We start from the raw sequence: 57,671 nt of genomic DNA, 5'->3' as shown, positions 1-57,671 counted from the left end.
TATTCACCTTACTTGTTATATCATACACTCCCGGCTGAACAGATTTTCCCATACTCATCGAAATATTGCTCTTTGTAAATTTCAAAAGGGTTTTTTCTGAAGAACGATAACCTTTACGGGAAGAAATTTTTACGTGTTCACTTTTGGCAAGTTGACGCAATGCTAAGTCATTTGGTCTGAAACCAAGTTTGTAATAAAACCAGAATACTCCTGTTTCAATTCCTTCGGGACTATCTAGGCCGAACTGCGATGCTTCAACCTGAAAATGATTTACATTAAATAGCTGACGGTAAACACGAAGTATCTGCGCCACCATAAACGCGGACTCGCCTCCTCTAAACTGATCATAAATATTTAACCCGAAATCTGCGCGCCAGCCAAACACCCAGCCACCAGCATAGGCCGCAGGATAACCATTTTTAAACATCGTAAAACCGATGTACGATTCCATTGGAAGTTGACGCTCTGCAGGCATGCCATATAGGGCTACCGATACCCCTCGGTCGAGATGAAAAAGGTGCACCGAATCTTCTTTCGTGTAAGTGGCAGGGTCTGTTTCCCTTTCTGTAATTGCCATTGAGTTTTTGATAACACGAATAAGCTTTTGCTTTTCTGCTGATGAAAGAACAGTTTCATCGGGAAGTTTGCGGTTGAGTAACTCAAGCACATCAAAACGCTTAATTATCTCGCTGTGGTAAAATGTTTCGGGAATATCTATTCTATTAAATGCCTTTGAAAGTAATTTGCTTTTGGGAGTTATATCGGTATGTATGCCCAAGCCTTCATAATAGTGGTCTTTGATATAAGGCGTACTGTCGAGCCGGCTTAATTCATTTATGATATATGCAAGTTGCAGTTTTTTATCTGGCATTAGCTCGTCAAGCAATACATCGTTTGTGTAAGCGGCAGTGGTATAGCTTCGCAACTGCGCAGGCAAGGTAACCTTAAGCGTAGTGTTTAAATCAAAATATGTATTTGCAATTTCGTTTATTGACACAGTACAATCAGGATGAGATAGCAACCAACGTGTGCAATCATGCGAATATGCGGCCTGATATCTGCTTAACGGTATACCGGAATTAACGAACATCTCCTTAATTTTTTCAGGTTGCTTTTTTAGCAAATCGGAAATGCGAAGCACTTCTCTTTCTGCTAAGTTCCTGGTTTTTTCATCAGGAGGAAAAGACATAATAAACAGCAAACACTCATGGTACTCCTTTAGCACATGGTTGAATAAAATTTTGCTTGTCTGAACTTCACGTATAAGCGAAACCTTAAGACTGTTACTATCCGCATCAAAACGATTCACGATTTCTCTTATTTTTTTTACCTGATTATTGAAACTTTTCTTCATTGGAGAAAATGATTTATTTGACAATAATAATGATTTATACCAACTACAAGAAAAAGCTAAAAAAACTTCTCAAAGAAAATGTGTTGCTCAAGCAACACCATCTGCGAACATCATAAAGCAACTTGCTGTAATTTCGAACTTATTTATAGCCGTTATATTTAACTTTTGAGCGTATGTATATGAATAAGCGTTAGCTCAAGCTCTTGCATTCAGGCCTTTGCGCAAACTTCTGTGAATTGAAACTACTTATATTTACTGAGCCGGAAATTGATTACAAATGCAAATACGGAGATTTATATTTTCAGTTAAGCCTGGTTGAGTTGCATACATTTATTTGAGTTTAATTTTTTGAAGTGAGCTCAAACTTGGTATCTCTCCCATTACTTCCTTTTACTCATTCAAATTCAATAATCAACTTAATTTTCTCAAAATGAAACAATGCACCAATAAAAATTCCTATAACAAACAAAAGCCTTTTATTTCAAGCGTCTGTCTGTTTCATTAATGGGCAAGTCGTTAATACTTGCAAATCGCTTTTTCATAAAGCCGTTCTCGTCAAACTCCCAATTTTCGTTGCCGTAAGAACGAAACCATTGTCCGGTCTGATTGTGCCACTCGTATTCAAAACGAACTGCAATTCTGTTGTCAGTAAAAGCCCACAACTCTTTTTTAAGTTTATAGTCTAACTCCTTTTCCCATTTAGCAATTAAGAATTGCGTTACTTCTTCCCGACCATGAATGAAAAGATCCCTGTTTCTCCATTCTGTGTGAACTGTATAAGCTAACGAAACCTTTTCAGGATCTTTAGTATTCCAGGCATCTTCTGCCATTTGTACTTTCTGCATGGCCGTTTCAAGGTTAAACGGTGGCAGTGGATGCTTTTGTTCCATTAGTTCAATTTATAAGAGTGTTAATTTTTTTTGATTCACTACCCATTAAGTTTGATACTATTTACTTTCAGTAACCCCGTTTTCAAATAAAAAGACGAGATTATGAAAACGCCATTTCTATATCTTAAAGCACGTTCAGATAAATTTGAATACAGTCACGCAAATGCTAAGGCGATATATAATTTAATAGCTGCAAAGTTTGTTATCTGATAAATTTGGTGGTTGCATGCTCTTGAACACTTATCAGTTGCAACAAATACATTCCTTTTGCAAGTCCGCTTACATCAAAATTTACTTCGCTTTTATTGAAGCTATTTACTTCCGAAATAATACGGCCAGTTAAATCAATTATTCTTGCTTGAAAATATTTATTAGAACTTAGTAGTTTCACAAAAATCATTTGCTCGCTTCTTACAAATACAAAATCGGGATGGCTATTAATTAATTCGTTTAAACCAACAGTTACACTAATGGTATTGCTTGAAACTTCGCAACCTAAACTATCAGTAGCAACCACATAATAGGTTCCTGCAACAGAAGGCACAAAATTAAATGAGGTACCCAATACATTAGCCGGAAAACCGGTTTGATACCATGTATAGCTATATCCCGGTGGAGCATACAAGGTATCCCCGGCAATCGTAATAGTAACTACAGGGCTTTGGTACTCTGTAATAAAATTAGAATAGGCAATGGTATCACAACCTGCACCATTACATGCTATTAATTGCACATCAAAACTACCATAGTTGTTATAGCAAATTCCTGTAGGGTTTTGCAATGCACTTGTACTGGGCGATGCACCCGTAAAATTCCATTGCCAGGAAGTTGGAGTGTTTTGCGAGAGATCGAAAAAATCGATGCATTGCTTTTCGCAAAAAACTGTATCGCTTGATGCTAATGCGGCCACCACAGGCACACCATTATTCTCATACAAGGTTACACTATCGAGGTAATAATATATCTCAGCCACATTACAGTTCTCACCTGAAAATGCAAGAACATTGCAAAAGAAAGGAGCTGTAAAGGTGAAGCTGTGCCGTTTCCATGCCACATTGGAAATAGAATCAAATGGAACACAACCTAATAATACAACGTTGGGGCTATCCTTAGGACAAGGGGGAATTAACGTATCAAAATTAGCATAAACACAAAAATCAGATTTTCCGGTTACAAAAAAACCTGATTGACAATCCATTAAATCAAATGACAAGGTGTAAGAATTACCAGCAGTTAATGGTGTAGCTAACACTTGTACAATAGACTCATTATAAGGCGGTGCAAAAATACGGGTATGAAAACCTGCATAGGCAATACCATCGCTACCAACATTGGGTGTTGGTCCGGGTAAGCACCCCCCATAGTTTGGCTGCCCGCAAAACAGTTCTGCATGTGGCACACCTAAACCTGGTATAGGCTGCGCTTGCTGCCATCCATATGCGCGCCAAAACTCACCATTGGGTGCAAATGTTGGACATGGTGGAAGAAAATCTTCGAAACTTCCATTGGTTATTAAATTCACTTGTGCCTTTGATATTACACTTGCAACTAAAATCAACATTAATAAGGTAAATTTTTTCATTGTCACATTTAGATTTTAAAAATGAAACTAAGTATTTCTACAAATGTAGTAATTTGATACAGAGACTGTATATGATTTATTTTTTTTGCATTTAACTTGGGCGATTCTTTTTATTTAGCAAGCATTTTATGCAGGCCACAAGTTAGCAAAATGGTAAGGACGACTGCAATTTGTCCATTGAGCCAACTTTGCTGCTTGCCTAACGAAGATACTCCGAAAACTCTCCGAAAAAAAATAATTTGAAAAACTACAATAGGTTCTTAATATTCTCCAAGATATTGATAGGTCTATAAGAAATTTACTTTAAATAAAAATATACTTTAGCCCCCCACTTTATCAAACCATCGTTATGAGAAAACATTTTAGCAAAACAGGCATGCTTAATATTATAGTTATTGTTGCAGCCCTGGGGTATTTTGTAGATATATATGATTTGATTTTGTTTTCAATAACCCGCATAGATTCTCTCAAAGCCATAGGGATAAATGATGTAGAAGAATTAAAAACGAAAGGAGAATATCTGATTAGTTTGCAAATGATTGGCATGTTGGTAGGAGGAATTATTTGGGGTATCATGGGAGATAAACGTGGAAGAGTTTCGGTATTGTTTGGTTCGATAATTATGTATTCGCTAGCCAACCTTGCTAATGCCTGGTTTATAGATATAAGCAATTATCTCGGCACCGACCCACTCGAAACCTACGCGTGGCTTCGCTTTATAGCCGGTATAGGCCTTGCCGGAGAATTAGGCGCAGGCATTACCCTTGTAAATGAAACTATGAGCAAAGAAGATCGTGGCTATGGCACCATGATCGTAGTATCGTTTGGGGTATTGGGTGCAGTTGCTGCCAACCGCATAAGTTTACTTGGTTGGCAAAATGCATATATCATTGGTGGTTTAATGGGTTTTGCATTACTACTACTGCGCATTGGTGTTTACGAATCACATATGTTTCATTCGTTGAGCGAAAAAAATATTTCGAAAGGTAATTTCATGAAACTGTTTAATAATCGTAAGCGTTTTATATCCTTTATAAGTTGCATAGCAGTTGGTATTCCTATCTGGTTTATGATTGGCATACTTACCACCTTTGCCGATGTGTATTGCAAAATAAATAACATAATTGACATTAAGCCCAAGGATGCCGTTATGTACTTTTATATTGGAACTTCGTTTGGCGATTTTATGAGCGGCTTTCTCAGTCAAGTGTTTAGATCGCGCAAAAAAGTGTTGCTTGGCTATCTTATTTTTTCTGCCATCCTTATTCCAACTTATTTATTTAGCTCAAACATCTCTGCAACCACCTTCTATATAATTTCGGCATTGTTAGGAGTAGCCGCGGGCTATTGGGCTGTGTTTGTAACCATTGCAAGCGAGCAATTCGGCACTGATATCCGAAGTATTGTAACTACTACGGTTCCAAATTTTGTAAGGGGATCGCTTGTAGGCATGACCCTACTTAACATCTATTTTAGGGAGACTATTTCGGATGTACGCATAGCTGCTTTACTAGTGGGTATTATTGCTCTTGTTATTGCGTTTATTTCGTTGCTGGGTATGCACGAAACGCATGGCAAAGACCTTAATTATGTAGAAAAATAAGCAAAAATTTAAAAATTCTTGCGACTATGAACTATACGCAAACGTATGTTTAGTAGTTCAACCGTTAACGAAAATGCCATGGCCACATATGCGTAATTCTTAAGGTGATGCGTATCCAGGTGCAATGATTCAGAAAGCAGTAATATTCCAATGGCAATTAAAAATACCAATGCCAACATTTTAATGGTTGGATACTTATTGATAAACTCGCTTACAAATGGCGCAAAAGCAAGCATTACCAGCATGCTTATGGTAACAGCAATAATCATAATAGCAATTTCGCGCGAAAGGCCCACTGCAGTAAGTATGGAGTCAAATGAAAACACAATATCTATTAAGGTAATTTGCAATATTGCCTCGCCCAATGTTAGTTTTGCTTTTTTATAGTGCATATCGTCTGCTTTCCTGAACTTTTCTAAAATCTCTTTGAATGTTTTAATAATAAGAAAAACCCCGCCCAAAAACAAAATGATATCGCGCCCGCTAACACCAAAGTCCTTAATGTAGAAAATAGGCTCAATGGCTTTGGTCATCCATGTTATTGTTGTGAGCAATATGATGCGAGCCACCAGAGCTAGTGTTAAACCGATTATCCGTGCATTCTTCTGTTGTGCTGGAGGCAGCTTTCCGCTAATAATTGCAATAAATATTACATTGTCTATTCCTAATACAATCTCCAGTAAAATCAATGTAAACAGAGAAACGAGGCCGGCACTTGTGGCAAGTGGTGTTAAATCAAAGTTCATTTATTGTCCTAAAAAATTAAGGGCGCAAATATAGATAATTGGAGTTGCTATTTAAGATTATCATTTAGAGCTATTCAAAACTAATTCTTGTTTTAAGATTTTGAATAAAATTAACAAATATGCTATTAATAGGGGACCGAAAATTATACCGGGTATTCCAAAATAATGAATACCTACTATAACTCCAAATACTGTAACCAACGGATGAACATCGGCAAATTTTCTTAAAAGTGTAAAGCGTAAAATATTATCTGAAACGCTAATTATTATTCCGGTAATTAAAATACCAACCGATTGCCATGTATTGCCTACCGACAACATATAAATACCTGCAGGCAACCATACCAAAGCAGAACCAACAACCGGCACAAAAGAACATACTCCGGTTACAATACCCCATAGAGGTGCATCGGGCAACCCACAAATCCAATAGCCCACTGTTGCCACTATACCCTGAATAATAGCCATAACCGGTACGCCTACGGCATTGGAAATGGTCATGCTATGCAGTTCTTCGGCAAACTCCTTAATATTGCTCTTGCTTATAGGTATATTGTTTTCGAAAAACTTTTCGATACTACCTGTATTGGCAAGCATAAAATAAAGAATGAAAATAAGCATGGCTACATCGCCAAAAATGCTGACTGTTTCTGACAAGGCACTGCTGGCATAGTTTGCCCCTGCTTCTCTAAACTTACGCAAATTCTCATCGTTAAAAATCTCCATCCCAGTCCATTGCATTACTTTTGCATCAAGAAAGTGAATGGCATTTGTAATAATACTTGCATCGCTAAATATATCTATAATTCGGGGGGCAACCATAGAAACAAGCGCATAGAGCGGAACAGTTACTACCAAAACCGATATGATGATAACAGTTAATGCACTCCATGATTTTTTCCATCTTAGTTTTACAATAAAATATCTCATCAATGGCCGTGCTGTAATGTAGACCATCACCGCGCCCAGAAAAGCATCTACAAATTGTCGTAAGGCGAATAAAATTGAAAAACCTATGGCTATTGCCAAAAACAATGTAAAGTATAATACAATTCTTTTTGAATCTAGTTTATTCATTTCTTTAGTTCATCTTAAAAAAACACAAAGCTATATTTTGCTTAGGTTTATAATCCTCTTTCCGCTTCTGCATATCGAAAGAAACATGAAAATGCAAAATTATTGTTAAATTTGGCAAATCGGGCATTAAAATTGTTGTTGAGTATTGCAATGTTCCTATTTTTGAAAAAAAATATTTGCCTTGTGCAATATTTTGAAAATATTAACGTAAAGTACCAATTAGCTACCAATAAATAAAACTGTAAATCCATAGAATAAAACATTACCATTTCTTTTTGTGTCTGTATTAATTGTTGAACCGTCAAAAACTAATGGAATACTATGGAAAAATTTCAGTTATCTGATAATGAACTTATTCAAGGATATTTATCAGGAAAAGAGTCTTCTCTAAAAGAGTTGATCGCCCGTCACCAGAAACGCATTTATTCATCCATTTACCTGCTGGTAAAAGATCGGGAACTATCAAACGATCTGTTTCAGGATACTTTTATTAAAGTAATAAATACGTTACGCACCGGCAGCTATCATGAAGAAGGTAAGTTTTTGCCTTGGGTATTGCGCATTGCGCACAATCTGGTAATTGATCATTTTCGAAAACAAAAGAGAATGCATCTGGTATATGATACCGAGGAGTTTCCTATTTTTAATACCCTTTCGCTTTCCGATTCCAATGTGGAAGAAAAGATGGTGGAAGATCAGATTCTTAAACAGGTTAAGATGCTGTTGGATGAGTTGCCTGATGATCAACGAGAAGTAGTAATCATGCGCCTTTATAAGGACATGAGTTTTCAGGAAATTGCCGATGTAACCAAAGTCAGCATAAATACGGCACTTGGCCGCATGCGTTATGCTCTTATAAACTTGCGTAAAGTTATTGATCAGAAAAAGCTTATGCTTGAAAAATAAATTCGTGAATTCGCCATTTACGTCAGCTCCGGAATAACTTCCGGAGTTTTTTTTTGTTAGGTACAATATTAAAAAATGAACTTCGTTTATGATACATAACCTAATTTAAAAACACGAATGGCAAAAATCTACACTACCTCTACCGAAAATCTTATTAAATTTCACTTTAACGAAACTGATCTTTATGAGACTGCCGAAGCGCATTTGGCTATTGATAGCAATTATCTTGTAAACGAAGAATACGAAAATTTGAAAGAAGCCTTAAGTTATCTTAATCAATGCTTTGAATTGCCAAGTGAAGACTCTCTCAATTCAATTATGGCCTATTCGGCTCTAACTTCTTCGTTGCAATAAAAGCTGCTTTTTAGATTAAAATCGGTGTTTATTAAATTACACCTTCTATTTTAAAAACACTAACAAGAACCTCAACAAGTTGGTCAATCTGCTCAAAGCTATGTGTAGCCATCATGGATATGCGCAATCGCTGCTTATCAGCGGCTACAGCTGGGTATTCTACCGGATTCAGGAAAATTCCTGCCTGATGCACTTTTAGGGCAATTTCGCGAAGGTTATGTGGAGGCTTTACAATTATCGGAACAATGGGAGATTCGCTAAATGCTTCAATTCCGTTTTTGTTTAGTGAATGTAAAAGGTATTGAACATTTTGCATAAGTTTTGTGCGCAGTTCGGGCTGACTTTCTATAATATCTAATGCTGCCAACAAGCATGAAATTATCACAGGCGACATACTTGTACTGAACATATAATGCGGACTTAAGTACCTCAAATAATTAATTACTTCTGCATTGCCACTAATAAAACCACCGGTATTGGCAAATGATTTGCTAAAGGTTCCCAAGTGTAAAAACACGTTGTGTACTCCCAAGTGCTCAGCTACACCGCTCCCTCGCCTGCCAAAAACACCGGTTCCATGCGCGTCATCAATTACCAGCCTGATATTGTTTGCTTGGCATATTAAAGATATTTCGTTCAATTTTGCCAGATCTCCATCCATACTATAAACTCCTTCCACTACCAACCATCGCTCATTACCCTTGCCATTGTACATTTCAATTTTTCTTCGCAGGTCAACCATATTATTATGCCTGAAAGGTAATTTTTTACACCTTGATGCCAATAGGGCATAGTGCAGTGATGAATGATTGTATTCATCATAAAAGAAAATATCATCTTCCCTTACCAGCGCATTTATCCAACCACCTATTGCATTGAATCCACATGAAAACAACATGGTTGCTTGCGTATCTTTAAACTTTGAAATACGGTTTTCCAACACTACATGTAAATGAGAGTTGCCATTTAATAATGGCGGTCCTCCAATTCCAATTCCATAAATATCCACTGCCTCTTTAACCTTTTCGGCTATGTAAGAATTATTTGCTAACCCCAAATAGTTATTGCTGCCAAACATAATCATCTCCTTTGGCAGGTTGGTTAGAGGGTCGTTTATGATTACTGTATCAGCAGCAGCCGATAGAATTTCACGTCTGTACAAGTTATGGCCATTAGCAAACAAATCGCTGGTAAACCGGTTAAGGTTCGCAATACGCGATTCCAATAATGGGTCATCGGACTCAATAAAGTCCTTCAAACTTATATTATCGAAATAAGGCCTAACCTTAGTTTCTTTGTCCATAAATACTTGTTCTCTTAGAGAGATAACTTTTTTAATAGAGGGATCTTTTGGAAAGTTATACCAAAAACTGCTGGCTAAATTCTACTGTATTGCACTACACGAATTAAGCCTTATTTTTAGAATAGAGCTACAATATGAACAAGTTATTAACATATTAAAAATTGTTTTTGATTAATAATAAGAAAAATGATGCTGAATTGAACAATATGATAGGTAAAGAAAAAAAATGAACTGTTAGAATAAGTTGCTGATCCTTAAAATGGATAGCCGATACCAAAATTTGCTATCCCATCATTTAATTTTAGCCGATTAATGCGCCACCTGTTTCCCGCTTCAAGGGTTGGGTCTTTGATAGGAAAGCCTACATCGAGTCGAATTAAAAGAAATTAAAATTAACACGTAAACCTAAGCCGCTACTAATTGCTATTTCGTCAATAAAGGTATCTGCCTTAAACTGGGCCCCTGGAAAGTCTTTAAGCTTGCGTAAGTTCCAGATATTGCCTGCATCTATAAAAGCGGCACCTTCAATAATTTTAAGAATATCGAATCGATATTCAAAGTTTCCATTTAATTTGATATCGCCAATTTTCTTAAAACTCTCTTCGCCAGTATAGGACCCGGGACCAAGTCTGCGCGCACGCCAACCGCGATGATCATTGCTTCCTCCTGCAAAAAAACTTTTTTCGAAGGGCAACCTACGCGAGTTCCAATAACTGAAACCCACACCACCTGCCAAACGGAGTACTAAAGAATTATTACCCTTAAAAAACCGATAGTATCTGATATCACCATCAGGGCGCAGATAATTTGTATAGGGAACACTAAAGATTTCATATTGATTAGAGCTGTTTTTCTTTTTATTAGAATACAAATCAGCTATCCAAAGTGTGGTGCCGGCAAACTCGGTATTTAAACGATAATACCACGCACTGTTGCTTCGTACTTTGTTACGGTCACTATATACCATGCTTAACCTTCCGGCACTAATCAATTGAGAGGTATAACTTATTAATAAAGCATTGCCCCCTTGCTGAAATAACAACTGCTCAAACTCAGGTTGCAGTTTTGCATCAAGGTAATTGATTTCGGCCAAAGCCCATTCAATATTCAAATTCCGGATATTGCGAAAATGATAGGTATACGAAAAAGCAGCTAACGAACGAGTAAACTCAAGTCGCGATTCGTAATTAAATTTAGTTCCTAACGTGGTATATATATCACGTTTACCTTTATTGAGTTTTTTAGAAAACGGAAAAAGAAACTCTCGGAAGCTCAGGTTTATTTCAGGTCCAAAATCGATGGTGTTAAAAAACAAAATTCCCGTATTCTGATTGTTCTTATCAATATCTGCTAGTTGCGGTGTAGTTTCTAGCGACCCACGAAGCCTGACTTCAAATATTTCTCCATTTTTAAATGCATTATTATTTCTAAATGAAACATAACCGGCAACACCAATATTGCCACCGTTATGGGTTAGTTCGTTATTGATGGAATAGGTCTTTCGCTTTGATGGTGTTAGAAAAATTCCACAGCCTAAATGATTTATTCCATTTGTATCTTTTCGTAAATAGGTATACTTAATATTTATAAAACGAAAAATACCCATATCACCCAAGCGATTATAAGTGTTTTCCTGCACACTGTTATTGAACATCTTGCCAGGCTCAATAAAAATATGATTTGAAATAACTCGTGGCTTATAAAGATATAAGTCGGGTTTATGATTAAAATATAAGCCATGGTACTCCACTCCCCTGGTAAAATTTTGAGCACTATCGTTGCTTAATGGGTCGAATGAAGTGTAAACCGATACACGATCAATCATATACTTTTCATGAGTACGTAAGGTATCTCCGTTGGCACTAACCACCTCGGGGTTAATGACAGTAAAAAAGACTTTCATTTTATGATTACCTAACGAAGTATCACCTGTAACCTCTATATAATAGTTCGAAAAATCGAAATACCCATTATTTTTCATCAACTTGGTAATACGCTCCTTTTCTTCCTCAATTTTTTCTGCATTGAGCAAAGCACCAATCTTAATAATAGTTTGCGAAAGGGTGGCATTGAGCAAAGGCTGCAATGATGAGTCTACGGTGGTAAGTTCGTATGCCTCAATGGTAAAAGGGGTGTTTTCCTTTATTCGGTAAACTACTTCAACTTTAGGCTTACTACGGTGAACGATTACTGTATCAGTAACTTCAGCATCATAATACCCATGCCTGCGCATATAAAACTTAATTTGTTCTTTCGACCTATAGGTTAGAATTGAATCGTACAATGAAGGCGCTTCGCCTACGGTGTTGCGTAACCACTTGTTTACTTTATTATCATTCTTGGTTGATGCATAGAGGTAAACACTCAAATGGAATCGAAATAAGCCCAACACTTTTCTATTTGGCTTTTGCTTTAAAATTTCTGCTATCTCTTCTTTGTTGGTGGTCCGGCCAGCTTCCACCTTATTTTTATCGAGCAAATAACTACCCGGAGGTATTTTATGCAGCGGCCTGCAACTGCTTATACTTAAAATAAGAGCAACGCCAACCAAGAGGTATTTAATATATTGCTTGCAAACTATAGAAAGTAAAGAATTGCAACAATGGAGTAAAATCCATTTATTATTTCTTTTATTTGCCACCTTTGATTTTACAAAGGCGGTAAATGTAGAAAGTTTATCCAAGTGAAAGATAAGAATGCCACAGTTCAACATTTATTTAGTGACACCATTTTGTTAAGAATTGATAAGAACCACCAACCATGCTTAGTGCCCACGAAATATCTTCAGTAAAAAAACTGCACAGTAAAAAAGGCCGTTTAGAATCAGGTATGTTTCTAGTGGAAGGAATTAAGAACGTTGATGCATTGCTTCGTTCGGATTATACGATCGAAAGAATTTTTGCAACCGAACCATGGTTAGAGCGCAACCGCAAGTATGAGCAAAATACCGCCATCACTAAACTTAATGATGCAACACTAGAACGCATTAGTGCCCAAATAAACCCCGAGCAAGTTTTGGCTATATCCAAAACAAAGAGTGAGCATTTTGATATTAATGCAATTGCTGATAAAGTAATTTTATTGCTTGATGGAATAAATGACCCTGGAAATTTAGGCACAATCATCAGAACTGCTGACTGGTTTGGAGTAAAAAAAATAGTCTGCAGCAAACATACGGTTGACTGTTACAATCCAAAAGTAGTTCACAGTGCGATGGGTTCGCTTTTCACTTCTAATATATACTACGAAAATCTAGAAGCCGCAATTACAAAACTTAAGCAAAATAGAAAGCACAAAGTTTATGCTACTGCGTTAAATGGTACTGATGTTAAACAAATTTCCTTTGAAGGCAAATCAGCAATTGTTATAGGTAGCGAGTCGCATGGCATAAACACCGCTATCCTAAAAATTTGCGATAAATTAATCTCTGTAAAATCTGCAGGTATGAGCCAGGCCGAATCGCTTAATGCAGGAGTGGCAACCGGTATTGTTTTGCACTGTATACGATAAGGGTTACTTATCTACAAACCTATACCCTACTCCACGTACACTTTGAAAATATTGTGGACTTGAGGGATTCTCTTCAAAATACTTTCTAAAACTTACGATAAAATTATCTATGGTTCGTGTGCTTGGGTATACATCGTATCCCCAAACGGTTTCTAATATATGCTCACGCGAAACAATCTCGTTTTTTCTTTCTATTAAAAGTTTAAGCAATGCCGTTTCCTTTTTTGTTAACTCCAATGTATTGCCACCATCTTCCGTTGCTCTCATGTCTGCAAAATGGATTGTATAGTTGCGTATCTTATAAGTATCAACCACTGCATTGTTAACGTTTTCAACACTGCGCTTTATAAGGTTATTTGCACGGAGCAAAAACTCTTCGAGGTTAAAGGGTTTAGATAGGTAATCATCGGCACCTAATTTTAAACCGTTAACCCTATCGCTTGACGAGCCTTTGGCTGTCAAGAATAAAATAGGGACTTTGTTATTTTCGAGCCTGATTGCTTCACATACTGCATAGCCGTCCATTTCAGGAAGCATAACATCAAGTACAATGAGACTGAATTTTTCTTGCCTGAATGTTTTCAATGCTGCTTTACCATTATCAACATGCTGTACTTTATATCCTTCTAATTCCAAATTGACTTTTAATGGATGAGCAATAAATTCCTCATCTTCTACTAATAATATACGGTGTTTGTCGCCCATACTGTTTAGGTGTTTCAATAATTATGCAGCTAATGTAGAACTATTCATAAAATCATTTGTCGCAGGTTTGTAAAAAATAAAATACATGTGGTTGGAAGCAAATTATGTTTAGTGCTCTTGCCGCTAGAAATTACTGCATCAACATAGTCTGCTTTGTCACTTTTTTATTCAATGAAACTTCCGTTTATAAAATATGGTTCTAACATGTTAGATGTCTAATGATATAAATGAGCATTACTTTTTTATCAGCTAAAAAAAAACCGGTACAAATTAATTTGTACCGGCAATAGCTTGTTCTATGGCAGAAAATGCTACTCGCAATAAATCTTAATAACCAGGATTTTGAGTTAGATTAGTATTCGCTACTAAATCAGACACTGGAATTGGGTACAAATTACGAAACGATTCAACAGCCTGACCATTGGATGTACCACCCTTCCAAGGCCAAAGATAGGTTGCAGTTGTAAACTTGCCGTGTCTTATCAAATCGGTTCTGCGGTATCCTTCCCAAAGCAATTCGCGGGCTCGCTCATCTAAAATAAAATCAAGCGTAAGATCGCCTGCGGTAATATTAGATGATGTGTTGGTATAACCTCTTTCGCGCAAAGCATTAACTAAAGAAACGGCTTTATTAATATCACCACCACCACGTATTGCAGCTTCGGCATAGGTAAGATAAACATCAGTTAAATGAAGTACCGGATAATCAGTATCAACAAACTCCTTACTCTTAGGCGATTGCCCATCTCTGCGTAAGTTGGTAAACTTTGTTACTGCATATCCATCTGCAAAATTTGAAATAGATGTAATCTCAAGCGTATGCCCTTTTGAATAGAACATATACCGTGTATCTAACGTATCGAATTTATTTACCAAAGCAGACGTTGTGCGCAATCCTCCCCAACCGCTATTAATTCCATAGTTAAGGGCAGTCATGGTAGCTCCTACCATTGCATGTATTATATAATTAGTTCCACCGTAAGTTGTTGTATATTTTCCATCATAGGTAACAGGAAAAATAACTTCGGTCGACTTCTCATTATCTGCATTAAAACTATTTTTGAATTCGCCTTCCAATTGAAATGCTCCGTTAGTAATCACCTTATCAGCAAAAGCCGCAGCATCAGCATAACGTGGGGTTCCCGCATACACCTCGGCATTGAGGTATAAACGTGAAAGTAACGCCCATGCTGCAGCCTTATCTGCACGTCCGTATTCGTTTGCCTTTGGCGCTACTAAGAGACCTTCTATTTCTTTCAATTCATCCTCCACATATTTAAACAAATCGATACGAGTAATTTGTTTGGGGAAACCTGAACCCGGTAAATCTTCTTCAGTTACAAAAGGCACATTACCATATAAGTCTAATGCATAAAAGTAGGCTAATGCACGAACGAAACGCGCCTCATTGGCAAAACCTTTTATTTGTGCTTTTTCGGCATCGGTAAATCCTCTTTTTTCCAGCTTCTCATCAGCTGACTCACGTATAAACTCATTGCATAATGGAATAATTACAAACAAACGATAGTAGGCAAAACGCGACCATGGATTTTCTGCATCCCAGGTCATGTTATGCAGTTCAGGTATTCCCGGATCGTTCCATCCACACACTGCTTCATCGGTAGAAAGTTCCTGCAGATTCCACATACAACGTAATAAACCACTCGACCCTTCATCAAAACCGGTAAGGTCACCATTGCCCGAAGGGCCTTGATTTCCAGTTACTGCAAGACTTGCATACACTTTGGCAAGCACCTTTTTATAATTTGCTGCATCATTGTAAACTGTGCTTGCATTTATTCCATAAAATGGTTCGCGATCGAGGTCTTTGGTACATGAAACCAAACCTACCATTACTATAACTGTTACTATAATTTTTATTCTTGATATCTGTTTCATCTTATTTAAGTTTTTCAATTTTATTTATTAAAGTGAGAGCGAAATATTAAGACCCATAATGCGTGGACGTGGATAAACATTATTATCTATACCTCCGGCCACTTCCGGATCCAAGCCTTTATACTTGGTAAATACGGCAGCATTTTGCACGAAAACTCCTGCACGCAAACCAAATTTTTTGGTCAGCTGAGAAAAATCATATGAGAGCGAAATATTATCTATACGCACATACGAAGCATTTTTAATATAATAATCGCTAAAGTATAGTGGTCGCTTAAAGTTAGTGGTCAAATAATCTGAAGTAACATTATTAATATAATTCTTGCTAGCATCCAGATTGATCTTATTACCCAATTGTGAGTTTACATTATCATATATGTACAACCCAAATGCACCTCGCACTCCCATTGCAAAAGAAATTCTTTTATACGTAAATCGTGTAGTTAACCCAGCAAAGAATGGTGCTTCGGGGTTTTTGTACCTATATCTATCATCGCTGGTTATTTGTCCATCGCCATTTAAATCTTCAAACTGCACGGTATCCTGTTTGGCTCCTGATACTGCCAAAGGCTGTATCGGATTTCCATTTGCATCCAGTTTATGTTTGTATACATAAAAGGTATTGGTACTATATCCTACTGTATGCACTTGAATGGTATTGCCCGTGCCTCCTCCTATGCCACCGGTGAGCACACCAACATCGTTATCCTTATCAATGGTAGTTAGTTTCGTAATCATGTTCTTGTTATAAGTACCATTAACGTTGAGCTCCCATTCGATATTTTTTCCGGTTATTGGGATGGTATTGATGCTTACTTCAATCCCTTTGTTTTCAATAGCTCCAACATTAGTAAGCACATTATTAGTAAAATTAGTACCGGCAGGTACCGGTACCGTATTTAAAAGATCATCGGTACTCTTCTTATATAAATCAAGACTAATGGCAATTCTGTTTTTTATAAATCCGAAATCAATTCCAATGTTTTGCGTTTCTGTTTGTTCCCATTTAATATTTGCATCATAGCCATCGGGGCGCAATACATTGTAATAAGTATTGCCAAACTGATACATACTGGAAGAGTCGCCCTGACTGTAATTAGGAATATAGGGATAATCAGAAAGAATATCCTGCTGACCGGTTATACCCCATCCTAAACGAACCTTTAAATCAGACAACCAATTGTTTGGCCTAAACTCGTCAATGGCGCGCCATGCAAATGCTACCGAAGGAAAAGTACCCCAGCGATTTTCGGGGCTAAAGCGCGAAGATCCATCTTCGCGTACAGTTACCGTTACTAAATATTTTTGCAACAAGGAATAATTAATTCTGCCATAAAAAGAAACCAGGGTGTTTTGGGTTTTAAATGGTATGCCTGCTGGTGCTAATACAGAATCACCGGCAGCCGTAAAACGTGGGAAAGCGGGGCGCTCCCTAATCCAATCCTGATAACTGTAACCGGCTGTAACATCTATCTTATGTGCTTTTATTTGCTTTAAGTAATTAAAATAAAATTCGAGTAGTTGGTTAGACTTGTCTTCAACATATTCGCTCGATGTTCCTTTGGAGAAGAAATCAGATGCAGCCGTAGCCGGCACCATTACATTGCCCTGGCCATGCGATTTGTCCATTCCCAAATTGAGGTTTGTTCTTAACTCAGGAAGAAAATGCATTTTATAATCCAACTGCACGTTACCAAGCAAACGATTGGTTGAGCTATTATCCTCACGCTGATTAATAAGACCTACTGGATTACGCGGGGCAAGCACGTTTGGCTTTTTCTTATTATCAAGCCACTCAAAATATCCGTTGTATAACTCTGAGGTGCTATCAGCCAAAACGGGTTGTGTTGGGTCGAAGGTAACTGCCGACCCTATTGCCCCCTGATTGGCAAAGAAAAATTCTGCTACCGTATACTTTGCATTTACATCCACTTTCAAATGGTCTTTAAAAAAAGTTGGTGATAAATTAATTCCTCCTGAAAACCGATCCATTAAAGAACGATCTAATACACCTTCTTGTTTTAAAAATCCAATATTTATCCGGTAAGGCAATTGTTTTATTCCTCCTGCTATCGATAAATTATTCTCGCTGCTGAAAGCTTGCCTGTAAACTTCATCCTGCCAATCCGTGTTGGCAGTACCTGCCAACAATCTGCGTTTAAAATTCCCAAGCGTGTCATTGGAACTTGCTCCCAGCGTATCTAGCATCGCTCTGTATTCATCACCGGTAAGCACATCAATGGTCTTGTTTATTCTACCTATTGAATTGGTCGAATTAAATTCTACACTCAAGCGGTTTCCTGAACCTCTTTTAGTGGTAATAATAATTACTCCATTTGCAGCTCGCGAGCCATATATTGCTGCAGCCGATGCATCTTTCAATACCGTCATAGATTCTATATCGGCCGAGTTAATCATACTTAACGGATCGGCACTACCTGACAGCGTATTGTTGTCTACCGGAACACCATCTATTACAATGAGCGGATCGTTACTTGCGTTAAGCGAGCTGCCACCACGAATTCTGATACGGGCTGAAGAACCCGGAGCACCCGTACCTTGTGTTACATTTACTCCGGCAATTTTTCCTGCAATTAATTGCGCGGGACTGACCACATTACCTTTATTAAAGTCTTTGTTGGTAATGGCAGTAACTGACCCTGTCAAATCCTTTTTTGCGGTTTTCCCGTAGCCAATGGCTACGGCAGTATTTAACATTACTGTGTTTTCGGTAAGTACAATATTAGCTATCGGATTGCTTGTTCCTCCTGCCTTTACAGTTAGCTTTTGGGTATTGTAACCTATAAAAGAGGCTACTAACGTGTAGGTGCCCGGAGCAACATCTTTTATGGCATACCCACCATTCATATCACTGGCTGTGCCTTTGGTTGTACCTTCTATTACCACACTAACACCAGGTAATGGCTGCCGGTTGCTATCGTAAATGGTACCCGTTAATGTTACATTTTGCGCACTGCTTAGTGTAATTGATACACCAAGCAAAATTAGGCACGCGATTAGATGTTTGAGTAAATTTTTTTGCATCACTTTTTTATTGAATTTTATTTTTTGAGATAAGAGGTGGAATTCTTTTGGAAAAATAATAATACAAATAAAAGAACCTGTTTTTAAATAAACAAGCATATTGATTATGCATTAATGCTCTTTTTCTAAACCGTTTGTGTTTATAACAATGAAATTTATATGGGAAGCATATCAAAAAACAAAAGATATTGTGTTGCCTAATCTAGACTAACCATTCTAAAATCCTTATACAAATGAAAAGGGAAATACTACCTATCCGCTGGCTATATCGGTCCATCAGACAGCTGCGTCACTTAATAAACTTTGGATGGCGTTACATCATATTTTTTGCTTTTATCTTAATTACAGCAATCTTATTTACTGCAGTGCAACAAGGTCAGGATGTTTTGTTAAGCACACTCGAGTACAGTTGGGGCAGCTTTTTTCTAACATTCAGTCTTTTGTTTTGGGCTTATTCCAGTTGGTATACATCGCGCTTAATTGGCTATGCGGCATTGAAACATACACCAAGGCAGCCCCGTATTTTCAAGATGTACAATACTCACATTCCCCGCATTGTGGGATACCTTTGTTTTTCGGTTGTTGAGTTTGCATTGATTAATCTTTTAGCATATAAGTTTATAGATAACTATGGCAATATATTTTTTCTAGGATACCTGTCCTTTAAGTTGCTTGTTTATAAACTAATTAACCGTCAAAAACTTTTCCATAGCTTTAAAAAAGAATTCCTTTGGTACTTGCTGTTTGCTCAGGCACTTTTGCTTTTGCAAAGTGCTTTGTTGGTGAACTTTAACTCGCTCGAAGTTCGCATCATTCTTATTACCATTCTCATCATAATAAACTCTTTATTATTTCTGATTTTCACTATTAGCCGGCATACTCGTAACAACAAGAACAACAATCAAAACACGTTCGAGGGTACCCGTCAATTTATTACCTATGTAAATTCTAAAGAGCCCGCTTATACTTATGCATTTTATGGTTTGTCAGTATGTGCGTTTATCCTCTATTTGGTTGGCATTTTTTCGTTGAGCTTTTCACGTATAGTGGGGCCGTGTAATTTTTTTTTTTTAGGCACCACAATTATGCAATTAGGTATGGGATTAATTACGTTATTATCTGTGCTAAACCGGATTAATTATCATGTTCCGCTATTGATGCTTGTACTTTTTGTTAACTTCATTTTTAAAGCCGACCCCTATAAAGTTAGTATGCTTACAACCCAACAAAGCAATAATTACCACTATAGGATGCCTCTCGAAACTTATTTTGACAAGTATCTGGATGTGCATAAAACGAGCTTGACACGGCAAATAAGCTGCCCTTGTACTTTGTGCTCAGCGATGGAGGGCATCGCGCAGTGCCTTTTGGGTAGCAGGAAGTTTGAGCTTACTTAACGATAGCACTCAGGGATATTTTACAAATCATTTGTTTTGTATGTCGGGGGCATCGGGCGGCAGTGTTGGCAATGCATCTTTTTTTGCGTTGCAAAAAAATCGCAATAACATGATGTTTGAAAATACGAAACGCTATTTTGATAACGATTTCCTTACCTATACACTTGCACGAATGCTGGGACCAGACTACTTCCGGCATTTGTTGGCTTTTATTCCGATGTATGACCGCGCTGCTGCACTTGAATATGCACATGAAAAAGTACCTAACGAAGAAATAATAAGCGCAGCAATGGCCGCTCCTTTCGATATCGAAATGGAGCAAAAAAACGGAACACTAAATCCAATACTTTATATTAACACAACGGTAATGCAAAACGGAGTGCCTGCTGTGGTTAGCAATCTAAATATTGATTCCATATTAAATAACAATCGGGTAGATGTATTAGAATTACTTGTTGACTCAACTGTGCTTAAATTAAGCACAGCAGCTATACTTAGCGCACGATTTCCCTATATGAGCCCGGCAGGAAAAATATCTACCATGGCCATAGGCAACGAACGCAACAGCCTTTATTTTGTTGATGGCGGATATTTTGACAACTCAGGTGCAGGTGTTGTTACCGAGACTATTCAACATCTTGACAGATTGATAAATAAAAACAAGGCCAAGTATGGCCACATTGCAGGCAAGGTTGAATTTGTTGTATTACATATTACGAATTCACCAAAGTCAAAATTAAAATTTGAAAAAACTCCGGCTTTACAAAACGACTTATTTGCTCCTGTAAAAACGCTGGCAGGCTCCTACAGCAAGCAAACAGATATTAATGACTTGCGTTTAAAAAAATTACTGGCGCTAATAAAAGAACGAAGTATAACCCATACTTCTTACAACGATATACCTTTGTACAATAGTGCCGTGCCCAATGAAAAACCATACTCGATGAATTGGTTTATGAGTGATGATTGTAAATCGAGAATGATAGAGCGATTTAAAAATTGTTCGGAGTTGAGTGAGGTGATTAAGGATGCAAACACTAAGCGATTAAATTATAAAACCAAAACTTTGAACGAAAATAGTATGGCAAAACAGGAAGCTAATCATTTAGGCTTCAATAAAAAAAGATACTTGTAAAACTTCAATTGAAATATCGTACAAAATAAAATGCGCCCCAGCGAATTTTATTTACTTGAAAAGATTAGTAATAATGCAGGAAAAATTTTTAGTGAGGAACGCAGCATACAGCATTGCTTAGAAATTGTTCTATGCCAAACAACTTCAATTATTCTGAATCATGGAACCAAGAACGAAAAAAATTCGATGCAACCCAAGTATAACATTTAAGCTGATTTTACAAAACGCAAAACTCATATTCATAATACTTATTCAATTAAGAGTTAAAGCCTTTGCATTTCCCATTTACTAATCTAAGTAAGAATTATCTTAGTAGAAAAAGTGCAGCAATTCTTGCTAAAACTATGCTCCCTTCTCTTCCACCATTAAGTACTTTCCTGGCCGTGCAGGATCAGGAACAAACCAGGCCGGGCGGCCATTTTGGTCTTTACCTAGTCGCGCTGTTGGCACCGGAGGTGTGTTGGCTACCGGTTTATCAACTATTGCAGCAGTTGTATTTCCATTCATGGATGCACTCTTTTTGGCATGTGGTATCATATCCATAGCCATTAATTCGAATACGGATTTTTTAAAAGTTTCGATTATAAAAGCCACATCATCATCCGTGTGGGCTGTTGTAAGAAAACAAGGAAATCCATCTATAACATGCAACCCATGTAATCGCCACAAATGAAAAAGCAATTCGCTGTATGGATACTCATTTTTATATTTTGGTTTGAACAGCGAAGCAAAATTTGAAAATCCAATTGGCAACTGATACTCGTTGCAAAATGCATTTAAATCTGCAACCATGGTTGCTGCCTTTTTATTTAATTCTTGTTGTAACTGGGGACCATGTTTCTTAAGGTGTTTAAGCGCAGCAACACCGGCAGCCAATGCAAATGGGTGCCTAACAAATGTTCCGGCAAAATAGGTTACACCAACTTCGGGCACACTGCTATCACCATACTGCCAATGCCCACCATCAAGGGCATCCATGTATTTCTTTTTTCCTGCCATAGCCCCAATAGGCATGCCCCCTCCACACACTTTGCCATAAGAAGCAATATCAGCTTTAACACCATACAACTCCTGCGCACCTCCTTGTGCGTAGCGGAATCCGGTTATTACCTCATCAAAAATAAGTGCACACCCGGCATTGTCGGCTATTGTGCGAAGTTCTTTGACAAACTCCTTTGGTTGAAAATCGGCCATACGGCTTTGCACTGGCTCAATCATAATGGCTGCAAATTCATGTGCGCGCTCACGAATAATTTTCAAGCTTTCGTCAGTACCATAATCCAATACAAGAATATTGGCAACTGCTTCGGGTGTTATACCTGCTGCTGCCGGCAAGGATTTTAATTTTTTTGTTCCGCGTACAATTACCTCATCGTTAATACCATGATAGGAGTTGTTAAATGCACAAATTAAATTACGTCCGGTTACGGTGCGTGCCATACGCATTGCGCCTAAAACTGCTTCGCTACCCGTGTTGCAAATAGCAACACGCTCAGCTCCTGTTAGTTCACAAAACAACGATGCAAACTCACCTGCAAGTGGATGTTGCGGCCCTATTTCATAGCCATCATCTAATTGCTGACCTATTGCTTCTACAATAAAATCGGGCGAATGGCCAAACATATTACTGCCAAATCCATTTAGTATATCAACATACTCATTGCCATCAATGTCCCAAATTCTCGATCCCTTACTGCGGTTAACTACAACCTGATATGTAATTTCCTTATTATATGGTTTAAAGCCGGTAACTACACGTGGGTCTGCCAATTGCTCGCGGTGTTCCTGTGTAAACTGTTTTGACTTAGCAGTGCGCGTAGTATATTTTTTAATCAACTCATTAAACCATTGTTGTTGCGCCTCGGTTAATTGGTTGTTGTATGTTTTTTCAATTCGGGCTATGGCACCAAAAGGTTTTGCAGGTTCGTTTTCTTCAATTACAGGTGTTGTTGTTTTATTGATTGAAGTCGACTTGGTTTCACTATTGTTAACCGTGTTGGTAATTGTTTGTGCTGTGGGTGATGCTGCAATAGGCTGTCCGCTCAACACAGCCAACTGTTGTTGCATCAATTGCATCTGTTGTTGAATCAACCATTCAAGCCCCTCGGCATCAGGAGTAAAATTTGCAGCAGGCATATTGAAAGAAGTAGCAACAGGCTGTTGCTGTTGTTTTGCATCAGCACCCGATGATGTTAATTTTTCGGCATACGCGGTAGCGGGCAAAGAACTATCTATATGGCCAGCTATGGCGTTAATGCTCGACAACTCCTCATTTAACTGACGAAACGTAATTTTTGTATTGTATTTCTTAGTGAGGGTTAACGACACTTGTGTTAGAAAAAGTGAATCAAGTCCTAATTCGATAAGTGATGTATTAATATCCGCGCTACGCAACTCAATGCCTGAAGCGTCTTCAAGTATTTCAATTAATTCGTCAATAATAATTTGCTTTCGCTGTTCCATTTGCCAGAATATTTTTTTGTGTTGGTAATGTATTACAATGGGTGGCTATTTCTTTGTGCAAAGTTAAGTGAAAAAAATACGCTACTACGTATGCATGCCAAAATCTTTGCTCATTAATTCTTTTAAAAAGTCGGCAAGATCAAAAGGTTTATCAAGAGCCTGAACATCAATATCGGTTTCGTTTAGTATCAACTGCCACAGCGAAAAATAAACGGAGTTCTCTATCAGTTCATCTTTATTGTCGTAGAATAATTCGGAACTCTCAAAAGCGAGATACTCTGGAGTACGGCCATTGTCATGACTATAAAATTCTTCAACAAAAAAACCTCCTGCTTCAAAAATACATTCTACCGTGTTACTCGATTGACGAAAATCATTTGGATTAATAAGCCCTATGTCACCCTTTAAAGCATGTATGGTATTAGCTGATGTAACAAGGCACCTAAAGCTACCCTCGGCAGCATGATCTTGAATCAACTCTTTACGTATAGTATCACGGTAATAGATAACGTTAATGCCCAATTTAGCAAAAGCAATAGCGGTAGCTACTAATGCAAAATTGCATGGTTGATAAACCGCAACAAAATCTCCTTCGCAAATTCCAGACTTGCGCAATTGAAAAGCAATGCCGTTGCTCCAACTATCTATTTCATTTAGGGTAATAGTATTTTCACCATAAATAAAGAGGAGGTCTCTATTACCTTCTATTCGTTTTTTAAATGCGTTTAATAGGTTAGCTGATGTAAATTCGTCACTTAGTTCAAGGTCTCTTATCATATTCAATTAAAATTATCAGATTAGTTTTTTCAAAAGTCCACTATCAGGAGCCAGTGTAAAAGCACTAACTTTTGTACTTACTGTTACTTTTAAACATCAAAAAGTTGATACCCTGTGTTAGTTATTTTGTGAAGAAAAGTATATAGTCTCAGTTAAACATAGGCGAGTACAGTCAATTAAATGGCGAAAGCTACTTCTTCTTGATTGACGCATTCTTAAGCAAAGCACGTGCTGCCGTATTTGCCTCGCTGCACGAGGTCAAAGTTGTTTCCCATGTTTCTAAATAATATGCATAATGGTCAAGTGCAGTTTGGGTTAATTGGCGCATTTTATCATTATTCCCTTTATCATTTATACGGAACTCATTTTCTGCTAGCTGAAAGCCAATGGCAATGCCACTTTCGTTTGCATCCGAAATAAATTTTGTAATACGCCCACCGGTGCGCAAGGCATTCCATTGCACAAATACCTGTTGCTTATACTTTCGGGCTATTTCATCAATAACCTTTTGCGTCACATTTTGCTGACTCTCATCACATTCATTTCCATTTTCATCAATGGCCGGAAAACTTTGTGGGTCAGGTATAATAGGAACTGATATCGGTTTATCTCTGAAAATGTAACATGTTCCTTTCATTAGCTTATCAAACGATGCAACTACTTTGCCTGGAGTATAACCTGCACTTTGCCAAATGGCTATTGCATCCGTTGTAACTTCTTTACCATTGGTTACCTTATCCTGCGATGGTAAACGAAATTCATTGGTGCTTATATTCATACCAGTAAACTTGATCATGGCCACGGCATCGTAAAATCCTTTTTTGTTTTTAAGATGATCGCGAAGCGAAGTCATCAAATCGAGAATAAAAGTTTGATACTTAGCATCCCAGGGTGGTGCAACAGCAACCGTTACTGCCTTCTTACCTTTACCTCTATGATTAATCTCGGTAAACTGGAGTTTTTTTACACCTGAATTAAAAACCCAATCAGGCGTAAATTTGCCGCTGGCTATGCCTATTACAATTTTTTGTTGTTGTCAACTGCTTGTTGAATTTCACGGTCGAGCAAGGCCCAGTTGTGCTGATTATCTTGTGGCTCAACAGATTTCCATGACAACCGCAGATATACGCCATCAATCTGATCACTCTTATAAGTGGAAGCTGCAAAGCCTACATCCATAGCGCTGTTGGTAACAAATAGCCCAACGGGCATTTTAATTTCCGGTTTTTCATCATCAATTTGTTCAACCGTAACGGTGGTATCAGCTTGCGACAACACCTCAGTTGGTGTTGTTTGCACATTTATATCATGATTTAACGAAGCGGATGTGCAAGAGGTAATTCCTCCTTGCAACAGCAGACACATTACAATAGTACTATTCATAATGGTAATTAATATTTTATAGCAAAGGTATTATCCATTGGTATGCCAATAATTAAGTTTCACTAAAGGAATTCACAACTTAATGTGAATAGCAATTGAGTTGCCACTTAAAAAAATCTGACAACCCATTCATGTGTTTGGCAACTTTTTACTAAAGGTAATCAAGCAAGTTACACCTCTTGTTGTAAATCTAAGTTACGTTTCTCTAATTGCTTTATTCAGTTTTGTCTTTTAACATTATTTAAGGCTATGCTAGAAATAAAGAACAATGTATTGTACTATTCATACCTGATAAACGACAAGCATTACTTACGAATAGCTTTTGCTGGCGATTTCTTTTTTTTTGAAAATTTTGCAATTTGGTTGAAGTCCAAAGCTAATTGAACCCAATAATTCAATTTTGGTTTTGTGTTTAATACTTCTACATTAACAAAAACATAGCCGCGCATAACTTTGCCAGTAAAATTCATTGGTATGCAACCTTCTTTGGTAATTAATTCCTCATATATATCAGGATTGATGCGTAGCATCAATCTTTCCTTCTCTACACCAACACACATTTTATCGTTTACCATGAAGCATAATCCACCGAACATCGCTTTTTCTATTACATGGTCGTGCGTTATAGCGAATATTTCGCGCACACGGTCAGCAAGTTTTTCGTTATAGGCCATTTGATTTTTTTTCAAAAATAGAATTTTACAAATACTAACACTACGTGAAAGTAATTTTTATTTTTGTGGCCCGTATGCAGCCATTAACCATACTTAACAGTTTACAATTTGATGTAACACTTAAAAGACTTTGCTATCAATTAAGCGAGAATCATTTAAATTTTGATGATACCGTGTTTATTGGCATACAGCCACGCGGAATCTACGTATGCCAACGCATATGCGCCTTACTTAAAGCAACCAATAACAACATACAGCAAGGCAGTTTGGATATTACCTTTTATCGCGATGATTTCAGAAGACGCGATGAGTTAGCAACTCCGGCACCTACCAGCATTAACTTTGCAGTTGAGAATAAAAAAGTAATATTGATGGACGATGTCTTGTACACAGGCCGCACCATTAGAGCTGCATTAGATGCATTGCTTGACTATGGGCGTCCACAAAAAGTGGAACTATTGGTGCTGGTTGACCGCAAATACGCCAGGCATTTGCCCATAGCACCCGACTATACAGGCATTGCCATTGACACCATTACTTCTGACAAGGTTAAAGTTAGGTGGTCAGAAACTGAAGGAATAGATGAAATATTAATTGTAAAATAGAAATAAAACTTCGGCATGTCGCAATTATCAGTAAAGCATTTGTTGGGAATAAAAGATCTTACACGACAAGATATTGAGTTGATTTTTCACACGGCTGATAATTTTAAAGAAGTAATTAATCGTCCCATTAAGAAGGTTCCATCCTTGCGCGATGTGACCATTGCAAATCTTTTTTTTGAAAACAGCACACGTACAAAGCTGTCTTTCGAACTGGCCGAGAAAAGGCTAAGTGCCGATATTCTCAATTTTGCAGCATCTTCTTCATCGGTATCAAAAGGTGAAACACTTATAGATACGGTTCAAAATATTTTATCCATGAAAGTGGATATGATAGTTATGCGACATCCAAAAGCAGGTGCGCCCCATTTTTTAAGCCAGCACGTAGATGCCACCATTATTAATGCCGGTGATGGCGCTCATGAACATCCTACTCAGGCATTGCTTGATGCTTATAGCTTGCGCGAAAAATTCGGAAAACTTGAAGGGAAAAAAATTGCCATCGTGGGCGACATCCTGCATTCGCGTGTTGCCATGTCTAATATTTATTGTTTACAAAAATTAGGCGCAGAAGTGCGTGTTTGCGGCATGCTTACCCTGATGCCCCGCTATATAGAAAGCCTTGGAGTAAAGGTAGAAACCGATTTGGAAAAAACGTTGAATTGGTGCGATGCAGTAAACATGCTTCGTATTCAACTTGAGCGTCAGGATACTAAATACTTTCCTTCGTTGCGAGAATATACTGCCTTGTATGGTTTAAATTTAGAACGCCTTCAGAAATTGAATAAACCTATCACCATTATGCATCCGGGTCCAATTAATCGTGGTGTTGAAGTGACCAGTGAAGTTGCTGATCATGCCGATTCAATCATACTAAACCAGGTTGAAAATGGTGTGGCAATCCGCATGGCAGTGCTTTACCTATTAGCAGGTCAGGTTTAATCATCCTTGATTTTTTTCCACTGATTATTACAAGAACATCTTTCTAACAAAATAAAATTCAACGTACATTCGCTTTGCAATTATAACTTCATGCAAAAGACGCCTCATCAAATACTTAAGCAATATTGGGATTACGATAACTTCAGGCCACTGCAGGAAGAAATTGTTGATTCAGTGCTGCAAGGCAATGATACTTTGGCATTGCTGCCTACAGGAGGAGGAAAGTCAATCTGCTTTCAAGTACCCGCACTTTGCAATGCAGGCATATGTTTGGTGGTGTCGCCATTGATAGCGTTAATGAAAGATCAGGTTCATAATCTTAAAAAGCGAAATATAAATGCTGTTGCAGTTTTTTCAGGAATGAGCTATCGCGAATTGGATTTAGTATTAGATAATTGTGTATATGGAAATACGAAATTCCTCTACTTATCTCCCGAACGATTGCAGGTAGACTGGGTGCAAGAACGAATAGCAAAGATGAAAGTTAATCTTATTGCGGTAGACGAAGCTCATTGCGTTTCGCAATGGGGATATGATTTCAGGCCACCTTATTTGAAAATAGCAGAAATACGCAAGTTTCATCCAAAGGTACCGGTACTTGCGCTTACAGCATCTGCCACTACAGAAGTTCAAGTGGATATTATGCAAAAACTTGCTTTTAAAAAGGAAAATATATTTCGCAAAAGTTTTGCAAGAGCCAATCTTAACTACATGGTTTTTAAAGAAGAGAACAAAGAGAAAAGAGCGCAAAATATTTTACAAAAAGTTCAGGGCACCAGTATTATTTATGTTCGTAACCGCAGAAGAACTGAGCAGATTGCTTCGCATTTTAAATCGCTTGGAATAACCAGCGACTTCTATCATGCAGGTTTAAAAAGCATAGACCGCAATAAAAAGCAAGAGGCGTGGATTTCGGGAAAGACCAGATTAATAGTAGCTACCAATGCCTTTGGAATGGGCATAGACAAGCCGGATGTGCGCACGGTAATTCACTTTGACATACCTGATAATCTGGAAGCATATTATCAGGAAGCGGGACGAGCAGGCAGAGATGAGCAAAAAGCCTATGCGGTATTACTTTACAATAATCGCGATATTAATGAACTTGCAAATAGGCCCGAACTTAACTTCCCTCCTATTGAAAAAGTGCAACAAGTATATAATGCACTTTTCAACTTTTTATCATTGCCAATAGGTTCAGGCAAAGACCAAACCTTTTCGTTTGATCTTCTTCAATTTTGCAAAAACTATAATTTTGTTCCTATACATGTTAGTGTCGTTCTGAATTTATTACAGTTAGAAGGCTACATCAGCCTAAGCGATCAATTTTATATGGCATCGCGCATAATGATTAAAATAGATGGCACTGCACTTTACAATTTTCAGATGTTAAACAAAGCAATGGATGAATTCATAAAAACATTGCTACGCAGCTACGAAGGCCTTTTTGACTCCTACGCGCCTATTAATGAAAACGAAATTGCGCAGCGGTGCAAGATTTCGATAGACCAGGTGGCTACCAAATTGAACTACCTTCACAAAAACGGAGCTATCGACTATTTACCCAATACAGATGACCCTCAACTTACTTTGCTTGAGGAACGTTTGCCATTAGATAACATTTCCTTTTCGAATGAGGTGTACAAATTCAGAAAAGAGCGCTACATAAAACGGATACAAGCAATGGCAAACTATACCAGCAGTACTTCGCACTGCCGAAATATGTTGTTGCTCCATTATTTTGAAGAAAAAAATCTTTCGCGCTGCGGAACCTGCGATTTCTGCCTGTTGCAAAAGCAAATAGGATTAAATGAAGCTGAATTTGATAAAGCAGGAAAAAAAATATTGGCAATTCTGCAAGATGAACCCAAGCCACTGGAACATATACACATACAGTTATCTATTATGAATATACAAAAACTAGTTAAGCTGTTAAATTGGCTTGAAGAGTCTGGTATAATAAAATTACAACAAGGCTTGTATAAGGCAATCCACTAAATCATACTATGAACATTCCCCTGTTAACAGATGCGTTAAATTAATTTTTTCGAATTGATTTCAATTATTATCTTGCAGCCTTTGACGTAATCTTTAATTTAAATAAACGATTTGAGGCACTAATATTGCCTTAGGTATCGTTAAGATGCAAAGTTGTAAAATGAGATATTCCAAATTTTCTAACCTTCTGATTCTGTTGATTATACTTAGCGCTACCAGTTTGCTTACTGCGCAAAGTACAGATCAGATAAAACAGACCTTTGTATGTGATGGCTACAACGTGGTGCCTTCACGCTTTGTAAGTTGTACACAATTACTAAATGATTGGCATCAACTACCACAGGTTAATTTCTGGCAACAAATAATCAGCAATCATCCTGATAGCAGTGTAGTTAATATTGCCCATTCGCGCACACCAATATTAACAGTAAATACGAAGCAATGGAAATCGCAAACAGAACCCCGTAAGGCCGAAGTTAAATGTAGTATACGCAATTGTTTTAGTCTAGACAGTAATACAGCTTTAAATGTAACAGCAGGCAAAGGCGATTTTTATGATTTTGTCAATGCAATAGATGAAGTAAACGCAGCTATTCCAATATTTAAAAAATATGATACCGACCCTTGGTATGCGCAGGCCATCTTATTAATTGAAAGTCCTGGAAAATTAGCTGCACGCAGCACTGCTGGCGCTGTTGGAGCATTTCAGTTAATGCCTGATGTTGCAAGATCAATGGGCTTACGCGTAAATAAAAAAATGGATGAACGCAAAAATTTTGAACGCTCAGCCGCTGCCTCTGCAAAATTTATCCGTACCTATTGTATGCCGCTTGCCAAAAAAGTTTGCCAACAAAATGGTATTGTATTCGATAGAAATGACTTATGGTTTAAGTTGCTAACCATGCATATTTACAATGCCGGCTATGGCAATGTAAATGCAGCTGTAGAAAAAGTATGTCCACAAACAGGAGGTAAAGAATTCATAAAACAACTTTGGATTACAGAGGCTGGTCAGTTTAAGAATCAATCGCAAAATTATTCGCAACTAGTGCTTGCTTGTATGTCAAATTTCACAAAAATGATGAACACTTCAGACACCGTTTACGAGCATACTGGCGACAAATTCATATACGCATATAACCAAACTACTTCTAAAAACACCTCACTGCTTGAGCAGGGATTAAAAAGCTATCAGCAAGACTTGTTATCTGGAAAAGTGAATTTCGAAAAATTCAAAGAAGTTTTTCTTTTTATTAATGGAGAATTGGCATCAACCAATCAATTGCCACAGGAAGTTGATGGCCTTACCGCCAGCGAATTAAATATGGCAGCGTTAGAATTAATGAAGAATCTTAAAGTTACTTCAGCCATCAGTTTACTTCATTTAAACGAAAAGTTATATCCTCAAAATGCCTCTGTATACGATACTCTATCAGTTGCTTATGCAAGGCAAGGAAACAAGACACTTGCGCGCAAGTATGAATTGCTTGCACAGAAAACGAAACAAACCCAACCTTAAACAAGGTTTTGGCTACAACTCAAAATTAAATCCAAGCGAGCATAAATGCTCATATCTTACCTTATCAAATTCGAAAAGCGTTGCAGCACGATGCGATACATTAGTTTGTTTTTCGGGCAATTCGTGAAGTAATTCAAAGCTGAGAATTTTCTTCCGAAAATTGCGCTTATCAAGCGGTATTTGCAATATAGATTCATATAAATTCTGAAGCTGCGAAAGGCTGAATTTTCGCGGTAATAACTCAAAGCCAATCGGTTGATATCTTATTTTATTTCGCAACCGTTCGATCGCCTTCGAAAATATATGGTTATGATCGAATGGCATATTTGGAACCTCTTTAACCGAAACCCAAATTGCCCTTGCAGCAAATGTTGACATTGGTCGCAGTAGTTGGTGTTTTACATTAATCAAAGAAAAATAGGCAATTGTTATAACCCTGCCTAAAGGATGCCGACCAACATCACCAAAAGTGTAAAGTTGTTCAAGATGCGTATTTTTTAAACCGGTTAGTTCATACAAGATCCTGGCGGCAGCATCATCAATGTTTTCATCAACCCTAACAAGGTTTCCAGGCAACGCCAATTGACCAATATAAACTTCTTCGGCACGCTCAATTAGCAACACTTTGAGGTCGCCATCGTCAAAGCCAAAGATCACGCAGTCGATACTGAATGAATTGTTATACTGATTTAACTGATTAGTCATAAAGGATTGAACGGCATAAAAGTATCGATTTACTGCATCAAAATTTTCTTTGTCTTTCAAACTTAATGCATCATATTTGTTAATAAAACTGTCATAATACGTTGATATCCTATATATTCTTTGTTTTGTATGAAGAACAATTTACTATATTTGGCATCCAAATACCTAACTAATAACATGAGTAAGAACTTTTTAAAACTAGCTGTATTTGTTTTAGTGTTTCAGTTATCCCATTTAGCACAAGCTTCTCACCTTATGGGAGGTGAAATCACTTGGAAATGCCTGGCAAATGGACAATTCAGATTTTACCTTAAAGTATACAGAGATTGCAACGGGGTGCCATTTGGTCCTCCGGTATCATTGGATGTACACAACTGTCCGGGTGTCACAAGTATTCCGATGAATGTGGTAACACAAACAGACATCTCTTCGCAAGGATTTAATAATTCGAGCATTCACCCCTGCCCAACGTGTGCCAATCCAGGTCAGGTGGGAGGCGCAGTAGAAGAATGGTATTTTGAATCAAACCCCATCACCTTGAATGGTGTACCTCCCGCCAACGGGTGGATTTTCAGTTATAGCAACTGTTGCCGCAACGCTGCAATAACAAACCTGTCTAATCCTGGCTCACAAGGTTTTACACTACGTGCCATTATGTATCCTTACAATGGTCAAAATACAAATCCATGCTTTGATTCTTCGCCTGAATTTGCTGAAATACCTAATACCATAATTTGTAATGGATACCCATTTCAATACAATCATAATGCGATTGATGATGAACTAGACTCGTTGGTTTATTCTTTTGGCAAGCCTTTAGATTCATGGAGTAGCGGGGCATGGAGTGCCACCAATCCAACTCCTCTTGGTTATTCTCCAAATTATAGTTTTACCAGTCCCTTGCCGGGCACAACCCAAAATGCCAATAATATTCCAGCAGCCATTGACAGCAATCTTGGTATAATATCCTTCTTAAGTTTTACACCAGGCAACTTTGTTACTGTAACAAAATGCTCTGCTTACAAGTGTGGTGTTCTGGTAGCAGAGATTTATCGTGAAATTCAGATAGCGCTTTTAAATTGCCAGCCAATATTGGGAACCGGTGTTCCTAACAACCCACCGGATGTTACCAAGCCATTTATTAATCCGAACACAGGGTTGTTTACAGAAACAAGAGACACGCTATATGCCGGGGAAATTGTTGATTTTTTCATGAGTGCTACCGATTTTGATATTGTACCAAACTTACCCGGCAATTTACAAACATTAACATTGGAAGCCTCGGGCAATGAATTTGGTGCCGGTTTTACAAACCCTTTGGCAGGTTGCATTATACCCCCTTGCGCCACCTTAAATCCACCTCCACCGGCACAAGCGGTAGCAGGAACTGGAACCCAGTTTCATTGGGAAACCAATTGCGATCACCTTGGGTTTACTAATGGATGTGTCAATCTTTCCAATACCTATAATTTTGTTATAAAAGTTAAAGATAATTTCTGTCCAGCAAATGGAATTACTTTTACAACCATTGCCATCACCATATTAGCGCCTCCGGTAATGAAGGCCCCGAAAATACACTGTGTAAATGTGCAAGCCAATGGCGACATACAAACTGACATGGCCCACCCCCACCGATACCTACGATGTGTTTTCTGATTATATGATTTACCATGCAAACAATATAGCCGGGCCCTACGCGCTTTTAGACAGTATACAAACACTTGCACAAGGCAACTATACACACGTTGGTGCAAATGGACAAAATATGTCTAACTTCTACTACCTTCAATCGCGTATTGATTGCAACGGACTAAAACTTTCGCAACCGGGCGATACCGTATCTGCCATCCGATTAAATGCAGTAAATGGCGGTGGCGGTCTTGCCAACCTAACCTGGAATGCCATTCGCACTCCATTATTATCTTCATCATCTCAGTATTATCATATCTGGATGGAATATCCGTTAGGCACATGGAATATGATTGACAGCACAACTGCCACATCATATACAGATACGGTTAACATTACTATTTGCGAAGACAGCGTAAACTACCGTATAGAAATTCTTGACTCGCTTGGATGTGCTTCGGTGTCTAACATCGATGGTGCCACCTTTCAAAATTTCTCGCAACCTGATGCTCCTTCTTTACGTTGCCTGGTATCCGACAATTCGGGCTCAGTAACCTTAAGTTGGGTAGCACCCGTTGATACCAGTTTCTCATTTGACGGGTATTTTATTTCGTCAGCACCTGCTCTGGGTGGTCCTTACACGGTAATTGATAGCGTAAAAAATTACGCAATTACATCATATACAGATATCAATGCCAATATTATGAGCGGCCCTATTTATTATTTTGTTCAAGCACTTACCACTTGCGGCCCTTCTTTTTCATTAGGCTCCGATACCTTGCAAGCTATGCGCCTTAACGTAACTAATGTAGCAAACAATGCAAACCTTGCATGGAATGCGCTGCACCTGCCTAAATTATCTACAAGCAACGCATACTATCATGTATACAAAGAGTATCCGTTGGGCACCTGGACATTAATTGACAGCACGCAAGTAACTACCTATATCGACCCACTAAATCAGTGTAACGATACCATCAACTATCGAATCGAACTTACTGATTTATCTGGCTGTATTTCAAAGTCTACCATTGATGGTGAAAGATTTCTTGACAATACAATACCAGACCCACCGGGATTAAGATGTATCAATGTGAATGCCAATGGAAGCACATCACTCACTTGGGTTGCTGATCCTGATACCGGTCTGGCCTTTAATTCGTATCATATTTACCTTGCTAATAATGCTGCAGGACCCTACACTGTTATTGATTCAATTTTTAACTACAATACGTTAACTTATACTGATAATTCGTCCAATGCTTATGCTGGAGATTTGTTTTATTTTTTAAAATCACGCACTGGTTGTGGCAGCAAGTATTCGCCTGAAGGCGATACGCTGCAAGCCATCAGACTAAACTTAGTTAATAATGGCGGCCAGTTTGCCCAGCTAACCTGGAATGCCATTAGAACACCGCTGCTATCTACCAGTAACGGTGCATATGATGTCTATAAAGAATACCCTCAGGAACCTGGACAAAAATTGCTACTACGCCAAATTTGTTCTATAACGACTCGAATAAAATCTGCAAAGACACGGTAAAGTATTATGTAACAATTGGTGATGCTATAGGATGCCAGAGTAATTCAACCGTTGCCAGCGATTTATTTATTGACAATACCGTTCCGCTTGCTCCAGAATTAAAATGCGTGGCCGTAGCAAGCAATGGCGATGTTACAATCACATGGGTGCCACCTATAGATACTGGCTTGTTGTATGACAGTTATCACATTTACCATAGCAATTCTGTTGCAGGGCCTTTTACACAAATAGGTACCATATTTAATTATTCGCAAACCAGCTTTACGCATGTAGGAGTAAATGCCAATATTAATACTCCATATTATTATGTTCAAACTCTTACCGGTTGTGGGGTTCAATTTTCTGACCCTTCAGATACGTTACGTTCAATAAAGCTTAATGTAAATAATACTGGAACTGGCGTTGCCTATTTGCAATGGAATGCTGTGCATACTCCCTTACTCAGCACATCGTCAAGTTACTATCGAATTTATCGTGAATACCCGGTAAACTCATGGACGATAATTGATAGCACAACAGCACTCGATTATCTTGATACGATTAATTTATGTAATGCATTCATCAATTACCGAATTGAAATTGAAGATTTCTCAGGGTGTATATCCGTTTCTAATGTTGATGGAGATTTGTTTCAAGATGTAACACCACCGGCTTTAACCGTGCTTGATACGATAAGTGTAGATCCTGCGACAGGCCAAGTACATTTGAGTTGGGAGCTGAACACTTCAGATGACACTCAAGGATATATTATTTATTTATACAATGGTGCATCCTGGGATTCGATAGGTGCAGTTAGCGGTATTGGAACATTAAGCTGGATTCATATCCTATCCAATGCTAATAATGGAAGTCAAATATATAGCATTGCCGCTTATGATAGTTGTGGCAATTTAAGCCCAATTGGAGTTCAACACAATACCATATTTGTAACAGACACATTGAATAAATGTGAGGGAACTATAACACTTAACTGGAATCAATACATAAACATGCCAAATGGTGTTGCATCTTATAACGTATATTACAATGTAAACAACGGTACATATTCTTTACTTGGCACAGTGAGTAACTCTACTTACAGCTATGTGCACACTCCTATTAAGAAAGACACGTTATATTGCTATGTAATTACAGCTATTGGAAATGACATATGGCGAACAAGCACCTCAAACCGCACCTGTCAATTAGCAGATGCTTTGGTATTCCCTAAATACACATATTTAAAAACAGCAAGTGTAACGGCTTCAAACGAGATTAGCATCAGCGCTTACGTAGACCCAACCAATGATGTAAGCAAATATAAATTAATGCGATCGCTGAATCCGAATTCGGATTATACGCCTATTCAGTTTTTGCCGAATACAGGGCTTACTACCATTGATTTTATTGATGAAGATGTTGAGACGAATGCCTACAGTTATTATTATAGAGTAATACCGGTAAGTACTTGCGAAACTGACATGGATACCAGCAACTTAGGAAGAACTATTTTGCTGCGCGTAAAAGCTAACGAAAATCTGACTAATACACTTTCGTGGACACCTTACGAGGATTGGTCAGGCAAAGTAAGACAATACAAAATATTCCGTCAAATGGATGGTGTTTGGAGTACTACACCCATAGCTATACTGCCTGATGATAAGCAAGCTTATCTGGACGATATAGCCAACTACTATAGAGGCACCGGTGAATTTTGCTACTATATAGAAGCTAATGAAGATATAGGAAACATTGACGGTTTTATTGAAACCAGTTTATCAAATGAAGCTTGCGATGCTCAAATTCCTCACTTATATATTCCTAATGCATTTACTCCGGGTGGAAGCAATCCGATTTTCAAACCTGAAGGTGCATTTATAGACTCGGCAAATTATTATTTTGCTGTATTTAATAGATGGGGTCAGCCAATTTATGAAACTACCAACTTTACTGAAGGCTGGGATGGCACTTATGAAAACGCTGACGCACCTCAAGGTGTATATGCTTATGTAGCCAAAATGGTTGGCACTAATGGCACTGCGTTGGTACGAAGGGGAAATGTAAATTTGCTGAGGTAATTAACCCAAAGAAAACATTTTGAAATTGTTCTACTTGATGCAGGTAATCAGGAGATATCTCCCCAATCGCCTTTTTCCTTCCGCTGTTTAATAATATAATTTCTGATGCAGGCATTTTCCTGTTTTAGCAAATGAGGGTCGTTATCTAAAATGCGCTGAGCTGCTTTACGGGCGAGTTCTAAAATTTTTTGGTCTTTGGTTATATCTGCTATTTTAAGATCGGTTATTCCGCTTTGTTGTGTTCCTTCAATATCTCCGGGGCCACGCAATCGCAAATCTTCTTCGGCAATTTCAAATCCATCGTTTGTGCGCACCATTGTTGCAAGGCGTTGCAGGGCATCGTTACTTAGTTTATAATCGGTAAGTAATATACAATAGCTTTGTTCTGCTCCCCTCCCAACCCGGCCTCTTAGCTGATGCAATTGCGATAGTCCAAATCGTTGCGCACTCTCAATAATCATGACACTCGCATTGGGCACATTGACGCCTACTTCAATTACCGTGGTTGCAATCATTATATTTGTTTTCCCTGCACAAAATTTTGCATATCTATCTCTCGATCGCTGCTCTTTTGCTTTCCATGAACAACGCTAATTTTATATGTTGGTGGTGTAAAATAATTTAACATAGCCTCATAACCCTGCATCAGATTTTGATAATCAAGTTGCTCCGATTCATCAATTAATGGATACACAACATATACTTGTCTACCTTTGGCTATTTCTTGCTTAATAAACTTCCAAACATTATCGCGATCGTTTTCATATTTGTGCAGTGTCTTGATTGCCTTGCGTCCCGGTGGCAATTCATCAATAATGCTAACATCTAAATCTCCGTAAATGGTCATCGAAAGTGTTCTCGGAATAGGAGTAGCACTCATTACCAAAACATGCGGTGGATGACCTTCGCGTTTACTCCACAATCGAGAACGTTGGGCAACCCCAAATCGATGTTGTTCATCGATAACTACAAAACCAAGGTTTTTAAATTGTACTGAATCTTCAAGCAAAGCATGGGTGCCAATAATAATATTCAGCTCGCCTGATTCCAGTTCTGCTAAAATTCTCCTTCGTTCTGCTGCGCGAGTGCCTCCTTTGAGTAAGGCTACTTTTACAATGGTAGGTTCAAGCAAAGTTTTTAACGTAACAAAGTGTTGCTCTGCTAGCACTTCGGTGGGCGCCATCATACATGCCTGATAGCCATTATCCATTGCAATAAGGATGCAGATTAATGCAACTATAGTCTTCCCGCTTCCAACATCCCCTTGCAACAAGCGATTCATTTGATACCCACTTCCGCAATCATTTCTAATTTCCTTGATAACACGTTTTTGTGCATTTGTTAAAGCAAAAGGAAGATGATTATTATAGAAATCAGTAAAAAAATCGCCAACGATAGGAAACCCTAAACCACCTCTTTTACTTACCCGCAATGCTCTCCGCTTTAACATTTTAAGCGTCAAATAAAAAAGTTCTTCAAATTTGAAACGAAGTTCAGCTTGCTTTAGCTTTTCATTCGATTCGGGCAAGTGTATATTAACCAATGCATCTCCTAGGTGCATTAGCTGTAATCCATTTATAAGATAATCCGGTAAATTAGAATCTAGGTTTACGGGCAATGTTTGAAGTAATGCCTTTTGCATTTTCCAAATCGCTTTGCTGTCAATATGCTTAGCCTTGCATTTTTCAGTTGTATGATACATGGCCTGAAGAGCAGTAGCAATACCTTGATTAAAAGTTGCCAAAGGCTCCAACTCAGGATGTACTATATTTATTTGATGCTGAAATAAGGTTGGCTTCCCGAAAACCACACATTCAACACCTGCTTTTACATAGTCGCGAAGCCAGGTGATACCTTGAAACCAAATCAAGTCTATGCTGCCCGTTTCATCTTTGAAACTTGCTACCAGCCTGGTAGTGCGGTGCTTGCCTACGGCAGTAACTGTTTTGATAATACCCTTTAGCTGAACATAGGGCAAATCTTGGTGTACTTCGCTTACTTTATAAAATTTAGTGCGATCAATATAACGGTATGGAAAGTGATAAAGTAAATCGCGATAGGTTTTAATAAAAAGTTCTTTTGTTAAAATATCGGCACGTTGTGGCCCAACACCTTTAACATAGGTTACTGGTTTCTCAAAAAAATCGTCCGATGTATATGCTGTTTGTGACAAGAAAACTATTTGATGCAAACATATAATTTTAGATAAACAGAACTCACTTAATGATGTAGGCACACAAAAAAACCTGCATTGTAGAATGCAGGTTCTCCATATTCGTATAAATTTGACCTTATGCCTGAACTACCGAAACATAAGATTTCTCATCAGATTTTTTGCGAAACTGAACTTTTCCATCTACCAAAGCGAATAAAGTATGGTCTTTTCCAATACCAACATTTAATCCAGGAAAATGACGAGTTCCACGCTGACGAACTATAATATTGCCTGCGATTGCATTTTGGCCTCCAAATATTTTAATTCCAAGACGTTTACTATGTGATTCGCGACCGTTTTTCGAACTTCCGACCCCTTTTTTGTGTGCCATTTTATTGAGTTATTTATATTTTTAGATTGAAATGTTTTCTATTTGAACGCGTGTTAAATCTTGACGATGCCCGTTCATTTTCTGATATCCCTTTCTGCGTTTTTTCTTGAAAATCAATACCTTATCGCCACGGAGGTGACTAATAACTTTGGCTGATACGCTGGCCCCACTCACATTAGGCGAGCCTACCTTTACAGAGCCATCGTTATCCACTAATAATACTTTTTCAAAACTTACATTATCGCCTTCATTGGCAGCCAAACGGTGCACAAATATTTGCTGATTTGGCGTTACCTTAAATTGCTGACCTGCGATGTCTACTACTGCGTACATTTTATTTATTTGTTTTTTAAAAACGGAGTGCAAATGTAAATATTAATTTGTTAGATGCAACAATGGGGTTTAAAATTTATTTATGAATCTATAAATAAAGCTACCTTACTGAATTACAATCGCTTTGGGACAAAATCACGTGTGATAAATAGCACAACCTGATGATTACTGCAGATTAATGAAATCAATTGCTGTGGCAAATATTTTTCAATTAAAAAGCTTGATAAGGAATTACCATCAACGCTTAATAAAAACTTTAATGAATGAATGATTGTTGATGAAGTTGCAAAAACGGCTGTGTAAAAATTATATTTAACTTAATAATCTGGCCTTAGATAATTATAGCTTTACTTTGCCACAATCAGACTTTAAAATACAAAATGAAAGAAATAAAAACGATAGGTGCACTTAGGCAATCAGGATATCAAAGTAAGAACATAAAAACTGAAATGCGCGACAATCTCCTCAAAGTACTTTCGAAAGGAGAACAGTTTTTTGAAGGAATAGAAGGATATGAAAATACGGTGTTACCGCAATTGCAATCAGCTGTTTTAAGTAAACACAATGTTTTGTTACTTGGGCTTCGGGGGCAAGCCAAAACACGTATGGCACGTATGATGGTGCAGTTGCTTGATGAGTATATTCCTGCTATAGATGGCACCGAACTTAATGACGACCCGTTTAATCCCATCTCATTTGAAGGCAACAGATTAATTGCCCTATTTGGTGAGGATACTCCTATAAAATGGATTCATCGTAACGAACGGTATACGGAAAACTTGCCACTCCTGATGTTTCGGTAGCCGACCTTATAGGAGATATAGATCCAATAAAAGCGGCTTCATTAAAATTATCCTATACCGATGAACGGATTATACATTATGGATTAATCCCGAGAAGTAATCGCGGTTTATTTGTAATAAACGAATTACCTGACTTACAACCCCGTATACAAGTTTCATTGTTTAATATTCTGCAAGAGGGTGATTTTCAGATAAGGGGCTTTAAGGTGCAATTGCCACTGGACATACAATTTATCTTTACAGCAAACCCTGAGGATTACACTAATCGAGGTAATATCATTACCCCTTTGAAGGATCGCATTGGTAGTCAGATTCTGACCCACTATCCAAAATCGATGGAGGTTGCAAAAAGAATTACAGAACAAGAAGCAAAAATATCGGAAGCTCAAAAAAGCACGGTGGTTGTACCTGATTTAATTAAAGAGCTTCTTGAACAAATTGCAATTGAAGCACGCAGCAGTGAATATGTAGATCAGAAGAGCGGTGTAAGTGCCCGCCTTACCATAGCAGCCTATGAGTGCTTGTATAGCATTGCCGAAAGGCGCATGTTAATAAACAAAGAAAAAACTGCAACTGCGCGCATCACCGATGTTTATGGTACGGTGCAGGCTATAAACGGAAAAATAGAACTTGTGTATGAGGGAGAACTCGAAGGGCTAAATTCAGTTGCCTATTCCCTGATTGGTAAAGCAATAAGACAACAATTTTTAAAATATTTTCCGAATCCCGAAAAATATAAAAAGAGCAAAAAACCTAATCCATATCAACCCATTATAGATTGGTTTGAAGCAGGTAATTCGGTTGACTTTTTAATGGATAGCTCGCAAACTGACTATGAAAAAAAAAATAAAAGCAGTAACAGGCCTTTTTAACACTACCAAGGAATTTATTTCGAATAGTAACAATGAAGCATTATTATTTCAAGAATTCCTTTTACATGGAATAGCCGAATTCTCCATGTTGAGTAAACGTTCACTAGAAAAACAATTTACATTTAAAGATATGTTGAGCGATATGCTCAACAGCCGGAACACTGACGAAGAATAACATCATCAAATCGCAGTGCATTGCTGATATCCGGCAAATTCTTGCAAAATCATAACTCTGGTAGCATAACATTTCTATACCTATGAAAAGAACTACTTTATTAGTTGGGATTGTTGCATTTACAGTTTATGCAACGTTAGCAGGTCTGTCCTACTTTTATTCAAACAACATAGCAGGACAGGTTTGTGCAATTATTAAAATTTTCTTCTTGTTTTTAATTCTCAAAGAAATTGTTTTAGAAAAAAACAGCTTCTATCGGGCTATGTTAATGGTTTCCATTTCTGTGTTTTTGATTGGACTGCTTTTTAAAGTTCAACATTGGCCAATGGCTGCCGAAATGATTACCGTTTCTCTTTTTTCAATATGCATTTTCGTTATTCCGTTTTATTTAAAGCGTAAAGAAAACCCGATGCCCCGTATATCTAAAACAGTTTTCGTCATTTCCTTTTTAGTTTCGATATTATTTAAGCTTTTACACTTTCCATTCAGCACCCATATTTCACTCATTAATGAAGTAATTTTTCTGGGAGGCATTGTTGCATTTATACTATCACCCCCAGGCACCGATGGTCAAAAAGAAAGCGGCTTGTTAAAATAAACTACTTTTTAGTGGTTAATCATTGTTTTAATATTAAGACGATGATGTTTCGAATACTTCTTCCTTTAAAAAAATGTAAGTAGTATACATAATTTTGTTGCAAAACCACGTTTATTCAATTTTGTTACATTTGCGCGCTTAATTATGAAACGCTTCTTCCAAATTATTTTACTCCTAACCCTATCGGTGGTTTTCCTAAGTGGTTGTTCTAAATTTAAAAAAATTCAGAAGAGTGCTGATATGGATAAGAAGTACGAAGCTGCAGTGGCCTATTATAATAATAAGGAATACTACAAAGCTTTAATGCTTATGGAAGAATTGGTTACTATATACAGGGGGAGTTCAAAAGGCGAAATGGCCCTTTATTACTTTGCTAAAAGTTATTATAAAACCGATGACCTTATAAGTGCAGCATATTATTTCGAGACATTTACCAAGACCTATGGCAATAGCCCTTTTGCCGAAGAGTGTGCCTACCTGATTGCCTATTGCAATTACCTTCAATCGCCCAAAAGCTCTCTCGACCAGGAAAGCAGCTATGAAGCCATCAGGCAATTTCAATTGTTTATTAATCACTATCCAAACAGCAGCTACATTAAAGAATGCAATGCGCATATTGATGAATTATATGCCAAGCTGGAAGAAAAAGAATTTAATAGTGCCCTAATGTATTATAAAATGCAGGATTACAAAGCCTCCATTGTAGCTTTAAGCAATATTATTAAAGACCATCCTCAAACAGCGAACAAACAGCAGTGTTTGTATTTAATAGCAAAATCTTCTTACATTTACGCCTTCAAAAGTATCGAGACTAAACAAAAGGAACGTTTTGAAGCAGCACTGGGAAATTGTAAACAGTATCTTGAAAATTTTCCTGATGGCAAAGAAAATGCTGAGGTAAAAGAATTGCTTGCCCGATCAGAAAAGTTCTTATTGAAATTAGCAGAACAAAAAAAAATTTAATAACATAAATAAAATGAGCGTACCAAATGAAATTATTACCAGAAACCTGGTAGATTTTGAAAAGAAAACCGCAAACCTGTACGAAAGCATTGCAATAATTGCAAAGCGCTCTAATCAGATATCGGCTAAAGTAAAAGAAGAGTTGAGCGAGAAATTAAACGAATTCCAATCGCATTCAGATAACCTAGAAGAAGTATTCGAAAATCGTGAGCAAATTGAGATTTCTAAATACTATGAGCGTCAACCAAAGGCAACTTTGGTTTCGTTGAGCGAATTTATGGATAACAAAATATATCATCGAAATCCGAGTAAGGAATCGTAATTTATCTTAAAAGAATGTTGAAACTGCTGAATAAATTTCAGCCGTTTTTTTTTGTCTAAGTATGAGTTTAAGTTTTTTTGGAATTGAATATTTATAACTTTGTAAAACCTTTAACCAGCATCTAATTCAAATGAAATATAGCGTATCAATAGAAATAGACCGTCCTATTGCCCAAGTAATTGCAGCTTTTGACAACCCAGAAAATTTAAGTAAGTGGATGCAGGGTTTACAAAGCATTGAGCATATAAGCGGCATTCCCGGGCAGTTGGGGGCTAAGTCAAAAATAAAATTTAAAACGGGCTCACGCGAAATTGAAATGATAGAAACCATCACTAACCGAAATCTTCCACATGAGTCTGCAAGCACCTATGAAGCCAAAGATGTTTTCAATATTGTTATCAATAAATTTGAAAAAATTACAGATAATAAAACCAGGCATATTACAGAACAGGAGTTTCAGTTGAAAGGGATGATGAAACTTATAGGCTGGCTAATGCCGGCTGCATTTAAAAAGCAATCGTTAAAACATCTTACCGATTTTATAAACTTTGTTGAATCAAACTGAGCCCGCTTAAAACCAATATAAACAGCAACACAACAACTTGGTAAAAAATAGCAAACACAATCACGATATGAAATTAAAATACTTTGCTTCGGTTCTTGTAACTATACTAGTATACGCTATTCCAACAAATGCTCAGCCTGGCGAATGGATATGGATGAATGGTACATCAAATTTGGCTGGAATGCCGGTACATGGAACTCAAGGCATACCAGCACCCGGCAATACTCCTGGTGCCGTGTATGAAGGTGCCTGGTGGACCGATACTGCCGGCAACTTTTGGCTTTATGGAGGACAGCATGATGGCTTTTTGAATGTATATGCTGATATGTGGAAATTTAATCCGGCCACAGCAGAGTGGACATGGATAAAAGGTCCCGGAGGGGCTTATGGAATATCTCCTGTATTTGGCACCAAGGGAGTAGCCAATGTAAACAATACACCGGGACTTCGCGCATGGGCACCTTCATGTTGGACAGATAAACAAAATCGTCTTTGGATGTTTGGCGGCAATGGTGCCAATGGTGGCGATCTTAATGACTTGTGGATGTATAATATTACAACAAATAACTGGACTTGGATGCATGGCCCTCAAAATGGTACCAATGGAAATTTCGGGGTGAAGGGAGTTCCATCACCAAACAACCTGCCACCTGCACGGCATGAATGCAGTGCTACCTGGGTTGATAGTACCGGTAACTTATGGCTATATGGCGGATACCTTAATTTTGGAGAAGGTGGCGACCTTTGGCAATATAATGTGGTTACCAATGAATGGACTTTTATGGCAGGGAGCACGCTTGCCGCTGTATTCCCAAATTGGGGCGCCAAATATATTGCTGCTGCTACTAATTACCCTGGTTGTCGCAATACCTATACCAGCTGGAAAGATGCTAATAATGGACTTTATATGTTTGGTGGAATGCACAATGATGCAGTAACCAATGATACCTACAACGATGTTTGGCTTTTTGATATAAATACGAATTTGTTTACATGGGTAGGCGGCACTTCAAATGTAATAACAACAGGTAATTATGGCGCTACCTGCGATCCTGATTTTAATAAAGTTCCTACTACACGTTTTGAAAACAGTTCTTCTACCGAAGATGCCTGCCACAATATGTGGATGTTTGGAGGTAACCACGGATTAGCGCAAACAGCTATATTAGGTGATTTCTGGCATTTTAATTCGAGTAATTATGAATGGACCTTGCTTAGTGGCGACACTACGTTACAGAGCAGCGGCTACAGTTATGGTATCAAAGGTGTTTCGTCACCAACCAACAAACCTCCGGCAAGGCAAGGCGCTTACGCATGGATGGATAAACAAAATAATTTTTGGCTGTTCGGTGGTACAAATTCCAGTTTTCAAATGCGAAATGATATTTGGAAATATCAGTTAGATACGGCTTGTATACAATACAATTTTAATTGCTCAACAGTACCTGCATTGCCTGTATGCGCATTTGAATCAAGTGACACTATTCTCTGCGAAAAATCTGCCATCGACTTTTTTGATTTAAGCAGTGGCAACCCTTCAACCTGGTCGTGGACTTTTACAGGTGCTGTGCCATCATCTTCTACCTTGCAAAATCCTTCCGGTATATATTATGCAACCTATGGATCTTTTCCGGTTACATTAGTTATAAGTAATGGTGCCGGAAGTGACTCTTTAACATTGGTAAGTTTTATATCTGTGGTTCCCAATCCACCAAAGCCAAATTTGACTTTTAATGGAACAGATCTTTGCAGTGACCCTGCGGTTGCATACCAGTGGTTTTATAACAACACACTAATTGCAAATGCTAACGGGCAGTGTTATACGCCAATGCAACTTGGCAACTACTATGTTATCATTACTGACACCAATGGTTGTCAAACCGCTAGCGATGTTTTCGCAGTAAATAATGTAAGCGAGAATAATGAACATCACATTCAGTTATTTCCAAATCCTGCAAATGATGCATTAACTGTGGATTGGAACATCATCTCGCAAGCAATAAATAACTTGTCTATAACAGATCAACAAGGAAGGGTTATTAAAAGCATCACAAGCAGCTCAAATGCAAATCGCCAAATAATTGATGTTTCAGATTTAGCTGTAGGGATGTATTATTTGCATTTGCAAACAAAAAGTTCGACCATTAATCGCAGGTTTATAAAACATCACTAGTCCATTAGCAACCCATGGTTTGTCGAACAGCGATGTAAACCTCTCCCCCGGCCCCTCTCCTTCAGGAGAGGGGAGAATACAATGAATTTCCTAAAATTACTTGCTCAATTTTAGCTTCGCCATTATTAACATAATGTATGTTAGTAAATTGGTCCTGCCCTATACTACATCAAAGACCTGAGCACATATTTTTGTTACCCTAGGAAAAAGTATGGCAAACGCAAAAAATATTTTGACATTCGACATTGAAGAATGGTTTCACATTTTAGACAGCCTTGATTCTATTCATCCCGATAAATGGAATTCACTCGAGAGCAGGATAGAAGGAAACATGGAAATTATCTTCCGCATTTTACAAGAGAACAACATGAAAGCTACCTTTTTTGTGGTTGGTTGGATTGCCGATAAATACCCACACCTAGTTAAAAAGATTTCTGCGTTAGGATTTGAGATAGGTTCTCATAGCGATCAGCACCAAATTATCTGGCATCAAAACAAACGCGAATTTGAAAATGATTTAATTTCATCGATAAGTAAACTAGAACAACTTTCGGGAAAAGCAATTACCATGTACCGAGCTCCTGGTTTCTCTCTTGTGCCATCGGTAAGTTGGGCTTTCGACATACTTGCAAAGTCTGGTATAAAGGTTGACAGCAGTGTGTCTTCCACTTGTTATGGTTATAATGATGGTAGCACTTTTACTAGTTTAACCAAACCTGCAAAAATTATTACCGATAATGCAGTTATTAAAGAATTGCCCATGAGCAGTTTTTCAATGTTTGGTAATAAGGTTGCTTATGCAGGTGGTGGATGGTTCAGGCTTATTCCCTCCTTGGTGCTTGAGCGATTATTTGCCAATTCAGATTATTCATTGTCTTACTTTCACCCACGTGAATTTGATAAAAATCACCCGGCAATTAATGACTTGCCCCTATTGCGAAAACTTTTATGCTATTATGGTGTAAAAAATTGCGAGCAAAAGTTAATTTACATTTTAAAGAAATATCAATTTACTGATATTACTGATGCAGTCAATACTATTGACTGGAACTCTTGCCCTCAAATAAATCTTACAAACAAACAAGTGTCTGCTCAGTTGGCATATTAGTACTCCAATTTTTTAATGAGCAATTGTAACCTTGCGGGAATATAACTTTCCTTTTGCTTCCAAATGTATGGTATAAATTCCTTCTGCAAATAATTTGGTTTCTATTAACGTGGCAACATCCGTCAACTTTTTGTTAGCTACCAATTTTCCCACATTATCAAACATTCGGACTTCGGTATTTTGCTGTATTAAGCCATCGGGCAAAACAATTTTTATCCAATCATTAGCCGGATTGGGTGTGATTTGAACTTGTTGTAACAAGTTGTTTTCGTATAGTCCAACATGAATTGTATATGCATCTGCAGCAGAAGCACAACCATTACTATCGGTAATAATCACATAATAGTTTCCATCCTGCGTAAACACATAATACGGCAAGGTACTTAACACTACTGTAGGATTAGAAACTTCATACCATGCATAGGAAACACCGGGCGAAGAATACAGGGTATCATTACTAAGTGTTATAGTTGGCTTGGGGGGATTTTGAAAACTTGTAATAAAACTGGAAAAGGTAACACTATCACAGCCTGCACCATTACAAGCAACTAATGTAACATTATAACTGCCATAGTTATTGAAACAAATACCTATTGGATTCTGCGCGGTGCTCGAACTTGGAGCTGCATTGGTAAACGTCCAACTCCACGAAGTAGGATTGTTTTGTGAAAGGTCGAAAAAATCGACACATTGTTTTTCACAAAAAAGCGTATCGGTACTCGATATATTTACGATTGGCAGAACCGAAACTGTAAATTGTACAGTATCGCTACTAATACAGCAACCGTTAACATTACATATAATGGAATAGAAAGAACCCGATTGATTGGGCAAATAATAACTTCCATTGCCCAATACCTGTACATTCCCAACCTGATACCAGGAGTTTGCAAATGCTCCGTTAGAGAAAATGGTATCGCCCGAAACAGTCAATGAAACCTGAGGAGGATTTGCAACAACGGTAATAAATCCAGGCATGAGCACCGTATCGCAACCAACATTATTACATACGATAAACTCAACATCATAGGTGCCGGCTGTATTATAACAAATCGAAGTGGGATTTGCGTTGTACGAAGTCGTAGTACTTGCTCCTGGAAAACTCCATGCATATAACGTGGGCGCGCCTAAAGCAGTACTTGTAAAATCAATGCATGCACCTTCGCAAATAGTAGTGTCACTGCTAAAAAAGGCAGCTATAGGTGGCTGATTGCCACAAGGTGCCGGAGGTGTATATTCCCATAAGTCGTTGCTTAGCGTTGAGAAATTATCATTCTCAAAGCCATGGCCCACATATGCTTTACAATCTACAACGAAGGCAATACCATGTTCACGGTTTCCACCCGGAAAGTTGGCTAATGCAGTCCATGAGTCCGCTACAGGGTCATATTGATAAAGTTGATTGGTACAAACTGAACCCCAATTATTAGAACCAATAACTACATATCCATAATCGCCCATGGTAAAGGTATTTGCCTCTGTTAAACCAAGGCCCGGTTTATTTGCTTTTTGAGTCCAATTATTAAGTAGCGTATCATACTCCCACCAATCATTTTTTCCAATTCCGATATTTGTAATTTCACCACCAAGACCCAAGTAGCCTTTTCCATTTATGGATAAGCCTGAAGCGTATATTTTTGCTGCTCCTCCAAAGTCAGCTTTCTGCGTCCATGCATTTGTACCGGGGTCATACGCCCAAAATATTTTTTGATAGCCGCTGCTCGTTCCAGTACCTACATAAAACTTTGAACCTATAGCCATACCAACACCACCAAAAAGACTACCCATTCCCATAGATGCTTTCGCAGTCCATGTATTTGCAACCGGATCAAACTCATATAAATCGTTAAACGTAGTTCCATTGTAACCTCCGCATAAATATCCCTTACTGCCTATTGATGCAGCCATTGCGCGGTAACGTCCTGTTCCGGGTACATTTGCCTTCTGTGTCCATGAATTCAAAATGGGATCATATTCCCATACATCGCTAAAAAATGTACTACTAAAATCGCCACCAGCACAAACATATCCTTTAGTACCTATAGAAAATGATGATGCTCCCATTCGCGCAATTCCGGGACAATTGGCCATTTGTAACCATGTATTCTGTGCATTTGAAGAGAGCACAATTGCGAAAAATAAAAATGTAATTCTGATTTTCATTGGCTTTAATTTTTTTATGTTTAAATGATTTAGGTGCGTTTCTTAATAAAGTAAGACCAAATGTATGAATTAATAAAAACAAACAACCTATTTTCTTATTTTAAATATTAAGCTGGGCTACAGTTGTTTATAGACGACTACTCTTTTGAAGCAATTGCCTTAGCTGGTTTAAGGGAGAATTGCTATCTAAAAAACTTTATACTCATACTATATGGAAAAGCACATGGAAATTAGTATGTATTAAAAAATATCTTAGACTAATACCCTTATCCATTAGGGTCATAAAGTCAACCATATGAATAAATAGAATTCTGAATGATTCATATTTGATGAGCACTTTTTGCAAAAAAGTGAATCCAATTCTTTCAATTAAATATGTTTGAATGATAGTAAAATTATCCTTTGGTTTCTTAAACGAAATATAAGCACGTTTCATTTGCAACCATTCATTTTTGTTAAACTATTGAAGACAGAAAAAAAGATTGCTGCTTATTCTTTACCTTGGCACAAAATTAATATCTTATTTAAATTCAGGTCTTCGCATGAAAAAAATTCTAATCGTTCCATTTGTTTTGTTCTCACTGTTAACTTTAAATGCACAAACGTTTGTAAAAATCATCAACAATAATATCCCTTTTGATTTTGCTTATTCGGGGGTTTATGCATTGCAAACTTCGCAAGGCGACTATATGCTGGCTACTACAGTTAATGATAGCGTTGGCAGCAACATCATGGTGATAAAACTTAACTCCACAGGTTCCATAATTTTGCACAACGAACTCTTACAACCTCTTTATCTTGAAAATGCTTCGAATGCAATGATAACGCAGGCAGGAGAACTTGTAATTGGAGGAGCCTTTAACGAACCAAATAAAATTTACGATGATGAATTATTATTAGCTAAAACAGATTTAAACGGCAATCAGGTTTTTATGAAAAACCTTACTTCGTCAGGAATTTGCTGTTGGGATTTTGCAACCGGAAATATTTTTGAAACAGCCAATAATAACTACATACTTGGTGGGATTGGCTTTGGCATATCCTCTATAATCGGATACGCACGCCTAACGGATAGTGCGGGCAATAATTTGAAAACATATTCGCTCGGCACTAGTCACAGGTTAGAAGCCATCATCGAAAATTCGGCAGGGGATATTATTATGGGTGGAAAAGATTTTAACCTCAATAGGGCGGTGCTTACCAAACGCGATGTCAATACAACATTCAAATGGTCAAAAACATATGATAAGGGCTTAGGAGGCTCCATAAAAAACACTTCCATTACGGATATTATTCCACTACCAACAGGATATTTGCTTGCTGCAAAATTCCCAAACCCCACCACAGGAAAAGATGATCTTTGGATATTGGAAACTGACTTGAATGGAGATACAGTTAAAACAGTTACATATGCTAACGAAGGCAATATATTTGGATTTAAGCCCACTTATAACGGTTATGCGTTAGCAGTTATTGATTCGAATACTACGAGTGGCTATGACTTTAAAATTATTTTTATTGATAATAATTACAACATCATTACACAACGCAATTACGGCACATTAAATACTGATGTACTTTATAGTTTTGAAAAATGCAGCGATGGCGGATTTATAATGAGTGGACTTACCTACGATAGCACCTTCATATATAATGCTCTTGTAATAAAAACTGATTCGCTGGGATGTGTTGCTCCGGCAGCAAGTTTTACGTGGAAACAGGCTAACCTGGCAAACACAGTAGCAGGCATTGATTTTACAAACACATCGCTCACTGGTATAATCGATACTGCTGCAACTTACTTATGGAATTTTGGCGACAATAGTTTTAGCAGCTTAAAAAACCCTCAACATATCTATGCTGCGCAAGGCACATACCCGGTATCGCTTACGATAACTACTGCCTGCGGCAGTAGCACTTTCCAAAAACTTGTAACAGCTACCTGCACCGGAACATTCAATTACTTTTCACATACTTCAATGTTGCTAACCGGTATCTTTAATGACCCCGACCCATCAGGCACTTCGTGGAGTTGGAATTTTGGAGATAATGGCACATCGTCCTTAAAAATCCAACACACGCTTATCTGAATGTGGGAACCTACTACGTTTGTTTAACCAAAACAAATACATGCGGTTCTTTTACGCTATGCGATTCGGTAAAAATTGAATGTCCCTCACCACTATTAAACATTGGCGCTAATCAAACGCTTTGCCAGGGGCAAAGTGTGTTGCTTGATGCCGGGAATCCGGGAATGAGCTATTTATGGAGTAATGGCGCTACTACCCAAACCATATCGGCAACTACTTCTGCTACGTATATAGTTACGGTTACTAATAGCTGTAACGGTTTTTCCACAGATTCCGCTACGATTAATTTTATCGCCCCGCCCCAGTTCAACTTTGGAAACGACTCCACCATTTGTATGAACGATACCCTAACTTTTAAAAATTCCCCACAGCCTGGATTTACGTATCAATGGTTTGTAAATAATAATCTGGTTGCTCAAGCAGACTCGCTTGTCTATAATTTTACTCAGCTAGGCAATTATACCATAAAAGTTATTGCTACTAATCAAAGTTGTATTGACAGTTCACAAATAAAAATCGAAGTCAATCCTATTGCTCAATGTACCGGCACTCCCCTAACCTATTGTACTCCTACATACACCACTGGCACCTCAGCAGGAGACTATATCAAACGTTTTGGTGTAAACACATTGCTAAATATAACAGGCAGTCAGGGAGGACCTGCATACAATGATTACACTAACCTACAAACTAACATTACAGGAAACGTTTCATATACATGGACATTTGAATTCAACACTGTCAATAGTATGCTTTCGAAAATGTGGGTAGACTTTAATATGGATGGAACATTTGACGAACCTGCAGAAAGAATATATATGCAAGCAGTGAATAGCGGAATTACTACTACTAATTTTTCTATTCCTTCAACAAAATTTTATGGTGGACTTACCCGCTTACGATTGGTGTGTGCTGATGTTGCCAGCTATAATCTCTTACAGCCCTGCAGCACATACGATCATGGCGAAACAGAAGACTATACGCTTAACCTTATTAATCCAACCAATGCTCCTATTGCTGATTTTTTAGCCAGCGATTCAACCATTAAACTTAATGAGTCTGTTACCTTCACAAATTTGGCATCAAATAATGCTACTACATTTAATTGGATATTTACCGGTGCGAGTCCGGCAACAAGTACCGCTGCAAATCCTGCAAATATTACTTATGCGACACCGGGCTGTTTTGAAGTATCCCTCGTGGCAAGCAATAGTAATGGTAGCGATTCGGAGATAAAAACATGTTTTATTGATGTAGCTAACAGCATTGCTATAAACGAAACTAACATTAACGATTTAATCATACTTAATGAAAATAACGATGGAGATTTTTATATAGATAACAAAAGCAACAGGCTATTAACTTTTATTGTATATGATGATTTGGGAAGAATAGTGTTTACAAAAACTTCGGCAGATCAAAAAATAAAAATAAGCTTAACGAATTTGCAACAAGGTTTGTACATAATAAAAGCGAGTTCTGAAAAGGAAACGAAAATTGCCAAAGTGATAATTTCAAAATAAAGCCAAAAATTTGCAGGTTATTATTTTAAAATTTCAACCTAATTTAAATTCAGTTCTCAACAACCGCATAGTCGAGTGAATGTTCACTTGGCCATATACGCTGCTCTCTTGCGCAATGCTGCATATTTACCCATTTATATAAATTTCCATTCTACCATTGCCATTAACCCTATCAATGGAATTAAAATAGCTGCTTTTTTCTTTATGATACTATATAACCTGGCAACAATATCACCTTAAAAAAAAGAAACTATGTTATGTTATGGTAAGTATATACGTTGGCTTGGCTTTGGTGCTTGTGAATAGAATGAAAGCATTAAAAATACTTTCTTATATTTACTTACACATGCGGTTCGGAACATGTCGGAGAGCTTATTATTCTTAAATGAAATCGCACACCTTTTGAGATTGGCTGCATTCCTAAAAAAAGAATTTAATTATATCCTCCCCTTCTCCCAATGGGTTCTGCGTTGGCCTGCGGCTAAGCAGTTATCGAGCACTTTATCTACTTTTTCCAAATCAAGATTTTCGTGATAGTCCTCCCCTATTTGCATCATAGGGGCGGTGCCACAGCTTGCAAGGCATTCAACTGTTTTAAGTGTAAACATGCCATCGGGTGTGGTTTCGCCCTCTTTTATATTTAATTTTTTTTCAATGTATCTAACAATATCCTCGGCACCCATAAGCCAGCAGGGTCCTGTGCGGCACACTTCTATCAGGCATTTGCCCACAGGCTTCAGATTGAACATGCTGTAAAAGGAAGCAACCTCGTACACTTCGATGGGTTGAATTTTTAATAAACCCGCTACGTAATCCATGGTTTCGGGGCTCAACCAACCATCACATTCGGCCTGAGCAATATGTAGTACTGGTATTATGGCCGACTTTTGTTTACCCGCAGGGTATCGCGACTTAATTTTTTCTACTAATACCAATGCCTGATCTGAAAACAATTGTTTACTCATTTTGTACAGTGATAATTAATTATGGGACTTTTCTCCAAGTAATTTTTGATTGCTAATATCCATTTTCAATTGCTTTAATGAATTGTAATGATTTTGTGCAATAACCGAATTGCGGCTTATTTTTCGTGGCCCTTCAATTTTCCAATCGTTCATATTTTTTTTATCAAAACGACAGGTGTTACATATCCAACCGGTTTTTCCATTTTCATCATCTTCAATTTCGCCATAGGTATCTTTTCGCCCTGTAACACGAAGCACCTCATTACTGCTAGCCCACAGCGTAACCTTACCACAACACTTATCGCAATCGCGATGCGCATCTATCGGCTTGGTAAACCACACACGGCTTTTAAAACGGAACGTTTTATCGGTAAGAGCACCAACAGGACACACATCAATCATATTGCCACTCATTTCATTATCGATGGCATTTTGTATATAGGTAGATATTTCGGCAACATCGCCACGATTGATTACGCCATGCACACGACCCGGGCACAGTTGATCGGCCACCTTTACACATCGGTAGCATAGAATACAGCGATTCATGTGCAACTTGATTTTGTCGCCTATGTCAATCATGGGAAAGGTTCTGCGTTTAAATTCGTATCGTGTGCCTTCTTTTCCATGTTCATATCCCAAATCCTGCAAGTGACATTCGCCTGCCTGATCGCACACCGGACAATCGAGCGGATGATTGATTAATAAAAACTCAACTACACCGGCACGTGCTTCAAGTACTTCGGGCGAAGTTATGTTTTGCACTTCCATTCCATCCATAACTGCAGTGCGGCACGAGGCTACTGGCTTTGGCATTGGGCGTGGATCCTTCTCGCTACCTTTGGTTACTTTTACTATGCAGGTGCGGCAATAGCCTCCACTTGTTTTTAATTTGCTGTAGTAACACATAGCAGGAGGCACAATTTCGCCACCTATCATGCGTGCAGCATTGAGTATCGTAGTCCCATCGGGAACTTCTATTGTGTGGCCATCAATGGTAACCTTTGCCATATACTTAAGATGATTTGCGTGCGAAAATAGAAATAATTTTCTCCAAATAAATGCAACCTGCATTTGATATCAACATATCTACAATATTTATCATTTTATAGCAGCCTTGCTTTTTTGCAATTTCAGTTTGTTGTTTAAATTCCCGACAATTGAGGCGTGAAATAAAACAAGCCAATATTTTTGAGAACTTATTAATTTTGCCGCCTCGGCTTTATAATCGACTATGCAATTAGTACCAATAGATTTTGACCCATTTGATGATGGCAGTAATGACAAATTACAAAGCCATGTTACTACTTCGGTGCAACGGGAAATATTCGCCAATGTGGCCTTTGGCGATGATGCCGCCAATTGCAGTTACAATGAATCGGTTACACTGCGTATAGAAGGACCATTTAACGAAAATTGCCTTCAGGATGCCATTACTTTTGTTATTAAATCGCACGAATCGCTTCGCACCACCTTTTCCAATGAAGGCGATATGATGCTGGTACACCCTTTTACATCTTTTGAACTTGCCATAATAGACCTTACTGCCTACACCGCTTATGAGCAAGAAATGCAGCTTAAAGAAATTACACATGGAGAAGTTACTGCGCCCTTTGATTTATTAGATGGACCCTTGCATGATTTTAAACTCATACGCAATTCTGAAACGCTAAATCATCTGATTATTACAGCTCATCATATTATTTGCGATGGATGGAGCATAAGCGTATTGATAGCAGATATATGCAGTGTGTATAATCAATTACTTAACGGACAAGCGCCTTACTTAAAAGAAGTAAATAAGTATAGCGAGTATATAGATCACGAACTTAAATTTGAAGCATCAACAGATTATAAAACCACATTAAATTTCTGGAAAAATATTTTTAAAGATTCTGAATTTGATTTTGAGTTAAACATCGATAAACTAAGGCCATCGTTACGCACTTACAATGCGCAACGTATAGATGTAGCGATGCCTGCAGCATTGGTGCAGCAAATTCGTGAAGCAGCTAAAAATGCACAGTGCAGTTTTGTAAATTACATGATAGCCTCTTTCGAAATTTTCCTTAGTAAACTTACCGGAAAATCAGACGTATCACTTGGCCTACCTGCTGCAGGGCAAAGTGTTACAGGCATGTATCACCTGGTTGGACATTGTGTGAATTTATTACCACTTCGCTCTAAAATTAACAGCAAAAATACGTTTGGCGAATATGTTGCTGTGCGTAAAAAGGAATTGCTCGATTGTTTCGATCATCAACAATTTACCTTTGGAACCCTTGTTCGCGAAATGAATATTCCTCGCGATGCGAGTAGAATTCCTGTGGTGCCTGTTGCCTTCAATATCGATTGGGGCATTACCGAAGGATTAAACTTTCATAATTGCAAAACTTCGTTTTCAAGTAATCCACGGTTTTATGAAAACTTCGAATGGTTTGTAAATATTACTGACTGCGATGGCATCTTAACGCTGGAAAGCAACTATAATACTGACTTGTTTGATGCCGATATCATGCGTGATCATATTGATGCCTATTTCCATTTACTTAGTTTGCTCACTGCTAATGCAGATATCAGGCTCGATATGGTACAGCTTATCACTCCTGTACAAGAAAGGCAATTCGATTTATGGAATGATACATTCCATGAGTTTGATACCAACCTGACACTA

44 protein-coding genes and 2 pseudogenes (2 of these 46 cut by a window edge) are annotated in these 57,671 nt (G+C 37.9%); 24 read left to right on the top strand and 22 right to left on the bottom strand.

Features of this window, described 5'->3' with window-relative positions; translation table 11 throughout:
* The 3 genes from IPO27_14435 to IPO27_14425 form a co-directional block, all read right to left on the bottom strand.
* A protein-coding gene (locus IPO27_14435; GenBank protein MBK8847667.1) for a hypothetical protein crosses the window boundary here: on the bottom strand, window positions 1–1,354 show its 5' portion. 266 nt of this gene lie to the left of the window's left edge; 1,354 of the gene's 1,620 nt are visible here — the first part of the coding sequence; its start codon is at window positions 1,352–1,354; its stop codon lies beyond the left edge, outside the window.
* Between the two features lie 476 nt (window positions 1,355–1,830).
* A complete protein-coding gene (locus IPO27_14430) occupies window positions 1,831–2,244 on the bottom strand; it encodes a nuclear transport factor 2 family protein (protein ID MBK8847666.1) in 414 nt (137 codons plus the stop codon).
* 202 nt (window positions 2,245–2,446) lie between these two features.
* Window positions 2,447–3,826: a T9SS type A sorting domain-containing protein gene (locus IPO27_14425; GenBank protein MBK8847665.1), complete on the bottom strand. Its 1,380-nt coding sequence runs from the start codon at window positions 3,824–3,826 to the stop codon at window positions 2,447–2,449.
* Window positions 3,827–4,175: 349 nt separating this feature from the next.
* Between IPO27_14425 and IPO27_14420 the strand changes: the two genes are divergently transcribed.
* Window positions 4,176–5,429: an MFS transporter gene (locus IPO27_14420; protein MBK8847664.1), complete on the top strand. Its 1,254-nt coding sequence runs from the start codon at window positions 4,176–4,178 to the stop codon at window positions 5,427–5,429.
* An 8-nt stretch (window positions 5,430–5,437) separates the two neighbouring features.
* Here IPO27_14420 and IPO27_14415 read toward each other — a convergent pair whose 3' ends face one another.
* Together IPO27_14415 and IPO27_14410 are read right to left on the bottom strand one after the other, a co-directional pair.
* Complete coding sequence (locus tag IPO27_14415) at window positions 5,438–6,175, bottom strand: TerC family protein (GenBank protein ID MBK8847663.1); 738 nt, start codon at window positions 6,173–6,175, stop codon at window positions 5,438–5,440.
* Between the two features lie 60 nt (window positions 6,176–6,235).
* Window positions 6,236–7,252, bottom strand: coding sequence for an AI-2E family transporter (locus IPO27_14410; GenBank protein MBK8847662.1), 1,017 nt, complete (start codon window positions 7,250–7,252; stop codon window positions 6,236–6,238).
* A gap of 321 nt (window positions 7,253–7,573) precedes the next feature.
* Between IPO27_14410 and IPO27_14405 the strand changes: the two genes are divergently transcribed.
* Window positions 7,574–8,158 (top strand): sigma-70 family RNA polymerase sigma factor, encoded by a 585-nt coding sequence (locus tag IPO27_14405; protein ID MBK8847661.1) that lies wholly within the window; start codon window positions 7,574–7,576, stop codon window positions 8,156–8,158.
* 117 nt (window positions 8,159–8,275) lie between these two features.
* Window positions 8,276–8,512, top strand: a complete 237-nt coding sequence (locus tag IPO27_14400) for a hypothetical protein (GenBank protein MBK8847660.1) — start codon at window positions 8,276–8,278, stop codon at window positions 8,510–8,512.
* Between the two features lie 31 nt (window positions 8,513–8,543).
* Here the strand turns inward: IPO27_14400 and IPO27_14395 are convergent, their stop codons facing one another.
* Window positions 8,544–9,815 (bottom strand): pyridoxal phosphate-dependent aminotransferase family protein, encoded by a 1,272-nt coding sequence (locus IPO27_14395; GenBank protein MBK8847659.1) that lies wholly within the window; start codon window positions 9,813–9,815, stop codon window positions 8,544–8,546.
* A 376-nt stretch (window positions 9,816–10,191) separates the two neighbouring features.
* Window positions 10,192–12,456 carry a BamA/TamA family outer membrane protein gene (locus IPO27_14390; GenBank protein ID MBK8847658.1) on the bottom strand — a complete coding sequence of 755 codons (2,265 nt, stop codon included), beginning with the start codon at window positions 12,454–12,456 and terminating at the stop codon, window positions 10,192–10,194.
* A gap of 188 nt (window positions 12,457–12,644) precedes the next feature.
* On the opposite strand from IPO27_14390, the gene IPO27_14385 reads away from it, so the two are divergent.
* Window positions 12,645–13,325 carry an RNA methyltransferase gene (locus IPO27_14385; protein ID MBK8847657.1) on the top strand — a complete coding sequence of 227 codons (681 nt, stop codon included), beginning with the start codon at window positions 12,645–12,647 and terminating at the stop codon, window positions 13,323–13,325.
* Between the two features lie 3 nt (window positions 13,326–13,328).
* Here IPO27_14385 and IPO27_14380 read toward each other — a convergent pair whose 3' ends face one another.
* From IPO27_14380 to IPO27_14370, 3 genes are all read right to left on the bottom strand, one after another.
* The gene (locus IPO27_14380; protein MBK8847656.1) at window positions 13,329–14,030 is read right to left on the bottom strand and encodes a response regulator transcription factor; all 702 of its coding nucleotides are present in this window, start codon (window positions 14,028–14,030) and stop codon (window positions 13,329–13,331) included.
* A 327-nt stretch (window positions 14,031–14,357) separates the two neighbouring features.
* Window positions 14,358–15,929, bottom strand: coding sequence for a RagB/SusD family nutrient uptake outer membrane protein (locus IPO27_14375; GenBank protein ID MBK8847655.1), 1,572 nt, complete (start codon window positions 15,927–15,929; stop codon window positions 14,358–14,360).
* A 27-nt stretch (window positions 15,930–15,956) separates the two neighbouring features.
* Entirely contained in the window at window positions 15,957–18,974 is a 3,018-nt protein-coding gene (locus tag IPO27_14370; GenBank protein ID MBK8847654.1) for a SusC/RagA family TonB-linked outer membrane protein, read from the bottom strand.
* Window positions 18,975–19,207: 233 nt separating this feature from the next.
* Between IPO27_14370 and IPO27_14365 the strand changes: the two genes are divergently transcribed.
* Genes IPO27_14365 through IPO27_14355 form a run of 3 tightly spaced genes read left to right on the top strand, consistent with a single transcriptional unit; the run spans window position 19,208 to window position 21,716 of the window.
* Window positions 19,208–20,371 carry a hypothetical protein gene (locus IPO27_14365; GenBank protein ID MBK8847653.1) on the top strand — a complete coding sequence of 388 codons (1,164 nt, stop codon included), beginning with the start codon at window positions 19,208–19,210 and terminating at the stop codon, window positions 20,369–20,371.
* Entirely contained in the window at window positions 20,358–21,506 is a 1,149-nt protein-coding gene (locus IPO27_14360) for a hypothetical protein (protein MBK8847652.1), read from the top strand. Before IPO27_14365 ends, IPO27_14360 begins: the two co-directional genes overlap by 14 nt.
* A gap of 30 nt (window positions 21,507–21,536) precedes the next feature.
* Window positions 21,537–21,716 (top strand): hypothetical protein, encoded by a 180-nt coding sequence (locus IPO27_14355; GenBank protein ID MBK8847651.1) that lies wholly within the window; start codon window positions 21,537–21,539, stop codon window positions 21,714–21,716.
* A gap of 132 nt (window positions 21,717–21,848) precedes the next feature.
* On the opposite strand, the gene IPO27_14350 is transcribed toward IPO27_14355, so the two are convergent.
* From IPO27_14350 to IPO27_14330, 5 genes are all read right to left on the bottom strand, one after another.
* Entirely contained in the window at window positions 21,849–23,969 is a 2,121-nt protein-coding gene (locus IPO27_14350) for an aminotransferase class III-fold pyridoxal phosphate-dependent enzyme (GenBank protein ID MBK8847650.1), read from the bottom strand.
* Window positions 23,970–24,053: 84 nt separating this feature from the next.
* Entirely contained in the window at window positions 24,054–24,746 is a 693-nt protein-coding gene (locus IPO27_14345) for a hypothetical protein (GenBank protein ID MBK8847649.1), read from the bottom strand.
* A 190-nt stretch (window positions 24,747–24,936) separates the two neighbouring features.
* Complete coding sequence (locus IPO27_14340; protein ID MBK8847648.1) at window positions 24,937–25,602, bottom strand: hypothetical protein; 666 nt, start codon at window positions 25,600–25,602, stop codon at window positions 24,937–24,939.
* Window positions 25,603–25,763: 161 nt separating this feature from the next.
* On the bottom strand, window positions 25,764–26,129 hold the full coding sequence (locus IPO27_14335) for a hypothetical protein (protein ID MBK8847647.1): 366 nt from the start codon (window positions 26,127–26,129) through the stop codon (window positions 25,764–25,766).
* A 305-nt stretch (window positions 26,130–26,434) separates the two neighbouring features.
* On the bottom strand, window positions 26,435–26,803 hold the full coding sequence (locus tag IPO27_14330) for a TfoX/Sxy family protein (GenBank protein MBK8847646.1): 369 nt from the start codon (window positions 26,801–26,803) through the stop codon (window positions 26,435–26,437).
* Between the two features lie 74 nt (window positions 26,804–26,877).
* On the opposite strand from IPO27_14330, the gene pyrR reads away from it, so the two are divergent.
* The 4 genes from pyrR to IPO27_14310 all read left to right on the top strand — a co-directional run bounded on the left by pyrR (window position 26,878) and on the right by IPO27_14310 (window position 31,864).
* Window positions 26,878–27,408 carry a bifunctional pyr operon transcriptional regulator/uracil phosphoribosyltransferase PyrR gene (gene pyrR / locus IPO27_14325; GenBank protein MBK8847645.1) on the top strand — a complete coding sequence of 177 codons (531 nt, stop codon included), beginning with the start codon at window positions 26,878–26,880 and terminating at the stop codon, window positions 27,406–27,408.
* 15 nt (window positions 27,409–27,423) lie between these two features.
* Window positions 27,424–28,347, top strand: coding sequence for an aspartate carbamoyltransferase catalytic subunit (locus IPO27_14320; protein MBK8847644.1), 924 nt, complete (start codon window positions 27,424–27,426; stop codon window positions 28,345–28,347).
* A gap of 90 nt (window positions 28,348–28,437) precedes the next feature.
* A complete protein-coding gene (locus IPO27_14315) occupies window positions 28,438–30,345 on the top strand; it encodes a RecQ family ATP-dependent DNA helicase (protein ID MBK8847643.1) in 1,908 nt (635 codons plus the stop codon).
* A gap of 160 nt (window positions 30,346–30,505) precedes the next feature.
* Complete coding sequence (locus IPO27_14310) at window positions 30,506–31,864, top strand: transglycosylase SLT domain-containing protein (protein ID MBK8847642.1); 1,359 nt, start codon at window positions 30,506–30,508, stop codon at window positions 31,862–31,864.
* Window positions 31,865–31,876: 12 nt separating this feature from the next.
* Here IPO27_14310 and IPO27_14305 read toward each other — a convergent pair whose 3' ends face one another.
* Window positions 31,877–32,569, bottom strand: a complete 693-nt coding sequence (locus tag IPO27_14305; GenBank protein MBK8847641.1) for an NUDIX hydrolase — start codon at window positions 32,567–32,569, stop codon at window positions 31,877–31,879.
* A gap of 177 nt (window positions 32,570–32,746) precedes the next feature.
* Between IPO27_14305 and IPO27_14300 the strand changes: the two genes are divergently transcribed.
* Genes IPO27_14300 through IPO27_14290 form a run of 3 tightly spaced genes read left to right on the top strand, consistent with a single transcriptional unit; the run spans window position 32,747 to window position 37,798 of the window.
* Entirely contained in the window at window positions 32,747–34,225 is a 1,479-nt protein-coding gene (locus IPO27_14300) for a hypothetical protein (GenBank protein ID MBK8847640.1), read from the top strand.
* Entirely contained in the window at window positions 34,167–35,741 is a 1,575-nt protein-coding gene (locus IPO27_14295; GenBank protein MBK8847639.1) for a hypothetical protein, read from the top strand. The genes IPO27_14300 and IPO27_14295 overlap by 59 nt, the downstream gene beginning before the upstream one ends.
* Window positions 35,699–37,798, top strand: coding sequence for a gliding motility-associated C-terminal domain-containing protein (locus IPO27_14290; protein ID MBK8847638.1), 2,100 nt, complete (start codon window positions 35,699–35,701; stop codon window positions 37,796–37,798). The genes IPO27_14295 and IPO27_14290 overlap by 43 nt, the downstream gene beginning before the upstream one ends.
* A 47-nt stretch (window positions 37,799–37,845) precedes the next feature.
* On the opposite strand, the pseudogene recG reads toward IPO27_14290, so the two are convergent.
* From recG to rplU, 3 genes and pseudogenes are all read right to left on the bottom strand, one after another.
* Window positions 37,846–39,971, bottom strand: a pseudogene (gene recG / locus IPO27_14285) (ATP-dependent DNA helicase RecG).
* A gap of 118 nt (window positions 39,972–40,089) precedes the next feature.
* The gene (gene rpmA, locus IPO27_14280; protein ID MBK8847637.1) at window positions 40,090–40,344 is read right to left on the bottom strand and encodes a 50S ribosomal protein L27; all 255 of its coding nucleotides are present in this window, start codon (window positions 40,342–40,344) and stop codon (window positions 40,090–40,092) included.
* 21 nt (window positions 40,345–40,365) lie between these two features.
* Window positions 40,366–40,677, bottom strand: a complete 312-nt coding sequence (gene rplU, locus IPO27_14275) for a 50S ribosomal protein L21 (GenBank protein MBK8847636.1) — start codon at window positions 40,675–40,677, stop codon at window positions 40,366–40,368.
* A 380-nt stretch (window positions 40,678–41,057) separates the two neighbouring features.
* Here rplU and IPO27_14270 point away from each other — a divergent pair.
* From IPO27_14270 to IPO27_14240, 7 genes and pseudogenes are all read left to right on the top strand, one after another.
* Window positions 41,058–42,527 (top strand): annotated as a pseudogene (locus tag IPO27_14270) (sigma 54-interacting transcriptional regulator).
* Between the two features lie 82 nt (window positions 42,528–42,609).
* A complete protein-coding gene (locus tag IPO27_14265; GenBank protein MBK8847635.1) occupies window positions 42,610–43,125 on the top strand; it encodes a hypothetical protein in 516 nt (171 codons plus the stop codon).
* A gap of 144 nt (window positions 43,126–43,269) precedes the next feature.
* Entirely contained in the window at window positions 43,270–44,088 is an 819-nt protein-coding gene (gene bamD / locus IPO27_14260) for an outer membrane protein assembly factor BamD (protein ID MBK8847634.1), read from the top strand.
* Between the two features lie 13 nt (window positions 44,089–44,101).
* On the top strand, window positions 44,102–44,410 hold the full coding sequence (locus IPO27_14255) for a DNA-directed RNA polymerase subunit omega (GenBank protein MBK8847633.1): 309 nt from the start codon (window positions 44,102–44,104) through the stop codon (window positions 44,408–44,410).
* A gap of 130 nt (window positions 44,411–44,540) precedes the next feature.
* Window positions 44,541–44,975 carry an SRPBCC family protein gene (locus IPO27_14250; protein ID MBK8847632.1) on the top strand — a complete coding sequence of 145 codons (435 nt, stop codon included), beginning with the start codon at window positions 44,541–44,543 and terminating at the stop codon, window positions 44,973–44,975.
* Window positions 44,976–45,042: 67 nt separating this feature from the next.
* Complete coding sequence (locus tag IPO27_14245) at window positions 45,043–47,148, top strand: T9SS type A sorting domain-containing protein (protein MBK8847631.1); 2,106 nt, start codon at window positions 45,043–45,045, stop codon at window positions 47,146–47,148.
* 211 nt (window positions 47,149–47,359) lie between these two features.
* Window positions 47,360–48,256 (top strand): polysaccharide deacetylase family protein, encoded by an 897-nt coding sequence (locus IPO27_14240; protein MBK8847630.1) that lies wholly within the window; start codon window positions 47,360–47,362, stop codon window positions 48,254–48,256.
* Between the two features lie 12 nt (window positions 48,257–48,268).
* On the opposite strand, the gene IPO27_14235 is transcribed toward IPO27_14240, so the two are convergent.
* The gene (locus IPO27_14235) at window positions 48,269–50,419 is read right to left on the bottom strand and encodes a T9SS type A sorting domain-containing protein (protein ID MBK8847629.1); all 2,151 of its coding nucleotides are present in this window, start codon (window positions 50,417–50,419) and stop codon (window positions 48,269–48,271) included.
* Window positions 50,420–50,961: 542 nt separating this feature from the next.
* Here IPO27_14235 and IPO27_14230 point away from each other — a divergent pair.
* Window positions 50,962–52,509: a PKD domain-containing protein gene (locus tag IPO27_14230; GenBank protein MBK8847628.1), complete on the top strand. Its 1,548-nt coding sequence runs from the start codon at window positions 50,962–50,964 to the stop codon at window positions 52,507–52,509.
* Window positions 52,510–52,511: 2 nt separating this feature from the next.
* Entirely contained in the window at window positions 52,512–54,032 is a 1,521-nt protein-coding gene (locus IPO27_14225) for a PKD domain-containing protein (protein ID MBK8847627.1), read from the top strand.
* 437 nt (window positions 54,033–54,469) lie between these two features.
* On the opposite strand, the gene nuoE is transcribed toward IPO27_14225, so the two are convergent.
* Window positions 54,470–54,997 (bottom strand): NADH-quinone oxidoreductase subunit NuoE, encoded by a 528-nt coding sequence (nuoE, locus tag IPO27_14220; protein MBK8847626.1) that lies wholly within the window; start codon window positions 54,995–54,997, stop codon window positions 54,470–54,472.
* Window positions 54,998–55,012: 15 nt separating this feature from the next.
* Window positions 55,013–56,008, bottom strand: coding sequence for a (2Fe-2S)-binding protein (locus IPO27_14215; protein ID MBK8847625.1), 996 nt, complete (start codon window positions 56,006–56,008; stop codon window positions 55,013–55,015).
* Window positions 56,009–56,231: 223 nt separating this feature from the next.
* Here IPO27_14215 and IPO27_14210 point away from each other — a divergent pair, with 223 nt between their 5' ends.
* A protein-coding gene (locus IPO27_14210) for an amino acid adenylation domain-containing protein (GenBank protein MBK8847624.1) crosses the window boundary here: on the top strand, window positions 56,232–57,671 show its beginning. The gene runs 3,768 nt beyond the window's last position; 1,440 of the gene's 5,208 nt are visible here — the first part of the coding sequence; its start codon is at window positions 56,232–56,234; the stop codon falls past the right edge of the window.

This window comes from Bacteroidota bacterium (assembly GCA_016714535.1).
Lineage (GTDB): Bacteria > Bacteroidota > Bacteroidia > AKYH767-A > OLB10 > JADKFV01.
Note: the sequence above shows the minus strand (reverse complement) of the source record. Positions and strands in the feature narration are given on the sequence as shown.

Bases quoted from the DNA above. Each gene is read 5' to 3' on its own strand.
- IPO27_14430 (MBK8847666.1), bottom strand. From the start codon at position 2,244: ATGGAACAAAAGCATCCACTGCCACCGTTTAACCTTGAAACGGCCATG.
- IPO27_14425 (MBK8847665.1), bottom strand. From the start codon at position 3,826: ATGAAAAAATTTACCTTATTAATGTTGATTTTAGTTGCAAGTGTAATA.
- IPO27_14420 (MBK8847664.1), top strand. From the start codon at position 4,176: ATGAGAAAACATTTTAGCAAAACAGGCATGCTTAATATTATAGTTATT.
- IPO27_14415 (MBK8847663.1), bottom strand. From the start codon at position 6,175: ATGAACTTTGATTTAACACCACTTGCCACAAGTGCCGGCCTCGTTTCT.
- IPO27_14410 (MBK8847662.1), bottom strand. From the start codon at position 7,252: ATGAATAAACTAGATTCAAAAAGAATTGTATTATACTTTACATTGTTT.
- IPO27_14405 (MBK8847661.1), top strand. From the start codon at position 7,574: ATGGAAAAATTTCAGTTATCTGATAATGAACTTATTCAAGGATATTTA.
- IPO27_14400 (MBK8847660.1), top strand. From the start codon at position 8,276: ATGGCAAAAATCTACACTACCTCTACCGAAAATCTTATTAAATTTCAC.
- IPO27_14395 (MBK8847659.1), bottom strand. From the start codon at position 9,815: ATGGACAAAGAAACTAAGGTTAGGCCTTATTTCGATAATATAAGTTTG.
- IPO27_14385 (MBK8847657.1), top strand. From the start codon at position 12,645: ATGTTTCTAGTGGAAGGAATTAAGAACGTTGATGCATTGCTTCGTTCG.
- IPO27_14380 (MBK8847656.1), bottom strand. From the start codon at position 14,030: ATGGGCGACAAACACCGTATATTATTAGTAGAAGATGAGGAATTTATT.
- IPO27_14375 (MBK8847655.1), bottom strand. From the start codon at position 15,929: ATGAAACAGATATCAAGAATAAAAATTATAGTAACAGTTATAGTAATG.
- IPO27_14370 (MBK8847654.1), bottom strand. From the start codon at position 18,974: ATGCAAAAAAATTTACTCAAACATCTAATCGCGTGCCTAATTTTGCTT.
- IPO27_14365 (MBK8847653.1), top strand. From the start codon at position 19,208: ATGAAAAGGGAAATACTACCTATCCGCTGGCTATATCGGTCCATCAGA.
- IPO27_14355 (MBK8847651.1), top strand. From the start codon at position 21,537: ATGCGCCCCAGCGAATTTTATTTACTTGAAAAGATTAGTAATAATGCA.
- IPO27_14350 (MBK8847650.1), bottom strand. From the start codon at position 23,969: ATGGAACAGCGAAAGCAAATTATTATTGACGAATTAATTGAAATACTT.
- IPO27_14345 (MBK8847649.1), bottom strand. From the start codon at position 24,746: ATGATAAGAGACCTTGAACTAAGTGACGAATTTACATCAGCTAACCTA.
- IPO27_14335 (MBK8847647.1), bottom strand. From the start codon at position 26,129: ATGAATAGTACTATTGTAATGTGTCTGCTGTTGCAAGGAGGAATTACC.
- IPO27_14330 (MBK8847646.1), bottom strand. From the start codon at position 26,803: ATGGCCTATAACGAAAAACTTGCTGACCGTGTGCGCGAAATATTCGCT.
- pyrR (MBK8847645.1), top strand. From the start codon at position 26,878: ATGCAGCCATTAACCATACTTAACAGTTTACAATTTGATGTAACACTT.
- IPO27_14320 (MBK8847644.1), top strand. From the start codon at position 27,424: ATGTCGCAATTATCAGTAAAGCATTTGTTGGGAATAAAAGATCTTACA.
- IPO27_14315 (MBK8847643.1), top strand. From the start codon at position 28,438: ATGCAAAAGACGCCTCATCAAATACTTAAGCAATATTGGGATTACGAT.
- IPO27_14310 (MBK8847642.1), top strand. From the start codon at position 30,506: ATGAGATATTCCAAATTTTCTAACCTTCTGATTCTGTTGATTATACTT.
- IPO27_14305 (MBK8847641.1), bottom strand. From the start codon at position 32,569: ATGACTAATCAGTTAAATCAGTATAACAATTCATTCAGTATCGACTGC.
- IPO27_14300 (MBK8847640.1), top strand. From the start codon at position 32,747: ATGAGTAAGAACTTTTTAAAACTAGCTGTATTTGTTTTAGTGTTTCAG.
- IPO27_14295 (MBK8847639.1), top strand. From the start codon at position 34,167: ATGGCGACATACAAACTGACATGGCCCACCCCCACCGATACCTACGAT.
- rpmA (MBK8847637.1), bottom strand. From the start codon at position 40,344: ATGGCACACAAAAAAGGGGTCGGAAGTTCGAAAAACGGTCGCGAATCA.
- rplU (MBK8847636.1), bottom strand. From the start codon at position 40,677: ATGTACGCAGTAGTAGACATCGCAGGTCAGCAATTTAAGGTAACGCCA.
- IPO27_14265 (MBK8847635.1), top strand. From the start codon at position 42,610: ATGAAAAGAACTACTTTATTAGTTGGGATTGTTGCATTTACAGTTTAT.
- bamD (MBK8847634.1), top strand. From the start codon at position 43,270: ATGAAACGCTTCTTCCAAATTATTTTACTCCTAACCCTATCGGTGGTT.
- IPO27_14255 (MBK8847633.1), top strand. From the start codon at position 44,102: ATGAGCGTACCAAATGAAATTATTACCAGAAACCTGGTAGATTTTGAA.
- IPO27_14250 (MBK8847632.1), top strand. From the start codon at position 44,541: ATGAAATATAGCGTATCAATAGAAATAGACCGTCCTATTGCCCAAGTA.
- IPO27_14245 (MBK8847631.1), top strand. From the start codon at position 45,043: ATGAAATTAAAATACTTTGCTTCGGTTCTTGTAACTATACTAGTATAC.
- IPO27_14240 (MBK8847630.1), top strand. From the start codon at position 47,360: ATGGCAAACGCAAAAAATATTTTGACATTCGACATTGAAGAATGGTTT.
- IPO27_14235 (MBK8847629.1), bottom strand. From the start codon at position 50,419: ATGAAAATCAGAATTACATTTTTATTTTTCGCAATTGTGCTCTCTTCA.
- IPO27_14230 (MBK8847628.1), top strand. From the start codon at position 50,962: ATGAAAAAAATTCTAATCGTTCCATTTGTTTTGTTCTCACTGTTAACT.
- nuoE (MBK8847626.1), bottom strand. From the start codon at position 54,997: ATGAGTAAACAATTGTTTTCAGATCAGGCATTGGTATTAGTAGAAAAA.
- IPO27_14215 (MBK8847625.1), bottom strand. From the start codon at position 56,008: ATGGCAAAGGTTACCATTGATGGCCACACAATAGAAGTTCCCGATGGG.